Here is a 56157-nt window from a genome sequence, read left to right on the forward strand (position 1 = left end):
CGGCGAGTTCGCCGTAGGAGAGCGATCCCATGCCGGTGAGGATGGCGGCCAGGCCGCTCTTGCCGTCGAGGGCTTCGCGCGCCGCGCCGCCGGCTTTCCAGTTGGCGACCATCTCTTCCAGATCGGAGACGAGCAGCGCCGTGGCCGCGGCGAGGTATTCGCCGCGCCGGTCGCAATGGCCGTGGGTGCAGGCCTTGCCGCCGGCATAGTCGGTCCACGGGCGGTCGCCGGCTCCCGGCCCGCTGCCGTTCAGGTCCTGGCCCCAGAGCAGGAACTCGATGGCATGGTATCCGGTGGCGACATTGGCCTCGATGTCGCCTGCTTCCTGCAGGGTTCCGCTCAGCAACGCCGGGGTGATGGCGGACACGTCGGTCGTCCTGCCGTTGATGACGATGGTCGAACTGGCGATGACATTGGCGGTGTAGAGCGAATTGCGGTCGCTCTCGGTGCCGTAGGACGGGGCGACGTAATCAATCAGTCCCTCGTCCAGCGGCCAGGCGTTCACGCGGCCTTCCCATGCGTCAACGACCGGGTTGCCGAAACGGAACGCCTCGGTCTGCTGGTAGGGCGGGCGGGCTGCCCGCCAGGCATCGCGGGCGGCGCCGAAGGTCTCGGGCGACGGGTCGGCAATGAGCGCCCGGGCAGCGTCGTCGAGGTTGCGAGCCGTCGCCAGCGCGTCCTCGTAGCCGGCCAGGGCGAGGTCGGCATAGGTGCTGACGACAGTGTCGGCATCTGCGGCCATGGCGGCGGGCGTTGATGTCGCCAGCAGCACGGCGGCAAGGGCGGGGACGAGGCAGTTCCGGGTCGGCAGTTTCAAGGTTCTTCCCTCCAGGCAAGTGGTCCAGCCGTCCCGAACGCGTGCCGAAGGGATCGGCGCCCGGGTAATCCCGGGAGCCGCCGTCTCCGTCACCGCATCACGAAAGGGGTCAAGGGCCAGACGTCGCAGTGTTGCCAAAGCGATAGGAAGGGTTGAAAGAAGAGTCAAATAGTCTAGTTTGGAAACGTTCCAGAGTGCCCCGCCGGCGGGCCCGTTCGAGGATGACGACATGCGGCTGACGCGCCAGACGAACTATGCCATGCGAATGATGATGTATTGCGCGGCCAATCCGAAGGACCTGAGCCGTGTTCCGGAAATCGCCAAGGCCTATGGCGTGTCGGAACTCTTCCTGTTCAAGATCCTGCATCCGCTGGTCGATGCCGGTCTGATGGTGACGGTGCGCGGGCGCAATGGCGGCGTGAAGCTCGCCCGGGCGGCCGGCGAGATCACGCTGCTCGATGTCGTGCGGGTGACGGAGGAGAACTTCGTCATGGCCGAGTGTTTCGAGAACGATGCGGCAGACTGCCCGCTCATCGACGCCTGCGCCCTCAACGCAGCGCTGCGCAAGGCGCTGAACGCCTTCTTCGAGGTGCTGGCCGGCTACACGGTCGCCGACCTGGTGCGAAACCGTCCCGGGATGAACGCGCTGCTTGGGCTCGAACCGGCCGCCTGACTCTTCCCGCCATTGCTTGTACGGCCGGGCGGGCGCGGGCAAAGGCTGGACACGGACCGGGTTTCTTTCCATACCGTGACAGTTCTGCGCGAAGGGAGGAAACGCGACCGTGACCATGTCTTTTCCGGTGATCGCCGGTGATGTCGGCGGCACGAATTCCCGGTTTCGTCTCATCGGTCCGGACGGGGCCGCGCTGGGCGAGACACTGACGCTGAAGAATGCCGCCTATCCCTCGATCATCGAGGCGCTGACGGCGGCCTACCCGGCCGACGTGATCCGTGCCGCGCAGACGCTGGTGATCGCCGTCGCCTGCCCTGTGGACGAACCTCCCTTCCACCTGACCAACGCGCCCTGGGTGATCGATCCGGCAGCGGTGAAGGCGGCGCTCGGGCTGTCGCAGGTCCACGTGATGAACGACTTCATGGCACAGGGGCTTGCCTGCGCCAGCCTGCCGCTCGACACGATGCAGCAGATCGGCGGCCATCCGCGCGAGGAGGCGGCTCCCCGGGTCGTGGTCGGGCCGGGGACGGGGCTCGGCGTGGCGCAACTGATCCGCGCCTGCGGCAAGTGGATCGTGATCCCGGGCGAGGGCGGGCATCTCGATCTCGGGCCGCGCACGGAACGGGAATTCGCACTCTGGCCGCACCTGGAAATGCGCGGCTGCCGGCTGGAAGTGGAAATGGCCGTTTCGGGGCAGGGCCTGGAAAACCTCTACCGTGGCCTTCGGCGTCTGGACCGGCACCCCGACCGCGAGGAGGCCGTCAGCGCGGCGCAGGTGACCGAGAGGGCCCATTCGGGCGAAGCGCTTGCCGTCGAAGCGGTGACGCTGTTCACGACCATCCTCGCCCGGTTCTGCGGCGACCTGGCGCTGCTGACGCTGGCGCATGGCGGCGTCTATCTCGCCGGCGGCATGACGGCTCACCTGATCGACCTGGTGCGGGGGCCGGCATTCCGGCAGGCCTTCGAGGACAAGCCGCCGTTCTCCGGCATCATGGCCGAAATCCCGCTCTACCTGATGCCGGGCGGCACCCCGGCGCTGGACGGCATTGCCGCCTATGCGGCCGACCCGCAGGCCTTCGAAGTCGAGCGCGCCATCCACGTCACGCGGTAACGCGATTGACGCCGGACGCGGATGCGGATTAAATTAGTAAGAGTACGACCTATTATGGTCGGGCCGGCCGCTTGCGGCGGGCCAAACGGAATTCGGGAGGAAGGAAGCGTCATGAGCCAGCAACTCGGTACGCTTGAAGAACTGCCGCAGGATTATCGCGACGACATGGCCGCGGCGGGCGTCGCGCCGCTGTGGCCGATGATGCGCAACGTGTTGCCGCATGGCGCGCCGAACCCGGTGACCCGGCCCGGTTACTGGAATTACGGCAAGCTGCGGCCGCTGCTGATGCGGGCAGGCGAACTGACGCCGGTGGAAAAGGCGGAGCGGCGCGTGCTGGTGCTTTCCGATCCGGGCCGCGGCGTCGGCGCCATGCAGGCGACGGCCTCGATCTATCTCGGCATGCAACTGCTGCTGCCCGGCGAGACGGCGCCGGCCCACGTGCATACGCCCAGCGCGGTGCGGGTGATCGTCGAGGGCAAGGGCGGGTTCACCGTCGTCGATGGCGAGAAACTGCCGATGGAAGAGGGCGATCTCGTCCTGACGCCAGGCGGCGAATGGCACGATCACGGTCACGAGGGGACCGAGCCGGTGGTCTGGCTCGATGCGCTCGACCTGCCGGTGTTCTACTACCTGGAAGGGTCCTACGCGACCGAAGGGCCGCTGCAGGCGCAGCGCAACCGGCCGGATGCCAGCCAGGTGGAATATCTTGCCTCCGGCCTGGCACCGGCGCGCAAGCCCGGCGCCGGTGTGCGGCGCTACCCGATGATGCGATATCCGTGGACACGCACCGAGGCGGCTCTGCGCCAGGTGGCGGCCTATGGTGGCGATGCGACGGCGGAACTGGATTACGTCAACCCCGAGACCGGTGCGGACGTGCTGCCGACGATGGGCTTCACGGCGATGATGCTGCCGGCCGGCGCCAGCGAAGCGCCGCCGCTGCGGTCGGCCTCCTGCGCCTTTCACGTGGTCAAGGGACGGGGAAAGACGACGATCAACGGCGAAACCTTCGAGTGGGGACCGAAGGACACGTTCTCGGCGCCCGTCTTCGCCGCGATCACGCACGAGGCGGCGGAGGAATCCTTCCTGATCCGGGTTCACGACCGTCCGCTGCAGGAAAAACTTGGCTATTACGAGGAGCGTGCCCGGTGAGCACAGACGCAACCCTTCTTTTCTCCGTTCCCGCCAGCCCGGTCGTGCCGGTCAAAGGCGAGACGGCAGGCTACCCGGTCCATCGCATTTTCTGCGTCGGGCGCAATTATGCCGCCCACGCGGCGGAAATGGGCGTCGAGGTCGATCGCGAGGCGCCGTTCTATTTCACCAAATCACCGAGCGCGATCGTGCTCAGCGGGGCAACGATCCCCTATCCGCCCGGCACGGAGAATTTCCATTACGAGATGGAATTCGTCGTGGCGATCGGCGCGCCGGTTTTCAAGGCCTCACGCGAAGAGGCGGCTGAGGCGGTCTACGGCTATGCCTGCGGGCTCGACATGACACGGCGCGACCTGCAACTGGCCGCGCGCGCCAAGCAGCGGCCGTGGGATCTCGGCAAGGACGTGGAGCAATCGGCCGCCATCGCGGAGATCACCAGGGCCGCCGCGTTCGGTGCGATCGGACCGCAGGCCATCCGGCTGACGGTCGATGGAGAGGTCAAGCAGGACGCGACGCTGGATGACCTGATCTGGAAAGTCGACGAGCTCGTCTCGCACCTGTCGGGCTACTACCACCTGCAGCCGGGCGACCTGATCTACACCGGAACGCCGGCCGGTGTCGGCCCGGTGACGGCGGGACAGGCGATCGCCGGAACGATCGACGGACTGGCCCCCGTGAACCTGACCATCGGCCAGCCGGAATAATCCACAGTTTTCCATCTGGACGTGCAGCCTGCCGGAAGCCGGGAGATCGTGTGTCTCCCGGCTTTTTCGTGCCTGAAGCCAAGCCAATACGACCGCCGGACAGCGTCTGTCACGGCGATCGGACTCACGTCGAGGCTCGAATGACGTCGTTTGCTGAAATTTTACCAAAGGGTTGACGATTGGCTTTTCCGCATGCCCAATAAACCTTCAACCGATGATCGACAGTTCAGATAACAAGGGAGAAGCAGGATGAAGAAGACCGTAGCTGGCGCCGTGATCTTCGCGACAGGAATGGTTTTTTCGGCCACGGCATTTGCCGCCGATCAGCAGTTCATCTCGATCGGTACCGGCGGCGTGACCGGCGTCTACTATCCGACGGGCGGTGCGATCTGCCGCCTGGTCAACAAGAACCGCAAGGAACACGGCATCCGCTGCTCGGTCGAGTCGACCGGCGGTTCCGTCTACAACATCAACACCGTGCGTGCCGGCGAACTGGAATTCGGCGTGGCCCAGTCCGACTGGCAGTACCATGCCTACAACGGCACCTCGAAGTTCGAGGAGCAGGGTCCGTGGAAGGAAGAGCGCGCGGTGTTCTCCGTCCATCCCGAGCCGTTCACCCTGGTCGTCCGCAAGGATACCGGCATCAAGGGCTTCGCGGACCTGAAGGGCAAGAAGGTCAACGTCGGCAATCCGGGATCGGGCCAGCGCGCGACCATGGAAGTGGTCATGAATGCCTTCGGCATGTCGATGAGCGATTTCGCGCTTGCCGCCGAGCTCAAGGGCTCCGAAATGGCGCAGGCGCTCTGTGACGGCAAGATCGACGCGATGATCTACACGATCGGCCATCCGGCCGCGGCCATCACCGAAGCGGCGACGACCTGCGACGTCGGACTGGTTTCGGTGGAAGGCGAGCCGATCGACAAGCTGGTCGGTGACAACCCCTACTACCGGACAGCGGTCATCCCGGGCGGGACCTATCGCGGGACCGACGAGGACGTGAAGACCTTCGGCGTCGGCGCGACCTTCATTACCTCCGCCGCCGTTTCGGACGACGTGGTCTACACGGTGGTCAAGGCCGTGTTCGACAACTTCGATGACTTCAAGAAGCTGCATCCCGCCTTCGCCAACCTGAAGGAAGAGGAGATGATCAAGGACGGTCTCTCCGCTCCGCTGCACGACGGTGCGGTGAAGTACTACAAGGAGCGCGGCTGGATGTAAGTCCGCCGGCATCAACGGGTTGATGACCCGGCGGGCATGGAGCCCAGGCGGGTCTGACCTTGCGGGCCGGGTGGCAGTGCTGCCCGGCCCGCCGTGTATCGGGCCGTGCCCGTCGCCTGCAACGACAGACAGGCGGCCGCCCACGACATAGGCGGCACAACGAGGGAACAAGCGAGGGACGCGCTGATGACCGGGTCGTCGGAACAGAAAAGGCCGGATGTCGATGTCGACATGATGGTCGCGGAAGTGGAGAGCGGCGCACGCAACGCGGCCGGATGGGCGGGCAAGTTCATCCTGGCGCTGTGTTTCACCTGGTCCCTGTTCCAGATCTACATCGCCTCGGGAATCCCCTACTCGCTGACCACGATGACCGGGATGAACCTGGTCTTCAACAGCCAGGAGGCGCGCCAGGTGCACCTGGCCTTCGCGCTTGCGCTGTCCATGCTGGCCTACCCGCTGTTCAAGTCGAGCCCGCGCGACCGCGTGCCGCTCTACGACTGGGGCCTGGCGATCCTCGGCGCGGCCTCCTGTCTCTACCTGTTGTGGTTCAAACAGGATATCGCCGACCGGGCCGGCCTGCCGACCACGGCCGACCTGGTGATCTCGGCCATCGGCATGATCTCGCTGGCCATCGCGGTGTTCCGCGCGCTTGGCCTGCCGCTGGTGATCGTCGCCTCGGTCTTCGTGTTCTACGTCTTCTTCGGCCACCTCGAGTTCATGCCCGAGGCGATCCAGTGGAAGGGCGCCTCCTTCGGCAAGGCGATGTGGCACTTCTGGATGCAGACGGAGGGCGTGTTCGGCGTGGCGCTCAGCGTCTCGGCCTCGATGATCTTTCTCTTCGTCCTGTTCGGATCGCTGCTGGAGAAGGCCGGCGCCGGCAACTATTTCATCAAGCTCGCATTCGCCCTGCTCGGCCACCTGCGCGGCGGCCCGGCCAAGGCGGCCGTCGTTGCCTCGGCGCTGTCGGGCCTCTATTCCGGATCGTCCATCGCCAACGTGGTGACGACCGGCACGTTCACCATTCCGCTGATGAAGCGCACGGGCTTCAAGCCCGAAAAGGCCGGCGCAGTGGAGGTGGCATCCTCGACCAACGGGCAGCTGACGCCGCCGGTGATGGGCGCGGCGGCCTTCCTCATTTCCGAGTTCACCGGCGTGGCCTACCCGGTGCTGATCAAGCACGCCTTCCTGCCGGCCATCATTTCCTACATCGCGCTGGTCTACATCGTTCACCTGGAAGCCCTGAAGATGGGCCTGAAGGGGCTGGAGAAGCCGAGCGCGGTCGGTACCATCGCGCAGAGGCTGGCCGGCGTGCTTTTCGGTTTCATCGCCATGGCGGTGGTGGCGATCGCCGTCTACTACGGTCTCGGCTGGATCAAGGTCGCGTTCCCGGACATGACCTTCTTCACGGCGATGCTCCTTTTCCTGGCGGGGTATGTCGGCCTGGTCTACTTCGCCGCCCAGCACCCGGACCTCGAAATGGACGATCCCAACGCGCCGATGGAGGTTCTGCCCCGGCCATGGGACGTGGCGATCACCGGGTTCCATTTCATCCTGCCGATCGTCATCCTGATCTGGAGCATCCTGATCGAGGGTCTGTCGCCGGCGACGTCGGCCTACTGGGCGACGGTGGCGATGATCTTCATCGTGCTGACCCAGAAGCCGCTCAAGCGGGTGCTGCGCGGCGAGGGCGGCATGGCGCAGGGATTCGGCGAGGGCTGGGCCGATTTCGTCGACGGCATGATCGCGGGTGCTCGCAACATGATCGGCATTGGTGTCGCCACCGGCGCGGCCGGTGTCATCGTCGGCACCGTGTCGCTGACCGGCCTGCACCAGGTTGTGGGCGAGTTTGTCGAGTTCCTTTCGGGCGGTTCGCTGATCGCCATGCTGCTGCTGGTGGCGGTAATGAGCCTCGTCCTCGGGATGGGATTGCCGACGACGGCCAACTACATCGTCGTGTCGTCGCTGATGGCGCCGGTGATCGTCTCTGTCGGTGCCGCGCAAGGGCTGATCGTGCCGCTGGTCGCGGTGCATCTCTTCGTGTTCTACTTCGGCATCCTGGCCGACGACACCCCACCGGTGGGGCTGGCCGCCTTCGCGGCCGCGGCCATATCGGGCGGCGACCCGATCCGCACCGGTATCCAGGGCTTCGCCTACGACATCCGCACCGCGCTGCTGCCGTTCCTGTTCATCTTCAACACGGAACTGCTGCTGATCGACGTGACGCTGGCCAAGGCGGTCTTCATCTTCATCGTCGCGGTAATCGCCATGATGCTGTTCGCGGCCGCTACGCAGGGCTATTTCCTCGCGCGGTCGCGCATCTGGGAATCGGTCGCGCTCCTGGTGGTCGCCTTCACGCTCTTCCGGCCGGGGTTCTGGCTCGACTACGTGCAGGCGCCGTTCGATGAGCGGCCGGGCGTGCAGGTTGTCGAACTGGCCGGCAAGGAACCGGCGAACAGCCAGTTGCGCATGGTGGTTCGCGGGCCCGACTTCGACAAGCCGGACCAGATCTCGGAACTGACCATCATGGCGAGCCTCGGGCAGCCGGGCGATGGCGAGGCGCGGCTGAACCAGGCCGGCCTGATGGTGCGCACCGAGGACGGCAAGGCCATCCTCGAGGAGCCGATGCCGGGAACGCCGTTCTTCACCCGGATGCAGGGGTTCGACTTCTACGGAGACCAGCCGGTCGAGATCGCCAAGGTCGAGCTGGACGCGGAGCGGATGCCGAAGGAAGTGTTCTACATCCCGGCACTGCTGCTTCTCGCCGTCGTGGTGCTGTTCCAGCGCCGCCGCCAGACCGTTCCGGCCTTCTGAGGGAGGACTATCGATGTACAAGACCATTCTCGTACCCGTCGATCTCGGCGACAGGGACGTCGCGCGGCGCAGCATCGACGTGGCGGCCGACATGGCGAAACGCTACGGCGCGGAAATCCATGTCATGACGGTAGTGCCGTCTTTCGGCTATGCCATCGTCGGCGCGGGTTTTCCGAAGGATTACGAAAAGCAGGTGCTGGAGACGGCGCGGACGTCGCTGAAAGCCTTCATGGACGAATGCGGCCTCGAGGGGCTGTCCGCCAAGGGGCATGTCGCGCATGGCACGATCTATGACGAGATCATGAAAGCGGCCGACACGCTGCAATGCGATCTCATCGTCATGGCCTCGCATCGTCCGGAACTGAAGGACTACCTGCTTGGCCCCAATGCCGCCCGGGTCGTGCGTCACGCCCGGCAATCGGTGTTCGTTGTGCGTGACGCAGGATGACAGACCATGGGCCAGGCCCATCTCTTCGGACGCAGCACTGGCGGTGATATTCCCGTCGCGGTCGGCGGCGACGGCTGCTACATCATCGACAGTACCGGCAAGCGCTATTTCGACGGATCGGGCGGGGCGGCGGTGTCCTGCCTGGGCCATTCCGACGCGACGGTCGCCGAGGCGATCAAGGGCCAGCTGGACCGGATCGCCTTTGCCCACACGGGTTTCTTTTCCTCCGCGCCGGCCGGCGACCTGGCAGACCTGCTGATCGCGCATGCGCCGGCGGGCATCGACCGCGTGTACCTGGTTTCGGGCGGATCGGAAGCGGTGGAGGCGGCGATCAAGCTCGCGCGCCAGTATTTCCTAGAAAAGGGCGAGCCGAAGCGCAGCCGCATCATCGCGCGGCGGCAGAGCTACCACGGCAACACGCTGGGCGCGCTGGCTGCCGGCGGCAACGAATGGCGGCGGGCGCAATTCGCGCCGCTGCTGGCGGAGACCTCGCACATCAGCCCGGTTTACGAATACCGCGGACGACAGGCCGGAGAGAGCGCGTTCGACTACGGACAGCGCGTAGCTAACGAACTGGAGACGGAAATCCAGCGCCTGGGCCCGGAAAACGTGATGGCCTTCATCGCCGAACCGGTGGTGGGAGCCACGGCCGGAGCGGTGCCGCCGGTGGAGGGCTATTTCAAGCGCATCCGCGAGATCTGCGACGCCCATGGCGTGCTGCTGATCCTCGACGAGGTGATGTGCGGCATGGGCCGAACGGGCACGCTGTTCGCCTGCGAGCAGGAGGGCGTCAGCCCGGACATCGTCACCATCGCCAAGGGGCTTGGCGCGGGCTACCAGCCGATCGGCGCCATGCTGTGCAGCGCGGCGATCTACGAGGCCATCGCCTCGGGCAGCGGATTCTTCCAGCACGGGCACACCTACATGGGCCACCCGCTGGCGGCGGCGGCGGCCTGCGCCGTGCTGAAGCGAATCACCCGGGACGGTCTCCTGGACAATGTCCTCGACAAGGGGGCAAAGCTCGATGCCCGCCTGAACGAGGTCTTCGGCCAGCATGCCCATGTCGGCGACATCCGCGGGCGCGGATTGTTCCGCGGGGTCGAATTCGTCGAGGACCGCGAGACGAAAAAGCCCTTCGATCCGAAGCGCGGCGTGGCCAAGGCCCTCAAGAAGGCGGCGTTTGAAGCGGGCCTGATCTGCTACCCGATGGGCGGCACGATCGATGGCGTCAACGGCGACCACGTGCTGCTGGCGCCGCCCTTCATCATCGATGACGGGCAGGTCGACGAGGTGGTCGACAAGCTTTCTCTCGCGGTCTCGAAGGTGCTTGGATGAGCGTCACGCCGCTGCCTCGCCTGATGGTCGCACCCAACGGGGCGCGGCGGACCAAGGCCGATCATCCCGCCCTGCCGGTGACCGTGGCCGAGACGGTGGCCGTTGCCGAGGCCTGTTTCGCCGCCGGGGCAGGCGGCCTGCACGCGCATGTCCGCGACGGAGAAGGGCGTCACGTGCTGGATGCCGGGCTTTACCGCGAACTCGTCGGCGAAATGGATATCCGCGTGCCGGGCATGGCCGTGCAGATCACGACGGAAGCGGTGGGGCGCTACTCGCCGGAGGAGCAGCGGGCGGTGGTCCGTGCCGTTATGCCGGACATGGTTTCCGTCGCGCTCGCGGAAATGATCCCCGACCCGGCCGACGTGGTTCAGGCGCGACGCTTCTATCACTGGGCGAACGAAGCGGGCATCGCCGTGCAGCACATCGTCTACGCGCCGGACCAGGTGGTGGCGCTGGGGCGCCAGGTGTCGGCCGGGGTGATCCCGCGCGACGACCTGCAGGTGCTGTTCGTGCTCGGCCGCTACACGGAAGGCCAACAGAGCAACCCGGACGACCTGAAACCTTTCCGCTCGGCGCTCGCGAGCACCGGCCTCTCGGCCGAATGGGCGCTGTGCGCCTTCGGCCAGGCCGAGACCGATTGCCTGCTGGCGGCCCTGGCTGCGTGCGGCAACGCGCGATGCGGCTTCGAGAACAGCCTGTGGAACCGCGACGGATCGCTGGCGCGCGACAATGTCGAGCGTATCGCGGAAGTCGTCCGGCTTGGCGGACTTGCCGGCTGACAGGGCGCCGTGCGATCCTCTCGCGTGTTCGAAAGTACAAATGACAGGCGAGAGGCAAGTGTGGTCTGCTGAAGCATGGCAAGGTTTCTGATCATCGACGACCATCCGCTTTTCCGTGAGGCGCTGCACAGCGCCCTGAAGAGCGTTTACCCGGAAGCGGAAGCGCTGGAGGCGCGCACCATCGCGGAAGCGCAGGAGATCCTCGGCAATTCCTCGTCGTTCGACCTGGCCCTGCTGGACCTGAACATTCCCGGCGTGCAGGGGTTCGAGGGACTGCTGCAGATCCGGACCGCCTGGCCGCGGCTGCCGGTGGTCGTGGTTTCCGGCCACGAGGACAACCGGATCATCCGGGAGGCGCTGTCCTACGGCGTGGCGGGCTTCATTCCGAAATCGGTGCGCAAGGCCGATCTCGCGGCAGCCATCAGCGAGGTGATGGATGGCGCCGTCTACGTGCCGTCCTCCTACGAGGCCGGGCCGGCCAACGAGGAAAGCCAGGACCGGGCCGAACTGGTCAAGCGGCTGGCGACGCTGACGCCGCAGCAGTTGCGCGTGCTGCAGATGTTGCGCCAGGGGTTGCTGAACAAGCAGATCGCCTATGAACTGCAGGTCGGCGAAACCACGGTCAAGGCGCATGTCTCCGAGATCCTGCGCAAGCTGTCGGTCTACAGCCGTACCCAGGCGGTGATCGAGGTGTCCAAGCTCGACGGCAGCGAACTCTTCCGCGAGAGCCAGGAATTCACGATCCCGACCTGATCGCGGACCGGCCGCAGGTCATTTCTTCCCGCCGGATTTTTCGGAAAAGCGTTCTTTCAGACCGGCGCAGGGATCGTCGATGTTCGCGCGCGGCGTGAGGATGACGAAGTCGTAGGGTTCGGAGCCGGCATAGTCGGCAAGGGCCGTCGACTCGCCGGTCTGCCGCAGCCCGATGGTGACGATGCTTGCGCCCGGAACCAGCTGCTTCAGGACGGCCGGCGCGCCGCGGTCGTCGCGCACGTGCCCGGCGCCGGCAACAAGAAAGGCACCGGTCTTCGCGTGGGCGGCCATCGCGGCCGCGAGCGACCCGTCGCGGGCCCGCTGAACGGTGACCATGGGCGCGGCCATGGCTTCCGGCATCATGCCGCAGTGGCTTTCGACCAGTTCCTGCTTCAGGCTTTGCGACGCAGCGTCGGCAAACGGCAGGTCGAGGCCGATGCGCCGCACCTCATCGGGCTGCAACGCGGCGGCACCCTTGCGGCCGATGGCGCGGATGACATCGCGGTCCAGGTCGCCGGCGACCAGCGGAAGACCGGCGGCCAGCGCCACGCTGGCAATCGGCCTGTAGATCTCCCAGGAGGGCCAGCCGCGTTTTTCCCAGTCGAGTGCGTCTCCGAGCTTGTCCGCGCCGATCCGGCCGGCCCTGTCGAGCACTGGCTGGAGACTGGCGGGGACCATTTCCAGCACCACGGCAGGCGTCCGGCCCGCGTCGACCAGGGATTTCAGAAGGTCGGCCTGGATACGGTGATGGTCCGGGTTGTCGTGAATTTCGCCGACCGCGACAAAGGCTGCGCCGGCAATCGCGTCAAGGAGCGCCTGTGACGAGACCGGTTCGCCGTTGCGCGCCACGATCGTTCCGTTGAGCGGATTATCGCGGAAATGGGTCGAGGTCCAGGTCGCCAGGTCCAGCGCCGGGGCGGGCAGGGCGAGAAACAGGCTTGCGGCAAGGGCTAGAAGGGCCGGTCTTATCATGCGAAGGCTTCCCGTTGTCTTCGTCCGAAACATGGCGCTGCGGCGGCCCGGATCAATAAGCACAAATGACGCATGGTTCACGCGTTTTGATCGGTCGTCGCGACAAGCCGTGGTAAGACTGGTGTCCAAACCAGAGGTAGAGCCATGCCGCATCTTTCCGACCGCGTTTCATCCATCCTGCAAGGCGGCAAGACCGGCTGGGAGGTGCATTTCCATGCGCTAGCGCGCCGTCAGGCGGGCGAGGACATCCTCATGGTCACCGCCGGCGACCACGATTTCGACACCCCGGCAGAGATCGTCGCGGCCTGCGACCGGGCGCTTCATGCAGGCTATCACCATTACACCCAGCTTGAAGGCATTCCGGCCCTGCGGCGCGCCATGGCCCGGGTCTCGGAGGAACTGACGGGGGTTGCGACGCGCCCGGACAACATCCTTGCCACCGGCGGCGGACAGGGCGCGCTTTACGCCGCGGTCCAGGCGGTGTGCGATCCGGGCAGCCATGCCGTCGTCTGCGCGCCCTATTATGCCACCTATCCCGGAACGTTCCGTGCGGCCGGCGCGGACTTCAGCCTTGTTCACGCGCGACCCGAAGACGGTTTCCAGCCCGGCGCGGAGGCCATCGAGGCGGCGGTGACGGAGCGGACGACGGCGATCCTCATCAACACGCCGAACAACCCCGCCGGCGCCATCTACTCGCGCGAGACCCTGAACGGGATCGCCGATGTCTGCCGGCGTCACGATCTCTGGCTCCTGTCGGACGAGGTCTACTGGAGCCATACCGGGGACCAGGCGCATCTCTCGCCGCGCAGCCTGCCGGACATGGCGGAGCGCACGCTGGTCATCAATTCCATGTCGAAGAGCCATGGCATGACCGGATGGCGGGTCGGCTGGCTGACTGGACCGGAAAGCGTCATCGGCCCGCTGGTGGGGCTCAATCTCGTCTCGACCTACGGGCTCAACGACTTCGTTTCCCATGCTGCGGTGGAGGCACTGGACCAGGCCTACGGGGTGGCCGAGATCACAGCGGTCTATGCTCGCCGGAGGGCGGCTTTCCGGGCGGCCATGGACGATTGCCCGGGTCTTCTCATCCGTGGCTCGGAGGGCGGCATCTACCTGATGGCGGACATCCGCGCGGTCAGCGCCGACGGCGAGGCCTTCGCGTGGGGGCTGCTGGAATCGGAAAACCTGGCGCTGATGCCCGGCGAGACCTTCGGGCCATCGACGGCAGGTCACGTTCGCGTCTCGTTGTGCCAGCCGGATGACGTGCTGGAGGAGGCAGCCCGGCGCATCCGCCGACACGTGGATTCGTTATTGGCCAAGAAAAGGGGGGCGGCATGACCCTCGACGCACGTCACCAGGCGTTTTTCGACCTGCACCAGTCCGGCTGTTTCGTCATTCCGAATCCCTGGGATATCGGTTCGGCGCGGATGATGGCGGCGGCCGGCGCCAGGGCGCTCGCCACGACGTCGGCAGGCTATGCCTTCACGCTCGGCCGTCCGGACATGGGCCGGGTCACGCGCGACGAGATGCTGGCCCACGCGCAGGCCATCGTCGGGGCAACGGCCCTGCCGGTTTCCGGCGACCTGGAAAACGGGTTCGATGACGACCCGGACGGTGTCGCGGAAACGATCCGCCTGGCGGCCGAGGCCGGGCTCTCCGGCTGTTCCATCGAGGATACCCGCATGGTCGAGGGGCACCCGGCCTACGATTTCGAGCTGGCGGTCGAGCGCATCAGGGCGGCTGCGTCAGCGGCCAGGGCGCTCGGGCGGCCCTTCGTCCTTTGCGCGCGGGCAGACGGCGTGATGAACGGAGCCTATGATCTTGGTGAGGCCCTGCGGCGGATCCGCGCCTTCGAGGCGGCCGGTGCCGACCTGCTCTACGTCCCGGTTCCGCCGGGCGTGGACGAATTGCGGCAGGTGGTGGCCGCCGTGCGCACCCCGGTCAACGCGCTTGCCGCGGGCCCCTTGCGCGACATCCGGGTGGCCGACTTCGCAGCGCTCGGCGTGCGGCGGATCTCGCTCGGCTCGACGCTGGCGCGGGCCGCCCAGACGGTGATTCGCGACCGCATGGCCGAGATCCTGGGCGAGGGCGATTTTTCCGGCCTCAAGAGCGCTGCGCCGGGCGGCGAGATCGACGCCATGCTGGCGAAGGGCGCCGACAAGGCCTGACCGTCACGGCGCAAGCCTTGTAGCCAGTTCGCTGTCCGGATCGGCGAGCGCATCGATGACGTTGAAGTGATGTTCGTCCGGCGTGGTGATGCACTCGGTGTCGGCGCCAAGACCCGTCCAGACGTTGGCCAGCAGCGCGTTCTGGCGGATGAACTCCGGCCGCTCGGCCCCGCCGGCCCAGCAGGTCAGTTCCACCCCGTTGACCGGTTCCAGCAAGGCAGGACTTTCGTCCCGCGCCTCCTCGAGGTCGAGATGCAGCAGCTCGTTGAGCTTCGTTGCCATCAGCGGGCGCAGGTCATGGACACCGGAAATGGAAATGACGTGGTCGATCCGGTCCAGGATGTCCGGCGCCAGCGGCGTGTCGCTGCAGACCATGCGCGAAACGAGGTGACCGCCGGCGGAGTGGCCGGAGAGACGGACCGGTCCGTCAACCTGCTTCGCCACCTCGGTGATCGCGGCGCCGACCTGGCGGGTGATATGGCTGATGCGCGCCTGCGGTGCCAGCGTGTAGCTGGGCATGGCGACAGCCCAACCGCGGGCCAGCGCACCGGCGGAGAAATGCGACCACATCGACTTGTCGAAGGCCCGCCAGTAGCCGCCGTGGACGAAGACCGCGAGGCCCTTCGGCGTGCCCTCGGGCATGAAAAGGTCAAGGCGTTCGCGGACTTCCGAACCGTAGGCGATGTCGAGCCGGGCGCGGCCCGACGCGGAAAGACCTTCCCTGAAGGCCGCCGCCTGCTCCCCCCAGCGTGGCGGGTAGGACGCGGCCTCCCGAATATGGCCGAAATTGTCGTAGGCATCGTCCCAGTCGGTCACGGGCATGGCGCTCCTCCGTTTTCGCGGGCGCAAGACTAGGCGCGAACGCACGCGACGGGAAGGCGGATGACGCGGATTTACCTTTCTTCGATTGACCGGCCGGTCAGGCTTGCCAAACCAGCGCTGATGTTTAACGTGTGGCGACAGGACGCGATTGCCGCAGGCGGTCATGTTCATGCCCAGGGAGGACAGGTGAGACCATGAAATGCGTGTTCGTGCAGCTCAGATGCGTGCCGGGCAAGACCTACGAGGTGGCCGACGAGATCTACAAGCGCGAGATCGCCTCGGAGCTGTTCTCCACGTCGGGCGATTTCGACCTGCTGATGAAGCTCTACGTCGACGACGGGGTCGATATCGGCAAGTACATCAATGACAATATTCTCGACATCGCGGGCATTTCACGCTCGCTGACAACGCTGACCTTCAAGGCGTTCTGAAAACCGGTTCGAGACAATCCAAGGGGAGGAGACCCACATGAAGAAGACGACAAAGGTGCTTGCGGCCCTGGCGGGCCTGCTGATGGCCACTGCCGTGCAGGCGGACCCGCTCAAGGTCGGCATGATCACGACGCTTTCGGGCGGCGGCGCCGGTCTCGGCATCGACGTTCGCGACGGGTTCATGCTCGCCGTCAAGCAGTCCGGCGACAAGGAAGTCGAGGTCGTGGTCGAAGATGACCAGCGCAAGCCCGACGTCGCGGTGCAACTGGCGGACAAGCTGGTGCAGTCGGACAAGGTCGACGTGCTGACCGGCATCATATGGTCCAACCTCGCCATGGCCGTGGTGCCGGCGGTGACCGCGCAGGGCAAGTTCTACCTGTCGCCGAATGCCGGCCCGTCGCAGCTCGCCGGCAAGGGCTGCAACAAGAACTATTTCAACGTCTCCTGGCAGAACGACGCCTTCAACGAGGCGGCCGGTGCCTGGGCCAGCGAAAACGGCATCAAGAAGGTCTTCCTGATGGCGCCGAACTACCCGGCCGGCAAGGACATGATCACGGGCTTCAAGCGCTTCTACAAGGGCGACGTGAGCGCCGAGGTGTTCACCAAGCTCGGCCAGACCGACTATGCCGCCGAGATCGCGCAGATCAAGGCGTCGGACGCGGACGTGGTCTACTTCTTCCTGCCGGGCGGCATGGGCATTTCCTTCATCAAGCAGTACTCCGGTTCCGGTGCCGACAAGCCGCTGATGGGGCCGGCCTTCAGTTTCGACCAGGGCATCCTGGGCGCGGTCGGCGAGGCGGCGCTTGGCGTCAAGAACACGTCGCACTGGTCGAAGGACCTCGACAACGCCGCCAACAAGGCCTTCGTGGAGTCCTTCCAGAAGGAATACGGCCGTCTGCCGTCGCTCTATGCCAGCCAGGGCTATGACACCGCGCAACTGCTGCTGTCGGCCAAGGCCAAGGCCTCGGTGAGCGATGCCGATGCGTTCCGCACGGCGCTGGAAGCGGCGGACTTCGCCTCGACGCGCGGCGACTTCAAGTTCGCGCCCAACCATCACCCGATCCAGACCATCTACATGCGCGAGGTGGTCAAGGAGGGCGACGTGGTGACCAACAAGGTCATCGGCGTGGCGATGAAGGACCACAAGGACCCGTACGGGGCCGAGTGCAAGATGTGATTGACGGCCGGCGGGCGGCATTTCGGCTGCCCGCCGGCTCTCTTCTTCCGGAGCCGGTCCGCTGACATTCCCGCTCTTTCTCGAACAGGTTCTGAACGGCCTGCAACTCGGCATGATGCTGTTCCTGATGGCGGCCGGGCTGACGCTGGTCTTTGGCGTCATGGGGCTGATCAACCTGGCGCACGGCTCGCTCTACATGGTGGGTGCCTTCGCCTGCGCCGGCGTTGCCGCGGCGACGGGCTCGTTCTGGCTCGGGCTGGTGGCCAGCCTGGCCGCGGCCGCGGCGGCGGGCGCACTGGTCGAGGTCACCGTGCTGCGGCGGCTCTATGACCGCGATCACCTCGACCAGGTGCTGGCGACCTTCGCGCTGATCCTGATCTTCTCGGAGGGGACGCGCTGGCTGTTCGGCTCGTTCCCGCTCTACCTCGACATTCCCAAGGCGCTATCGGGTTCCGTGTCGCTGCCCGGCGGCATCACCTACCCGCTCTACCGGATGGCGATCATCGTGGCCGGGCTGGCGGTGGCCGTCGGCCTGTTCGGACTGGTGTCGAAAACCCGGCTCGGCATGCGCATCCGTGCCGGCGACGCCGACCGCGAGATGATCGCGGCGCTCGGTGTCGACATCGACCGGCTCTACACCATCGTCTTCATGCTCGGGGCGGCGCTGGCCGGTTTCGCCGGCGCGCTGGTCGGCGCCATCCAGTCGGTGCAGGTCGGCATGGGCGAACCGGTGCTGATCCTGGCCTTCGTCGTCATCGTCATCGGCGGCATCGGATCGATCAAGGGCGCGCTGGTGGGCGCGCTGCTCGTGGGCATCACCGACACGCTCGGCCGGTTCCTCATGCCCTGGGCGCTCGGCTTCGTCATGGACGCCTCCAGCGCCGGGGCGATCGGGTCGGCCATCGCCTCCATGCTGATCTACATGCTGATGGCGGTGGTGCTGGCGCTGCGGCCGGGCGGCCTGTTCGGGAGTGCGGCCTGATGCGTGCCGAAACCCTGTTCAACCTCGTTCTGGTCGGCGGCCTGCTGGCCGTCGCGCTGATCGCCTTCGGCCTGGAAGAGACCTTCACCATCACGCTCGTCACCAAGGTCGCGATCTTCGCCATCGCCGGCATCGGGCTCAATCTCGCGCTCGGCCAGGGCGGGCTGGTCTCGTTCGGCCATGCGGCCTTCTTCGGGCTGGGCGGCTACGCGGTCGGGATCCTGTCGAGCCATGCGCAGAACTACGAGCCGCTGATGGAATGGCCCTTCCTCGTCGAGGGGACGACCTTCATGCCGGTGCTCTGGCTCGTCGCCGTGCTCGTTTCCGGCATCGCGGCGCTGGCGATCGGTGCCATCAGCCTGAGGACGGCCGGCGTCTACTTCATCATGATCACGCTCGCCTTCGCGCAGATGATCTATTATTTCGCCATCTCCTGGCCGGCCTATGGCGGCGAGGACGGTCTTTCGATCTACGTGCGCAACGGGTTTCCCGGTCTCAACACGCTGGATCCGCTCAGCTTCTTCCTGCTGGTCTTCGCCGTTCTCTTGCTGGTGGTTTTCCTGGCGGCCCGGCTGCAGGCCTCGCGCTTCGGCATGACGCTGGAAGCTGCGCGGCAGAACGCGCTTCGTGTCACGTCGGCCGGCATCTCGCCCTATCGCGTGCGCCTTGTCGCCTTCGTCATCTCGGCCATGATCACCGGGCTCGCCGGGGCGCTCTACGCCGATCTCAACCGTTTCGTCAGCCCGGCCATGCTGTCGTGGCAGACCTCGGGCGAGATCATGGTGTTCGTGATTCTCGGCGGTGTCGGCCGCCTGGCCGGGCCGATTGCCGGTGCCGCGCTGTTCGTGATGCTGGAGCACTTCCTCGGCGGCCTGGCGGAGCACTGGCAGTTCTTCCTCGGCCTTGCGCTTCTCGGCGTGGTGCTGTTTGCCCGCGGCGGGCTGGCCGGTTTCGTGCTGAAGGAGCGTGGCCGTGGCTGATCCCGTGCTCGACCTGAGGCAGGTGACCAAGAGCTTCGGCGCGCTGGTGGCCAGCGACCACGTGGACCTCGACCTGATGCCTGGCGAGATCCACGCGCTGATCGGGCCGAACGGCGCGGGAAAGTCGACGCTGATCAAGCAGATCGCCGGGGAGCTCCGGCCGAGTTCCGGCACCATCCGGTTCAACGGCGAGGACATCACGGCGGCCCCGCCGGCGCGGCGCGCGACGATGGGACTGGCGCGCACGTTCCAGGTCTCGGCGCTGGCGCCGGAATTTTCCGCACTGGCCAACGTGATGGTGGCGGTGGCGCCGCGGGCCGGCGGGGTGTTCCGGTTCTTTGGCCGTGCCCTTAGCGACCGGGCGCTGACGGAACCGGCCATGGCGGCGCTGCAGCGGGTCGGGCTGGAAAACCGGGCCGAAGTGCCGGTGTCGGAGCTTTCCCACGGCGAGCGCCGGCAGCTCGAGATCGCCATCGCGCTGGCGATGAAACCAAAGGTTTTCCTGATGGACGAGCCGATGGCCGGCATGGGGCCGGACGGATCGCAGCGGCTGACCCGGCTGCTGGCGGACATGAAGGCCGAAGCGCCGATCCTGCTGGTGGAGCATGACATGGACGCGGTTTTCGCGCTGGCCAACCGGATCTCGGTGATGGTCTACGGCCGCGTCGTCGCGACCGGCACGGCGGACGACATCCGCGCCAATCCGCTGGTCCGCGAGGCCTATCTCGGCGGAGACGACGCATGAGCGCGCTGCTGGACGTCGAGGCCATCGAGGTCAGTTACGGCGCGGCACAGGCGCTGTTCGGCGTCAGCCTTGCCGTGGGCGAGGGCGAGGCCGTGGCGCTGATGGGCCGCAACGGCATGGGCAAGACCACGACCATTCGCACCATCTGCCGGCTGATGCGCCATCACGGCGGGCACGTGCGGTTCGCCGGGCAGGACATCGGTGCGCAGGCGCCCTTCCGCGTGGCGCGGATGGGCATCGGGCTGGTGCCGGAAGGCCGGCGCTGTTTCGGACCGCTCACCGTGCGGGAAAACCTCGTGGCTGCCGCCAGGCCGGGCGAATGGACGCTGGACCGTGTCCACAAGCTTTTCCCGCGGTTGCACGAACGCCATGGCCAGGCCGCGGCGACGCTTTCGGGCGGCGAACAACAGATGCTGGCCATCGGGCGGGCGCTGATGACCAACCCGCGCCTGCTGGTGCTGGACGAGGCGACCGAGGGTCTTGCGCCGGTCGTGCGCCAGGAAATCTGGGCCGCCATTTCCGCGCTGAAGGCGACCGGGCTGTCGATCCTGGTGGTCGACAAGTCGCTGAAAGAGCTGAAGGGGTTTGCCGACCGCTGCGTCGTGCTGGAGAAGGGCGAGAGCGTGTGGCAGGGCGCGCCCGGCGACCTGACCGACGAGATCGCCACGCGCTACCTCGGCGTCTGAGCCTCAGTTCAACGGAATGGCATTGCCGTCCTTGGTCGCCTGGTAGGCTGCCGACAGGTCGTCGTATTTCGCCTTGATGCGCGCGATGCGGGCAAGGGCCTCCGACCGGTCCGGCTCGGGCAGTTCATTGGCGCGGGCCGGAATGGACCAGCTCTTCCAGAAGGCGTTCTCGGCGTTGTAGCCGCCCGGATCCAGCGTGAAGACTTCCTTGAGGATCTTCAGGTCATGCGGGATGGCAAAGGCGTCGCGACTGTCCTCGTGGCTGAACAGGTAGGCGAAGTTGTCGAACCCGGTCCACGTGATGGCGGACAGGCAGAGCGAGCAGGGCTCGTGGGTCGACAGGAACAGGCAGTCTGCCGGGTCGGGCCGCGTGCCGGCGGGCATTTCATAGAGGCGCTTGAGCGTGTGCACCTCGCCATGCCAGAGCGGATTTTCCAGCTCGTTGTTGGTTTCGGCGAGGACGAGGGACAAATCGTCCTTGCGCAGGATGGCCGCGCCGAAAAGCTTGTTGCCCTTGGCCACGCCCTTCTCGGTGAGCGGGATGATGTCGTGCTCGATGACATCGAGCATGCGGTTGATCAGAGGGGCATCGGTCACGGGTCAGTTTCCTTCCGGCAGGCGGATTTCCCAGGGGTCGGCGAAGGTGAATTCCTCCAGGTTCGATCCGTCGCCGCCACGGTCGACGACGAGGAAATCCTGCGGCTCGCCCAGCGGCGTCAGAACGGCATGCCAGGTGTTTCGCGCATAGTTGACGCCCTGGCCAGGCGCGGTGATGAAGGCTTCGGGTGTGCCAGGCCCTTCCTCCGTGTCCGGGCAGACGACCACCAGAAAGGGACGCGGCGACAAAGGCATGAACGCCTGGCTGCCGAAGGGGTGGCGCTCGACGAGGGTCAGGCGAAGCGGCATGGCATAGGGCGTGCCGCGGAAGATGTTGATCAGGACGCGACCGTTCGGGCCGGCGGCTTCCACCCTGGCCAGATCGTGAAACCGCTCGCAATTGCCGTTGTTGATCGGAAAGTGGTTGGCGCCGCGGGTTTCAATGACATCGCCAAAGCCTGCGAAGGCCTCGCGCGTCAGCGGGCGGGCGGTGACTGTGCGGCTCATGGGAAGCGCGTCAGCGGCATGTGCCGGTTGACGTCCTTGTAGAGCAGGTAGCGGAAGGGTCCCGGACCCCCGGCATAGCAGGCCTGCGGGCAGAAGGCGCGCAGCCACATGAAGTCGCCGGCCTCGACCTCGACCCAGTCGCGGTTGAGCTTGTAGACGCCCTTGCCTTCCAGCACGTAGAGGCCATGCTCCATGACGTGCGTTTCCTCGAAGGGAATGGTGCCGCCGGGTTGCAGGGTGACGATGGTGACATGCATGTCGTGGCGCAGGTCGGCGGGATCGACGAAACGCGTCGTGGCCCAGCGGCCCCCGGTGTCGGGCATCGGCGAAGGCGCGATGTCGCGTTCGTTGAGGAAGAGCGGGTCGGGTGCCTGAAGCCCCTCGACCGGCTGCCAGGCCTTGCGGATCCAGTGGAAGCGGGCGTGCTCGTCGCCCGCGTTGCGCAAGGTCCAGCCGCAGGCCGGAGGCAGGTAGGCATAGCCGCCGGGTGTCAGGCGACGGTCCGTGCCACCGAGCGTGACGGTGACCTCGCCTTCCATGACAAAGAGCACGCCTTCGGCGCGTGCATCCTCTTCCGGACGGTCGCTGCCGCCGCCGGGTGCGACTTCCATGATGTATTGCGAGAAGGTCTCTGCGAAGCCAGACAACGGACGGGCGATCACCCAGAGCCGTGTCCCGTCCCAATGCGGCAGGAAACTCGTGACGATATCGCTGAGCACGCCAGCGGGGAGCACGGCATAAGCCTCGGTGAAGACGGCGCGGCCGGTCATCAGCTGCGTCTGGGCCGGAAGGCCGCCATGCGGGGCGTGATAGAGAGGTCTGGTCATCGCGGTCACTCCGGCAGCATGTCTTTCAGGCGCAGCAGCGCGATCCGCTCGACCTGCCTGCAGGCGGTGGCGAATTCCTCCTCGCGGCTGTTTGCGATGCGCGCTTCGAAGGCGGCAAGGATGTCGTTTTTCGTCAGTCCCTTGACCGCGATGATGAACGGGAAGCCAAATTTGGCGGTGTAGGCCTCGTTCAACTCCGTGAAGCGCGTGCGCTCGGCATCGGTCAAGGCATCAAGACCGGCAGAGGCCTGTTCCGCCGTCGATTCGGCGGTCAGGCGCCTGGCCTGCGCCAGCTTGCCGGCCAGGTCGGGGTGGGCCTGCAGGACGCCAAGGCGCTCGGACTGGCTGGCCGACCGGAAGGCGCGGGCGAGCGCGTTGTGCAGACCGCCGGCGCTGTCGTGGGCCGGGCCAAGTTCCATGTCGAAGGCGCGCTCGGCGATCCAGGGGGAGTGTTCGAAGACCGAACCGAAGGCGGAAACGAAGTCGGCCTCGTCCATGGCCGATGGCGTCATGCGCGGCGCCACATAGGGATGCGTCTTCTTCCAGTGCTCGGCAATGTCGATGCGGCGCGCGACCCAGACCTTCTCATGGTTGAGCACGTGGTCGATGAAGCGCTGCAGGGCGCGGGCGCGCCCCGGGCGGCCGACGAGGCGGCAGTGAAGGCCGATGTTGAGCATCTTCGGCGCTCCATCCATGCCCTCGGCATAGAGCGTGTCAAAGGCATCGCGGAGATAGGCGAAGAACTGGTCGCCGGAGTTGAAGCCCTGGACGGCGGCAAAGCGCATGTCGTTGGTGTCGAGCGTGTAGGGGATGACGAGCTGTTCCTTGCCGTCGACCACGATCCAGTGGGGCAGGTCGTCGTCGTAGACGTCGGAGATGTAGTCGAAGCCGCCTTCTTTTGCTGAGAGCGGAACCGTGTGCATGGATGCCCGGCCGAGATAGAAGCCGCGCGGACGCTCACCGGTCACTTCCGCGTGGAGGCGGATGGCCTCGAGCATGTGGGCGCGTTCGTCTTCCTCGGAGAAATCCTTGTACTCGATCCACTTCAGGCCATGGGAGGCAATCTCCCAGCCGGCAGATTGCATGGCCGCGACCTGGTCCGGCGAGCGGGCAAGGGCGGAGGCCACGCCATAGACGGTGGCCGGGATGCCGGCCTGGGTAAACATGCGGTGCAGACGCCAGAAGCCGGCGCGTGCGCCGTACTCGTAGATCGATTCCATGTTCCAGTGGCGCTGGTTCGGCCAGTTGGTGGCCCCTGTGATTTCCGACAGGAAGGCCTCGGACTGCTTGTCGCCGTGCAGGAGGCAGTTCTCGCCGCCTTCCTCGTAATTGATCACGAACTGAACGGCGATCCGCGCTTCGCCCGGCCATTTCGGGTGGGGCGGGCGGGCGCCATACCCGCGCATGTCGCGTTCGTAGCGTTTCATGGTTTTCCTCGTGCTCCCGGTCGAAATGCTGATGACCATCATCAATGAAACAGAATGGGTGGCCAAGCCTATTGCAACCGGCCCCCGCGCCAACATGCGGAAAAATTTGAAACTGTTTTGAGCAGGGAAGGGCGGCCGGGGTCTTATGGCGATCGCTTGAATGAGTCACACTCTGGACCGTATGGTCAAATTCATGGTTGAATCGCGCCGTCTGGCGCAGCGACAGGAGACGGGATGAGCAAGAACGGCGGTTACCTGACCACCCATGTTCTCGACACGGCGCGCGGCGTGCCGGCGGACGGGATCCGGATCGAGCTCTTCAGGCTCTCCGGCGACAGCCGCGAACGGATCGCCGAAACGGTGACCAATAACGACGGGCGCACCGACAGCCCCATCCTGCCGGCGGAAACCTTCGAGACGGGAACGTTCGAACTGGTCTTCCATGCGGGCGATTACATCCGGCTGCACGGGCTGGCCATGCCGGTGGCCGGCGGACCTCTGTTCCTCGACGAGATCCCGATCCGTTTCGGCATGGACGACATCCACGCCCATTACCATGTGCCGCTTCTTCTTTCGCCGTTCGGCTATTCCACCTACAGGGGCAGCTGATGAGCGCGCCGGCAATCCGCAAGGACATCCGTTTCCTGCTCAACGGCGATACCGTCACCCTTCACGATGTCCGGCCCGGCGACATGCTGCTGGATTTCCTGCGGATCCGGCGCGGCCTGACAGGCACGAAGGAAGGATGCGCGGAAGGCGACTGCGGCGCCTGCACGGTGCTGGTCGGGCGGCTCGGCCGGGACGGCAACCTCGCCTACGAGAGCGTGAATGCCTGTATCCGCTTCCTGGCGTCACTGGACGGCTGCCATGTCGTCACCGTCGAGCACCTGAAGGGAGCCGATGGCGGTCTTCACCCGGTGCAGCAGGCGCTGGTCGACCACCACGGCTCGCAATGCGGCTTCTGCACACCGGGCTTCGTGATGAGCCTCTACGGGCTTTGGATGAGCCGGCCGGATGCCGACGACCGGGTGATCGAGAAGGCCCTGCAGGGCAATCTCTGCCGCTGCACGGGCTACGAATCGATCATCCGGGCCGGGCGTGCGATCTCCGACTACGGTTTGCCGCAGGACGATCCGCTGGCCAGCGAGCGCGAGACGGTCGCGCACGCGCTGCGCAGCCTCGCCGACGGGGCCCGTGTCGAGATCGATAGCGCCGACGGGCGGATCGTCATTCCTGCCGACGTGGACGATCTTGCCCGCGTGCTGGAAGCCGAGCCGGATGCCACGATCGTCTCCGGCGCAACCGACGTCGGGCTCTGGGTGACCAAGTTCATGCGCGATGTCGCGCCGGTCGTCTTCATCGGGCATATCGAGGGCCTGAAGGGCGTGCATACGCATGGCAACCTCCTGGTGATGGGCGCGGGCGTCAGTTACAGCCAGGCGCACGGCGTGTTCGCGGAGCACGTTCCGCAACTGGCGGCGCTCGTCGACCGGATCGGCGGCGAGCAGGTGCGCAACATGGGCACGATCGGCGGCAACATCGCCAACGGCTCGCCCATCGGCGATACGCCGCCGCCGATGATCGCACTGGGCGCGACAGTGACTCTGCGCAAGCGGCACAACCGCCGTTCGCTGCCGCTGGAAGATTTCTTCATCGACTATGGCCGGCAGGACCGGGCGCCGGGCGAATTCGTCGAGAGCGTTTCGGTGCCGCTGCCTCCGCGGGATGCGCAGTTTGCGGTCTACAAGGTTTCCAAGCGGCGCGACGAGGACATCACGGCCGTCCTGGGCGCCTTCCTGCTGAGGCTCGATGGCGACGGACGGGTGCAGCAGATCCATATCGCCTTTGGCGGCATGGCAGGCGTGCCCAAGCGTGCCCGGGCCGTGGAAGCCGTACTGGCCGGCCAGCCGTGGACGATGGCGACCGTCGAGGCGGCGCTCGATAGTTTCGAGATCGATTATCAACCGCTTACTGACATGCGGGCGAGCGCGGCGTACCGGATGCTGGTGGCAAAGAACCTGCTGAAACGGTTTTTCCTGGAAACTGCCCAAGCGGGCGGCGGCAGCAAGGCGGCGTGAGGGCAGATGATGGGAAAGCATGAACCAGCCGACCTGACCGCTTCCGCCATCAAGGGCGGCGTGGCCTCGCGCCAGCGGCACGATTCCGCGCACAAGCACGTGACCGGCACGGCGGTCTACATAGACGACATCGTCGAGCCGAAGGGCTGCCTGCATGCCTATCTCGGCCTGTCCACCGTGACGCATGGCCGGCTGCGCGGCATCGATACCGGCCTGGCGATGAAGATCCCCGGCGTGGTGGCGGTGCTGACGGCGGATGACGTGCCCGGCGTCAACGACATCTCGCCGACGGGGCGCGACGACGAACCGGTGCTGGCCGACCGCGTCGTGCAGTTTTTCGGACAGCCGGTCTTCGCCGTTGTCGCGGAGACGCGCGACATCGCGCGCCGCGCCTGCCGCCAGGTCAAGGTGCACTACGAGGAACTGCCGGCGATCGTGACCTACGAGGATGCCGGCGACACGCCGAAACTGGTCTGCGATCCGCTGACGCTGCAGCGGGGCGACGTGGGCCGGGCGCTGGAAGCCGCGCCGCGCCGGCTGTCGGGCGACATGCGCATCGGCGGGCAGGACCATTTCTACCTGGAGGGCCACATCGCGCTGGCCATTCCCGGCGAAGACGGGGACATGCTGGTGCATTCGTCCACGCAGCACCCGTCGGAAGTGCAACACATGGTGGCCCACGTGCTGGGCGAGGCCAATCACTCGGTCACGGTGGACGTGCGCCGCATGGGCGGCGGGTTCGGCGGCAAGGAGACCCAGTCCAACCAGTTCGCCGCCATCGCCGCCGTCGCGGCGCGGCTGACAGGCCGCGCGGTGAAGATCCGGCCGGACCGCGACGACGACATGACGGCGACCGGAAAGCGGCACGATTTCCTGGTCGGCTACGATGTCGGCTTCGATGACGAGGGCAATATCCTCGGCGTCGATTTCACCTATGCCTCGCGCTGCGGCTTCTCGGCCGACCTGTCGGGCCCGGTGACCGACCGGGCACTGTTCCACTGCGACAACGCCTATTACTGGCCGGCGGTGAAGGCCGTTTCGGTGCCACTTTACACCAACACGGTATCCGCGACCGCGTTTCGCGGCTTCGGCGGTCCGCAGGGCATGGTCGGCGCGGAACGCGTGATCGAGGAAGTGGCGTTCGCCACCGGGCTCGATCCGCTGGAAGTGCGGCGCAAGAATTTCTACGGCGATGCCGGGCGCGACGTGACGCCCTATCACCAGACGGTGGAGGACAATGTCATCGCCCGCATCGTGGACGAACTGGAAGCGTCGTCCGGCTACCAGGCGCGGCGTGCGGCTATCCGGGCGGACAATGCGCAAGGCGGCGTGATCAGGCGCGGCATTGCGCTGACGCCGGTGAAGTTCGGCATCTCGTTCACCGCGACGCATTTCAACCAGGCCGGCGCGCTGGTGCATGTCTACACCGACGGCTCGGTGCACCTGAACCATGGCGGCACGGAGATGGGCCAGGGTCTCTACGTCAAGGTGGCGCAGATCGTGGCGGAAGAATTCCAGATCGACATCGACCAGGTGAAGATCACGGCCACGACCACGGGCAAGGTGCCGAACACCTCGGCCACGGCGGCCTCGTCGGGTTCGGACCTGAACGGGATGGCTGCACAGGCCGCGGCGCGGACGATCCGAGAACGGCTGACGGATTTCGCGTCCGGGTTCTACGAGGTGCCGGCCGACCAGGTGACCTTCCTGCCCAATCGCGTGCGGATCGGCAACCAGGAGATCCCGTTCGCCGAACTGGTGAAACAGGCCTATGTCGCCCGGGTGCAGCTTTCGGCCACCGGGTTCTACAAGACACCGAACATCCACTGGGACCGGGATACCGGCAAGGGCCGGCCGTTTTACTATTTCGCCTACGGGGCGTCGGTCTCGGAGGTCTCGGTCGATACGCTGACCGGCGAATACCGCGTGGAGCGCACCGACATCCTGCACGAGACGGGCCGCTCGCTGAACCCGGCCATCGATCTCGGCCAGATCGAGGGCGGCTTCATCCAGGGCATGGGCTGGCTGACGACGGAGGAGCTGTGGTGGGACGGCAAGGGCCGGCTGCGCACCCATGCGCCCTCCACCTACAAGATCCCGCTGGCCTCCGACCGGCCGCGTGTCTCCAACGTTGCGCTCGCCGACTGGGCGGAAAACCGCGAGGACACGATCCACAAGTCCAAGGCCGTGGGGGAACCTCCGTTCATGCTCGGCATGTCGGTTTTCCACGCGCTGTCCGACGCGGTCGCCTCGGTGGCCGACTACCGGGTCTGCCCGCGGCTTGACGCACCGGCGACGCCGGAGCGCGTGCTGATGGCCATCGAGCGGCTGAGCCGGCGCGCCCGCACGGACGAGGCCTGACCGGTCGTCATGGCCGACCTGACCGCCTTTCTCGCGGCCAACCCGGAGGCCATCCTGGTGACGGTCGGGGAGGTGAAGGGATCGACCCCGCGCGACACGGACGCCTGGATGGTGGTGGCGCGTGACGGCCTCTTCGGTACGATCGGCGGCGGTCAACTGGAGTTCCTGGCGCTGGAGCGGGCACGGTCAATCCTTGCAGGCCGGGCGGAGGAGGGCCGCTGGTCGCAGCCGCTCGGTCCCGAGATCGGCCAATGCTGCGGCGGCCATGTGACGCTGGATTTCAGGCGCGTTTCGGATGCCGTGCGCGATGACCTGACCGCCACATGGAACAGGGCGCAGGCGGCCCGGCCGCACGTCTTCGTGTTCGGTGCAGGCCACGTGGGAACGGCGCTTGCCCATGCACTGGCGCTTCTGCCCCTCCGCGTCATCGTGGTGGAAACACGCAGGGACGCGCTCGAAGCCCTTCGCGAGCAGGCCGGCGACATGGCCCAAACGCAACTCACGGCCGTGCCTGAAGCGGTCGTGCGCAACGCGCCGGCCGGTTCGGCCTTCATCGTGCTGACCCACGATCATGCCCTCGATTTCCTGATCGTTTCAGAGGCGCTGGCGCGCGACGACGCGGCTTATTGCGGGCTGATCGGCTCGGCCACGAAGCGGGCGGTGTTCCGCCGGCAGTGGCTGGAGGCCGGTGGCGCGGAAGACCGGTTCGCGCGCCTCGTCTGCCCGATCGGCGGGGCGAGGGTGCGGGACAAGCGGCCGGCCGTGATCGCTGCGATGACCACTGCGGAAGTGATGGCCGCACTGGCCGGGGCCGGCGGCTGAACCGCCGCTCCCCTGTTCGTGATAGACTGCATGGATCATTCGCAAACCGAATGCGTTGGCATGTCGGCGGCGGGGTCTGCTTGCCCCGTCATTTTTCAAACCCGGGAGATGCATCATGAGCAGTCACGTTTACAAAATGGTCGATCTTGTCGGGTCCTCGCCGAAGGGCATCGAGGACGCCATCGAAACCGCCATCGCCAAGGCCGGGAAGACGATCCGTCACCTGCGCTGGTTCGAGGTGGTGGAAACGCGCGGCCATATCGAGGACGGCAAGGTCGCCCACTACCAGGTGTCGTTGCGGGCGGCCTTCACCCTGGAAGGCGATGACGCGGTCTGATCGAGTTCGGCGGCCGGCCTTTGCTTCGCCGCGTCAGGCCACCATGGTCAGGTGCCGGTCCGCGATGGCGAGCCGGGCGTCGTTGCCCCAGTCAAAGGGCAGGTAGTCCTGTTCGATGCCGTCGGCGAAAATGACGCCGCCATCCTCCATGCGCGACGTGACGTGGATGGACGATGCGGCATCGACCAGGCCCGTGCGGAGGCTCGAACCTGTCGTGCGGCTCGGCCACGGTTCGCGTGAAAAGAAGGCGGCGCTGCTGTCGTCCGGCGCAATGTCGTAACGATAGCCGGTCACGGCCATCAGCGACCGCGCCCAGCCGCTCATGCCGGTGCCCGTTGCGAGAATAAGGCCGCTCGACGACTGGAACTCCCGTTTGCCGGCGACCTGAAGGTCGTAGCGCGCACTCTTGTGTGAGCGGTGACCGACAAAGAGCTCGTTGAGCGCCATCAGCGTGCCGCCGCCCGTGACGCTGGCCATGACCATCGTCCGTTCAACCCGGTCGATATCGCCGGCGGCGGCGCGCGGCAGAATGCCGGCCAGGTGCTCGACCCTGTGCGTGGTCAGGATGCCTTCGCCGCGCGATGCATCGGCTGCCACCCCGATGAGCGGCTGGCCGTCGAGGTACTTGGCGATGTTCGGGACCAGCCCGTCCTGTCCCAGCGCGACGACAATGTCATTGGGAAAGAAAAGGAAACGGTCAAGGTCGTCGCGAAGAACCTCGGCGAACGACCAGTCTGCGGGGACGGCGCGCCTCGCCTGGGCCAGCGCCTGCGCCTGGGCATGATCGCGGGCAACGACCTCGTCGAGCCGCTGGCCGCGCGCGGCCAGGAAGAACTCCACCTGGCCGAGCGTCGAATGACGCGCGAGAAGCGCCGCCAGTTCCGTCCTGCGGGTGACGAGGACAACGCGCGGCAAAAGGACGGACATGGCTCAAGGCTCCCGGCCCTGCGCGACGAGCCCGCGCAACTGCCCGGCAAGACCCGCCAGCATGTCCGGCGTCACGGTCACCGAGTCGATCCGGTCCAGCTTGGACGCGAACTCGCGGGCTGCGAGCGCCAGGAGCGCGGCGGTCGGCATGCCCGCCACGGCAGCCATGCGCAATTGCTCCATCTCCGCGGCGGCCTGTTCCACCGTGCGGATGCGCGTTGCCTCGGCCTCGGCCTCGATGGTCCGGGCACGCGCCCCGCCTTCCGCGCGGATGCTCTGCGCCGCCGCATCGGCCTGCGCCTCCGAACGGGCGTTCTCGTCCTCCCGGGCGATCAGGTCACGCCGGCGCGCCGCCAGTTCGATCCTGTTGGCGAGCTCGTTCTCCGCGATGGCCCGTTCCTTCTCGACCGCCAGTGCGCGACGGGCAAAGGTGGCCTCGTCCGCTTTCTGCTGCATGGCCTCGAAGGTCGGAACCTGCAGTGCGCGGGCCAGTTCGCTGCTCGGTGTCAGCGCGGCCACGCGAACCGCGATGACCGTCAGCCCCATGTCCGCCAGGGCCGCCTCGGCGGCAAAGCCCGCGTTCAGGGCGGCCTGCAACGGCGCGAGTCCTGCGTCGAGCAGGTCGCGTATGGCCTTTCCCTTGACGTAGGTGTCGGAAAATTCGCGCGCCAGGCCGGTCAGCACCGAGTGGATGTGGTCCTGCGGCTTGGCAGCGTGCTGCCCGGTCTTCAGGTCGATGGTGAAATCGACCCGCTCGGACAGGCACCCGGCATCGGCGACGCGCCAGAGAATCGTCCCCTGCACGGAGACATCCTGATAATCGGCGGACTGGTTGGAGACCATGAAGGTCAGTTCCCGGTCATCCATGGGGATCTCGCTGATCGAGGCGCCCACCGGCGAGAACCAGACGGACAGGCCGCGCCCGGCCCGCGTCTCCCGGCCGTTGCGGAACAGGCGGATGTGGCTGGACGTCTCTGCGCGGAGGTGACGGATGAAGGGGTACCGGGAAATCTGTGCCATGATCCTTACTCGCTGGCGGGTTTCAATTCATAGAGTTCTGCGGGGCGGAAGGCGCCGGGGGCTTCGAACTTCCCGGTCGCCGCGATGGGGTGACGGTCGGCCAGCTTGCGCCGGAAGGCGGGCTTGGCGAGCCTGCGCCCCAGGATCGCCTCATGCACTTCCTGTGCCTGGCGAAGTGTGAAAAGCCGCGGCAGGAAGGCGAAGCCGATCGGCGTGTAGTCGAGCTTGCCACGCAGGCGCTTGACCACGTCGCCGAGGATCGCGGCATGGTCGAAGGCCAGCGGCAAGGCTGCTCCCTCATCGTCCAGGGCCGTGGCCGGTCCGCCGGTCTCGCCGGGCCAGTCGACGGCGATTCCTGCCAGCGACAGCCCGGGCTTGCCCGCGATGAGCGGCAGGAGCCGCCCGGCGGGCACCACGGCCAGGTAGACGATGCTGACGACATGGCCGCGCGGGTCGCGATCCGGCGCGCCATAGGTCGCCAGTTGTTCGAAGTGGACGCCGTCGAGACCGGTCTTGTCATGCAGCACGCGGCGGACCGCCTGTTCCGGCGACTCGCCAAGATGGACAAACCCGCCCGGCATGGCCCGGTCCCCGCCAACCACGGCGCCATCGCCGCGCGGCACGAGAACGGCCTTCAGGGTCCCGTCGGCGACCGTGAGGATGGCCAGGTCGACGGCAAGGGACGGTTTGGGATGGGCGGCAAGCTGGGACATCTGTACGCTTCGCATTGTAACTATCAGAATAGATATAACTGTTCTGATAAGAAGTCAAGCCAATGCCCGCCGGCCGCAACGGCGGCGAGGGGCGGGACCAGGAAGCATGATCGGATAAACGCCGGGCGGGGAAGGATGTGCGGGCGCCCGGGAAAGGCGCCCGCCTGTCTTGCATCAGAGCTCGATGCGCATGTGCGGCTCACCGTTCGACGTGTGTTCCGCCGTCAGGCCATCGCTGCCCACCGTGACGGTGACGCGGTGGCGGAAGGCGGAGAAGCTGTCGAAGGTGACGACATCCACCGGTTCGTCGAACTGGAAGGTCAGGCGCCAGCGATTGCCCTCGCCAAGGCGCTGCACGGCGATGACCTCGCCCAGGAACTTCTGGCCAAGATAGGTGCCGGTCAGCACCTGGCCGACATGGAAGCTTGCCGGCGGCCTGTTTCCAGCCGCTGCATGGGCGGTATTCCAGTCGCGGTGGCCGTGCTGGCGGGCCACCAGTTCCAGCGCCTGGGCGTGGCTGACGGGTGTTCCGCGTGTTTCCAGGTCGGCACGCAGGCGCTTGGCCTGTGCCTTCATGTCGTCGATTGATGGGGTAAGCCCACGGTTTCCATTCATCACAGACCTCTTTCCAAGCCGGGATGCACCATGATGCCTGTGGGTGCCCGCATTGCCACCGGACTGCATCCAGAAAGGATCAGGACGGATGGTTTTCGTTCAAGGAGGCTTCACCGTGGCCTTGCGGCCTGCGGGCGGCAGGGGCCTCTGCCCTTCAGGATCGCCGGCATATAGGGATGGCGCGGCGGTTTGTCAAAGGGCCGTCTCGCCGAGCAGGCCGCGCACCATGCGCTGGCAGCGTTCGGCCATGAAATCGAGGAACAGGCGGATCTTCGGGTCCTGCAGCTTGCGGTGCGGGTAGAGGGCGGCCAGTTGTACGGACTCCGGGGCGAAATCCGGCAGGACCGGCACAAGACGGCCGTCGCGGATGAAGGGCTCGACCTCGAAGCGCGGCTTGTTGACGATGCCGCGTCCGTCCAGAGCCCAGGAGGTCAGCACGTCGCCGTCGTCGGAATCGAAGGGGCCGCGGACCTCGAACTTCTGTGGGCCTTCGGCACTGCTGAGCAGCCAGTGGAAGTCGCGCGAACCGGGGAAACGCAGCAGCAGGCAGTCGTGGCCGGCCAGGTCGTCGGGTGTCTTCGGGACACCGCGCCGCTCCAGGTAGGCGGGGGCGGCGACGAGGACACGGTCGCAATGAGCGATATTGCGGCGCTTGAAACTGGAATCCTCCAGCACCCCGAGCTTGAAGGCAACGTCAATGCCTTCCTTCATGATGTCGACGTTGTGGTCGGAGAGGCGAAGGCGCACCTCGATGTCGGGGTAGAGGTCGCGAAAGGCGGGAATGCCCGAGGCGATGAAGCGCCGGCCGATGCCGAGCGGCGCGGTGACGCGGATGGAGCCGCGCGGCCGGCCTGACACCTCCGACACGGCGGCCTCGGCGTCGGCGACGGCCTCCAGCACCTTGCGCGCGCCGTCGTAGAAGACGCGTCCCTGCTCGGTTGGCATGAGCTGGCGCGTGGTGCGGTTGAACAGGCGGACGCCGAGGTGCTTTTCCAGCTCCTTGATGCGGTTCGAGGCGACCGCCGGCGAGATGCGCATGTCGCGCCCGGCAGCCGACAGGTTGCCCAGTTCCACCACGCGCACGAAAACGGCGATGTTGTCGAGATAGGCCATGGCGATTCCCCTCACGAAGAGCCATGCCCTTCAAGAAATCACGTTAGTACTGTTCGGATTTTTTTGAAAGTCATCGTGAAAGGATGTGCTTTTCAAACGGGACCGGGCCAGCAATGATCGCGGGTGACACGACAGAGGGATCGACATGGACGTTCTGGCAATCACCTGGGACTGGCTGGCGCTCGGCGTGCGCTGGCTGCACATCATCACCGGCATCGCCTGGATCGGCTCGTCGTTCTACTTCATCGCGCTGGACCTGGGGCTCCGGCAGCGCCCCGGCCTGCCGGAGGGCGCCCATGGCGAGGAATGGCAGGTCCATGGCGGCGGCTTCTACCACATCCAGAAATACCTGGTGGCCCCGGCGGCGATGCCGGAACACCTGACCTGGTTCAAGTGGGAAAGCTACTGGACCTGGATGTCGGGCTTCCTCATGCTCGCTATCGTCTATTACGGCGGCGCCGACCTGTTCCTTATCGACCGCAGCGTGCTGGACATATCCGCACCGGTGGCGATCGCCATTTCGATTGCCTCGCTCTCCATCGGCTGGCTGATCTACGACGCGCTGTGCAAGTCGCCGCTGGGCAAGAGCGACGTCGGGCTGATGGTCCTTCTCTACGTGGCCCTGATCGCGATGGGCTGGGCCTACACGCAGGTATTCACCGGGCGGGCCGCCTTCCTGCACCTCGGTGCCTTCACCGCCACTATCATGTCGGCCAACGTGTTCTTCATCATCATCCCCAACCAGAAGAAGGTGGTGGCGGCGCTGAAGGCGGGCGAGAAGCCCGACCCGGCGCTCGGCAAGCAGGCCAAGCAGCGCTCGCTGCACAACAATTACCTGACGCTGCCGGTGCTGTTCTTCATGCTGTCGAACCACTATCCGCTGGCATTCGCCACCCGGTACAACTGGGTGATCGCGGCGCTGGTGTTCCTGATCGGCGTGCTGATCCGCCATTTCTTCAACTCCATGCATGCCCGCAAGGGACAGCCCTACTGGACCTTCGTGCTGGCGGCGCTGATCTTTGCGGTCATCGTCTGGCTGTCGAGCTTCGGGGCAAGCCTGCCGGATAACCGGGAGGAAGCCTCCATCCCGGCTTCGCAGATGGCCTATGCCCAGTCGCCGCATTTCGAGACGGTGCGCGATACGGTGCTGGGGCGCTGCTCGATGTGCCATGCCGCCGAACCGGTGTGGGAAGGCGTTCACGTGGCGCCGAAACACGTGATGCTCGACACCGACGCCACCATCGTGCAGCACGCACGGGAGATCTTCCTGCAGGCCGGCGCCAGCCACGCCATGCCGCCCGGCAATGTCACGGAGATCACCCCGGAGGAGCGGGCCCTCATCGTCGCCTGGTACGAGGGGGCGAAGTGAGCGACCTCCTGATCCGCGGCCGGTTGCTGAGCTTCCTGCGCCGGCCCGACAGCGTGGAAGACGGCGAGGCGGTTTCCTACGAGGAAGACGGCGGGCTGCTCATCCGCAACGGGCGGATCGTCCGGCGGGGGCCGTTCGCGGCCGTGCAGGCGGAAGCGGGCGCCGGCGCGGAAATCGTGGATCACCGGCCGCACCTGGTGCTGCCGGGCTTCATCGATGCGCATGCGCATTTCCCGCAGATGCAGGTGATCGCCAGTTTCGGCGCCGAACTACTGGAATGGCTGAACCGCTACACGTTTCCAGAGGAGATGAAGTTCTCCGACCCGGCGCATGGGCGGCGTATCGCTTCGGCCTTCCTCGACGAAATGGTCCGCCACGGCACCACCACGGCTGCGGTCTACTGCACGGTGCGGCCGGAATCGGCAGATGCGTTCTTTGCCGAAGCCGAGGCCCGCGGCATGGCGATGATCGCCGGCAAGGTGATGATGGACCGCAACGCGCCGGACGGGCTGACCGACACGCCGCAATCGTCCCATGACGAGACCGCCGCGCTGATCGCGCGCTGGCACGGGCGGGGGCGGCTTTCCTACGCGATCACGCCTCGCTTCGCCATCACGTCGACCCCGGCGCAGATGGAAATGGTTCAGGCGCTGACCGCCGCCCATCCGGACTGCCATGTCCAGACGCACCTTTCGGAAAACCATGCCGAGATCGCGCTGACGCGGGAGCTCTATCCCGATGCGCCGGACTATTTCGGCGTTTACGAAGCCTATGGCATGGCCGGGCCGAAGAGCCTGTTCGGCCATTCCATCCACCTGTCGGAGCGCGAACTGGACGCCATGGCCGACAGCGGGTCGGTCGCGGTTTTCTGCCCGACGTCGAACCTGTTCCTCGGGTCCGGCCTGATGGACTGGCAGCGCTACAACAGGCGTGCCCGGCCGGTGCGCACGGCGGCGGCAACCGATGTCGGCGGCGGCACGAACTATTCCATGCTGCGGACGATGGACGAGGGCTACAAGGTCATCGCGCTGAACGGCGAGAAGATCAATCCGCTGGCCTCGTTCTGGCAGATCACGCGCGGCAATGCCGAGGCGCTGTCGATGGCCGACCGGCTTGGCACGCTGGAGGAAGGCAGCGATGCCGATCTCGTGGTGCTCGATGCAAGGGCCACGCCCGGCATGGCGCTGCGCATGGAGACCGTGACAACGCTGGCCGAGGAACTCTTCCTGCTGCAGACCATGGGCGACGACCGGGCCATTGCCGAGACCTGGGTGGCCGGCCGGCGGGCGAAGTCCGCGATTTCCGGCTGAACTGCTCCCTTGCTGATTCATCCGCGCCCTTGGGGCGAGGTTCCATGGCGGCCGTGCGGCGGCGTGGCCGGACCGCCAATTGAGGTATTCACCTCATATGATCAGGGGAATGGATCGGCGAAGCTTCTGTGCATGGGGACGACCCAGAGCACAGCAAACGGAGACAAGCCATGACCCAGATTTCCCGCCTGACCCGCACCGCCATCGCCGCCCTTGCCCTGACCGGCGCCGCCATCGCCGCATCGCCGGCCCTCGCCGGCAATACCTGCAAGAACGTGTTCCTCGAATTCACCAACAACAGCGGCCAGACGATCAACATCGTCGATGTCGACTACTGGGACCCGGCCCGCGGTTCGCGGGGTGGCTGGCGCTCTGAGCCGGTTCGCAACGAGACGCTCCGCAATGGCGCGGCGTGGCGCGAGACGCGCAACCTGGAAAAGGTCAACCAGCGCCAGACCCGGGTCCGCTTCGAATACCGTATCCGCGGCAAGCTCGGCGGCTGGTCGGTCAAGAAGTATCACTATACGACGGGCACCCAGGTTTGCAGCGAGCGCGCCTCTTTCCGGGCAAGCCTTCGCTGACAGGAACTCTCCTTTCCGGGGAAACGGGTCCGGCCTTCGTGCCGGGCCCGTTTTTGTTTGCCTTGGAACGGCCAAGCCCCTACCACTTCCGCCATGCCGCGATTTGCCGCCAACCTGTCGATGATGTTCACGGAACGGCCGTTCATGGAGCGGTTCGCCGCCGCAGGCGCGGCCGGCTTCAGGGCCGTCGAGTATCTGTTCCCGTATGACTACCCGGCCGATGAGCTCCGCCGGGCGCTGGACGATGCCGGACTGCAGCAGGTTCTGTTCAACGCGCCGCCGGGCGGCGATTTTGCCGCGGGGGCGCGAGGGCTGGCCGCCACCCCGGGCAGGGAAGCGGAATTCCGCGAATCGATCGGGCTGGCGCTCGCCTATGCGCGTGATCTCGGGACCGACCAGGTCCATGTCATGGCCGGCACCATGCCGGACGATGCCGACCGGCACGCGTGGCGCGCCACCTACGTTGCCAACCTGCGGTGGGCGGCCGAGGAAGCCGGCCGGCGGGGCATAGCCATCCTGATCGAGCCGATCAACCCGTACGACATGCCGGGCTATTTCCTGTCGAGCGCCGAACAGGGCGCTTTGGTGATCGCCGATTCCGGGTCGGACAACCTGTTCCTGCAATACGACCTCTACCACCAGAGCCGGCATGGCGGCGAACTGACCGGCACGTTCACCCGGTACCGCCCGCTGATCCGGCATGTCCAGGTGGCGGGCAACCCGGGCCGGCACGAGCCGGACAGCGGCGAGATCGATTTCGGCTTCGTCTTCGGCGCGCTGGACGACGCGGGCTACGCCGGCTGGATCGGCTGCGAATACCGTCCGAAGGGACGCACCGAGGAGGGGCTTGGCTGGTTTGCCAAATGGCGGGGCCGGCACTGATCGCGGCGCGTCAGCCTCGAATGTCGACCACGCCGCAATCGCCCGTTTCGGCGCCGAAGACCAGGCGGACGCCGTCCCTGTCCCAGGCCATGGCGGAGATGGCGCCGTTTCCGCCGCGACGCAGAACGACCTCGCGGCCATCGTTGAAGCGGGCCGCCAGGATCATGCCGTCGGCATAGCCGATGGCGACGAGGTCCTCGGCCGGGTGGCAGCCGACGGCTGTGACCATGGCATTGCCGCGGGTGCCCAGTTCCAGCGGGGCCTTGCCCATCGGGCCATCCTTGCCCTGGAAGGGCCAGACGATGGCTGCCGGCGCGCCGGATGTTGCCAGCCACTTGCCCTTCGCGCTCCAGGACCAGCTTTTCACCTTTGCGGGGTAGCCCGCCATGCGCATGTGCTTGCCGTCGCTCAGTTTCCAGCCGTGCAGGGCGTTTTCCTGCATGGTGGTGACGAGGAACTCACCGCCCGGCGAGAAGGTGACGCCGATATGGGCGCCGGCCCATTCCAGTTCCGCCGGCTTGCCCTCGGTGGCGGGGAAATGCAGCGTCGCGCCGTTGTAGCGGGCGACGGCCAGGCGCAGGCCCTTGGGCGCGAAGGCGAGGCCTTCCACCGAACGGGGATGGGCGAAGACCTTCGCCTTGCCGTCGGGCAGGACGACATGGGCGTTGCGGCCCTCGGCAAAGGCGATGGCGCCGTTGGGCCCGGCGGCCACGGCATTGATCCACTTGCGCGGCGCCCCGGCGACCTCCACCGCATCGCCATCGGCGCCGAGCGCACAGACGCGCCCGTCCTCGCCGCCGGTCAGCAGGCAGTCGCGCGCGGCGTCATAGGTGGCGCAGAGCAGGCCGTCGTGAGCCTCGATGCTCTTGTGGCCATTGTCGAGGCGATGGACCTGGCCGTCGGCCATGGCGAAGACGGGCACGCCGGCGACGAAGGCGGCAGCAATGCAATGGCCGTCGAGATCGAGCGGGGCAACGGTGGGCATGGTCTCCTCAGGCCTCGCAGGCCTTGAAGGTGCGTTCCAGCAGCTCGGGATCGAGATTGCGGCCGATGAAGACCATTCGGCTCTCGCGGGTCTCGCCTTCCTTCCAGGGACGCTGGTGATCGCCTTCGACGATCATGTGCACGCCCTGGACGACGTAGCGGTCCTCGTCACCGTCGAAGGCAATGATGCCCTTGAGGCGCAGGATGTCCGGACCCTGCGTCTGGGTGATCTTCTCCACCCAGGGAAAGAAACGCTGCGGGTTCATGGGGCCACCGCGCAGCGACACCGATTTCACTGTCAGGTCATGAATGGCCGACACCGCGGCGTGGTCATGGTCGTGGCCGTGATGATGATCGTGGTCATGATCGTGTTCATGATGGTGGTGGTGATCGTGATCGTGGTGATCATGGTCGCAATGCGGTCCGCACTCGTGATCCGGGTGGTCATGGTCGAGAAAATGGGGATCGTTGTCGAGGGCGCGCTGCAGGTCGAAGGCGCCGCGGTCGAGCACCTGGTCGAGCGCGATGGCCGAGCGCTCCGTGCGGTGGATGCGGGCCGACGGGTTGATGGTGCGAACGAGACGTTCCACGTCGGCCAGTTCCTCCGGCGAAACGAGGTCGGTCTTGTTGAGCAGGACGACGTCGGCGAAGGCGATCTGGTCCTCGGCCTCGCGGCTGTCCTTCAGGCGCAGGGGCAGGTGCTTGGCATCGACCAGCGCGACCACCGCGTCGAGGCGGGTCTTGGAGCGCACGTCCTCGTCCATGAAGAAGGTCTGGGCGACCGGCGCGGGGTCGGCGAGGCCCGTCGTCTCCACGAGGATGGCGTCGAAACGGCCGGGGCGGCGCATCAGGCCCTCGACCACGCGCACGAGGTCGCCGCGCACCGTGCAGCAGACGCAGCCGTTGTTCATCTCGTAGATTTCCTCGTCGGATTCCACGATCAGGTCGTTGTCTATGCCGATCTCGCCGAACTCGTTGACGATGACCGCGTAACGCTTGCCATGGTCCTCGGACAGGATGCGGTTGAGAAGGGTCGTCTTGCCGGAACCGAGATAGCCGGTGAGGACGGTGACGGGAACGGGATTGGCAGCTTCGCTCATGGGGTCTTGCCTTGACTTTCTGGTCGCCCCGGGATCGGGCGGGAGGTCTCTGGCCGTCATATAGGCGAGGCGGCGTCGCAAGACCAGACGGGTTCAGCCGGCAAGCCAGGGCGGATTGAAGGCATGGATGTCGCGTACCAGGGCGACCAGGCCATCGGCGGCGGTGTCGAGCAGGGTCTCGCCCAGGTCCGCTGTTGCCGCGGACGCGTTTCCGGCCACGCCTTGCGGGTTGAGATCGCTCATCATCCAGCCGTAGGCATGGGGGCCATAGGCGCGCAGATGGGTGAAGGTGCCCGCATGGTCTGCCTGCGCGGAGGGGAAATCGGCCGCTTGTGCCATGTCGACGAGGTCCGGCCTGAGCGCCAGCATGACCGCCGTCTCGACCTGTCCGCCATGGATGCCAAAGGCCTTCTCCTCCGCGCTGACGCCTTGGCCGGGCACAATGAAACGCGTCCAGCTCGTGGCGACGGCAAGCATGGAAAGGCGGACGCGCAATTCGGTGGCAACGACGGTCATCAGCGGCGAGTTGCCGCCATGGGCATTGAGCATGAGCAGCTTGCGGAAACCCTGGGCGAACAGGCGCTCGCCGATCCCGATCCAGCGGTTCACGGCCTCGTCGAAGGCCAGCGTCCTGCTGCCGGCGACGTCCAAGTGCTCGACGGAATAGCCGACCGGCTCGGCCGGCAGGATCGTCAGCGGAAGGCCCGCGGGTGCGCGCTTGACGAGGCGCTCTGCAACGCCCTCGGCGATGATGGTGTCCGTTTCGAACGGCAGGTGCGGCCCGTGCTGCTCGGTCGCGCCCAGCGGCAGGACCGCTATCCATCCGCCGGCCTTCGCGCCGGACAATTCGCCGGCTGTCATTTGATTGTAATGGCGGCGGGGCAAAAGCATGTCGGCTCTTCCAGGTGCAGGGCTCGGGCAGGGCGGTCACGCTATCGCTTCGGCGCGCCCGCGTGCAACCGCTTCGTTTGCGAATCGGCAATCGCGACGTAAACTGGCAGGACAAGGACGGGAGCTTTCGATGGGAAAGTCGGGCAAGGGTTTGGTTTCGGCGCGACTGCAGGCGGTCGCGCGGCTGGCGCGTACCGATCTGGCGGCGCGGCTGCTTGAGCACGGATTCTATGCCGGGCAGGACCAGATCATGCTGGCGCTCAGCATCGAGGAAGGGCTGACGCCGACGCAACTGGCCAACCGGCTCGGGGTCAAGCCACCGACGATCACCAAGACGATCAACCGGTTGCAGGCCCAGGGGTTCCTGACCAAGACCGGGTCGGAAACGGATGCGCGCATCGCCCACGTCACGCTGACCGAGACCGGGCGCGAGGCGATCCGGGCGATCGAGAAATCGGTCAAGCGGTCGGAAAAGGCCCTCGTCAAGGGGCTGGACAAGAAGGAGCGCAAGGCGCTTCTGAAGCTCCTGTCACGGGTGGAAGGAAACCTGGGCCAGTCCGGCGCCCCGGATACGGACGACGGCGACGACGAGGACGAGGCCGCCTGAGCCCACACCGGCGAAACCGCTTGCCTGACGGACAAGGATTTTTGACTTGTGCGGGATGCGTGGCGGGCCGATGACCGGCTCATGCATGCGAGGATTGCCGCTTGACCCGACCCGCCCCCGCCGAGACCGCCACGCCGACCGCCGCCATCCTGCTGATCGCAGCCGCCTGCTTCCTGTTTGCCTGTCTCGACACCAGCGCCAAGATCCTGGTGACGTCGGGGATGGATGCCCGTTTCGTGTCCTGGGCGCGGTTCGCCGAGCATGCGGTGCTGGCCTTCGTGCTGCTGCGCGGCTGGTCGAATGCGGCGGTGCTCAAGGTCTCCAGCGTGCCGGCGCAGATCATTCGCGGCATGTTGCTCTTCGGCTCGACGTTCTTCAATTTCATGGCGCTGCAGACGCTGCAACTGGCCGAAACGATCTCGATCTTCTTTTTCGCGCCGATGGTCATCACGGCACTGGCCGGTCCGCTGCTTGGCGAATGGGCGGGCTGGCGGCGCTGGGCAGCGGTGGCCGTGGGCTTTACCGGCGTGCTCGTCATCACGCGGCCGGGGATGGGCCAGCTGGGAATCGGCTATCTCTACGTGGCGCTGGCCATGCTCAGCTACTGCTTCTACGTGATCATGACGCGCAAGCTTTCCGAGACCGAGACACCGGAAAGCCTGATCTTCTTTTCCGCCCTCACGCCCGCCGTGCTGATGGCGCCGGTGGTGCCGCTCTACGGTTCGATTCCCGCCACGCCGCTGCACTGGGCGGTGCTGCTGGGCCTCGGCTTCTTCGGCGGGATCGGACACTGGCTGCTGATCAACGCCTACAAGCGGGCCACCGTCTTCGCGCTTGCGCCCTATCCCTACCTGCAAATGGTCTGGATGGTCCTTTTCGGCTGGCTGGTTTTCGGCGACCTCCCGGATCACTACACGCTCGGCGGATCGCTCATCATCATCGCCTCGGGCCTCTACATCGTTCACCGCGAACGCATCCTGCGGCGCAGTTCCGTCGCCACGCCAGCGGTGCGATCCGTCCTGCCGGCAAAAAAGCGTTGAAAGCCGGTGCCTGCGCCGCTAGGAATTTAAAACGTTTAATCCAGAGCGTTTCCGCTATTCGTTGAGTAGCTCCGATGCTCTATCGCGTTGTTTCTACGCAATTCCGGACGCGAAACCGGTTCCCACCTTCGCTGGAATTGCACGAGAGGCGTGGCTGCGAGGCGGAGGCTGCTACCCTGGCGCAGAAAATCAAACTTTCGACCATCGCGGAGGCGCTCGGCGTCTCGACCGCCACGGTTTCGCTGGCCCTGCGCGACAGTCCGCTGGTCGCCGACCAGACGCGCGAGCGAATCAAGGCCCATGCGCGCGATATCGGCTACATCTACAATCGCCGCGCGGCGAGCCTGCGCACGTCCCGGTCCGGCATCATCGGCGTCGTCGTGCACGACATCATGAACCCGTTCTACGCGGAGATCCTGCGCTCCATCGAGGACGAACTCGACCGGTCGGGCCAGACGTTCCTGCTCTCCAACCATTATGACCAGGTGGAGAAACAACGCGCCTTCATCGACACGCTGCTGCAATTGGGCGCCGACGGGATCATCATGTCGCCGGCGATCGGCACGCCGCTGGCGGACATCGAACTGGCGGAAAAGAACGGGCTGCCGACCGTGCTCATCGCCCGCAATGTTCCAGGCTCCGATGTGCCCGCCTTCCGGGGCGACGATGCCTATGGCACCGGCCTGTCGACGAAACACCTGATCGAACTCGGCCATCGCCGGATCGCGATGGTCGGCGGGACGGACCAGACCTCCACGGGCCGTGACCGCTACCAGGGCTATGTCGACGCGATGAAGGCGGCGGGTCTCGAGGTCAAGCCGGAGTGGCGCATCGCCGGGCCGCGCAACAAGCTTGCCGGTTTCGATGCCACGGAGAAGGTGCTGGCCATCGAGCCGCGCCCGACGGCCGCCGTCTGCTGGAACGACCTGGTCGCGATCGGGCTGATGAACGGCCTGGCCCGGGCGGGCCTCACGGTCGGCACCGATCTTTCGGTCACCGGTTACGACGACCTGCAGGAAGCCGCGATCGCCACGCCGGCGCTGACGACCGTCTGGAACGGGCAGCGGGAAGTGGGCCGCCGCGCAGCCAAGACGCTGCTGGAGCGGCTGGCCGGCCATGACGTTCATGGCGGGCAGGAACTCATCCGACCGGAACTGCGGGTGCGCCAGTCGACCGGTGCACCGCCCGCCTGACGGCGCCATCCGATTCCTAATCGGTCGTTAACCATTTCCGGTTCAAGTTGCACGCAGCGACATGTATCGGAAAGGGGGCCTTATGATTTTCCGGATGTTGTTTCTCGTGGCCGGACTTGGCGGAGCCGCGGTTTATCTCCAGTCAGGCGGTGCCCTGACCACTCCCACGCAATCCGGCGCGCAACCGGCAGCCCGCGCGGCGCGCCTGTTCGGAACCGACACCGTCCGGCACTTCCGGATCTGGGTCGCCGGGATCGAGACGAGTTGCCGCCTTGCCATCGATATGGCCGACGGCAGCGTTTCGGCCGGCCGGTGCGGCGACGGCTATGACAACCCGCTGGCCGCCGCAACCCATGCCGACCGGCTGAAGGGCGGCATTTCCTTGCGCGACCAGAACGACGGGGCCATTGCCGAGTTCGCCGAAAGCGAGGGTTTTGCCTACGAGGCGGTGGTTCCGGCAGGACGGCTGATGGCGCTGGCATCCGCCGACTGACGCTGCCGGCTGCGTTCCGCGGCCGCCGCGCCGAATGCCTTGAAAATGGCTGCCGAAGGCGTGTCGGACTTCGCCCAGTATTCCGGGTGCCACTGAACCCCGATCGCGAAGGCCGATGCGCCGGTGACCGAGACGGCCTCGACCGTGCCATCGGGCGCGACGGCATCCACGTCGAGGCCAGGCGCCAGGCGGCCGATGGCCTGGCGATGGAGCGAGTTCACCTGGATCTCGCCGGCGCCGACAACCGCGGCGAGGCAGGAACCGGGCTTGACCTGCACGGGATGGCGGACCGCGAAACGGTCGTCATTGTGATCGGAGGCGGGCGCCCGGTGATCGTCGATCCCCTCCTGGTCCTGGATTTCCGTTTCCAACGAGCCGCCGAGCGCGACATTCAGTTCCTGGATTCCGCGGCAGATGGCCAGCAGCGGCACGCCGCCGGCAATGGCAGCGCGGATGAGACGGATCGACGTCTCGTCGCGGGCAGGATCGAAGGGCTCGTGGCGGTCGCTGGCCTCGACGCCGTAGTGCCCGGGGTGAACATTGGTGCGCGAACCGGTCACCAGAAGGCCATCCATGCGGGCGAGCAGCGCTGGCGCGTCGATGGCGGAACCGAAGGCCGGCACACCCAGCGGCAGGACGCCGGCCACCTGAAGCGCAGCGGAAAGATAGGTTTCCGGCACGCAATGCCAGATATAATTGTCGAACTCGCGAATGTCGGAGGTGACGGCTACGAGCGGCTGGGCCATGGGACGGAACTCCTGATAGCGACGCGGCCCTACATAATCGCCCCGCTGCCGCCATGCCAGATGCAATGTTCCGCCGGATCGCGAAAGAACCGTCCGGGCGCTGCGGCTGCAACTGGTAAAAAAAATTGGCCACGTGTTTTCACGATGCTGGACAGGCCGTTGTCAACGTGTATTGATACCGTCGGAAATTGGGCGGGGCGTGAGGGCGCTCGCCGCAACGTTCCTTTGTTCTGATCACCAATGGGAGGATATCCATGGATCGTCGTTCATTTATCAAGAAGGCGGGTCTTGCCGGTGCGGGTGCTGCCGCTACCACGGCTCTCGCGGCCCCGGCCATCGCGCAGGAAAACCCGAAGATCACCTGGCGCCTGACCTCGTCCTTCCCGAAGGCACTCGACACCATCTACGGTGCGGCCGAGACGATGGCCGAATTCGTTCGTGGCGCCACGGGCGGAAACTTCGACATCCAGGTCTATGCCGCCGGCGAAATCGTTCCCGGACTGCAGGCCGCCGATGCCGCTTCGGCCGGCACGGTCGAACTGGCCCACACCGCGTCCTACTACTACTGGGGCAAGGACCCGGTCTACGCGCTCGGAACGGCCATTCCGTTCGGCCTGAACGCCCGCCTGCAGAACGCCTGGTTCTACTACCCGACCTCGGACGGCGTTTCGGGCAACGACCTGATGAACGAGTTCTACGCCACGCAGAACCTCATCGGCTTCCCCTGCGGTAACACCGGTGCCCAGATGGGCGGCTGGTTCCGCAAGGAAATCAACACGGTCGAGGACCTCAAGGGTCTGAAGATGCGTATCGGCGGCATGGGCGGCAAGATCATCGAGAAGCTCGGCGTCGTGCCGCAGCAGATCGCCGGCGGCGACATCTACGCCTCGCTGGAAAAGGGCACGATCGACGCCTGCGAATGGGTCGGCCCGTATGACGATGCCAAGCTCGGCTTCAACAAGGTTGCGCCCTACTACTACTACCCGGGCTGGTGGGAAGGTGGCCCGGTGCTGCACACCATGGCCAACAAGGACAAGTATGCGGAGCTGCCGAAGCACTACCAGGCCATCCTCGAGGTTGCCTGCCGTGCGGCCAACACCGACATGATGGCGAACTACGATTCCAAGAACCCGGCCGCGCTCAAGCAGCTCGTCGGCGCCGGAACGCAGCTTCGTCCGTTCTCGCGCGAGATCCTGGAAGCGTCCTACGAGGCCGCCAAGGGGACCTATGCCGAGATCTCGGCGGAAAACGCGACCTTCAAGAAGATCTACGATCACCAGCTGGCGTTCAAGAAGGACGCTTACCTGTGGATGCAGCTGTCGGAAAACACCTTCGACACCTTCATGATGATCCAGCAGCAGGCCGGCAAGCTCTAAGCTTCAGCCTGCCGAAGCAGCGAACCCATCGAACCCCGGGGCGGAAACGTCCCGGGGTTTTTCGTTGGCGTTCGCGGTGACCGGACCGGACGACGCAGGACGGGCGGCGCGGTTCGACGCGGGCAGGCGATGGAGAAACCGCAGGTTCATGAACGAGCGGACGGCTTCGGCGACCGCAGGCGGGTTCTCGACCATGGGCAGGTGGCCGGCTTCGGGAAGAAGCAGCGTCGCCATGCCCGGCATGGATGCCTGGATGTTGAACTGGTGGCGCGGCCGGATCACCCGATCCCTGCCACCGACGATGTTGAGGGCCGGGCAGGTGATGCCGGACAGTTCTTCCGACAGCGAGGTGATGGAGAGCAGCCTCACAAGGGTGGCGATCTCCGCCGGCCGGCTTTTCAGCAGCGCCAGCCGGACGCTCTCGATGGCCTGGCGGTCCCGGTCCTGGCGGAGCGGGCTGTCGGGATCCGCGACGCAGGACCGGGCGCCATCGATGAAGCGGGCCGGGGTCGAAATCCAGTGGGACAGCAGGCGCTCGAAGGTCCACTGACCGAAGCGCGGCAAACGCAGCAGGCGCATCGCGAAGGGCTGGCAGCCATCCAGCCCGCCGCAGGAAAGGGCGCCCATGAGGACCAGTCCCTCGACGAGATCGGGGTAGCGGGCGGCGAGTCCGAGGGCCATGAAGGCGCCCGTGGAATGACCGATGAGAGTGACCGGCCGGCCGCGGAAATCGCGCCGGATCGCGGTCGCATAGGCCTCCAGAACCGCGTCGATGGTGAGTGTGGCGGCCGCCTCGTCCAGGCTCCACGGATGGTGTCCGGGCAGGGGGTAGGCCACGGCCGTGCCGCGCCGGCAGACGGGCGGCGCGTAGGTCTCCCAGAAGCAGGGAGCCATGACCATGCCGTGGAGCAGCACGGTGGCGGGGCCAGGATGTCGGGACAGGAAGAGGGCGGGCGGCGTTTCGAGCATGACAGCGATCCGAACTGTCCGTTTCAACGGATCACAGGCCGCATTGTTCCATGAAAAAAGCCGGGCGCTGGCCCGGCTTTCGTTGTTCATCGGCGACGGTGCGATCAGTTCGCCGGCGCGGTATCGACCTTCGGAGGGCCGCCCAGCGACAGCCCCGGCAACTGGATGGACGGTCCACCCTGGGGCTTGTTGTCCTCCTGGGAGGCCGGGGGCTGGCCGACGTTCGGAGCGCCGGGAAGCTGCAGGCCGGGCAGCTGCAGGCCGCCGTTGTTGCCGTTCGTCCCGGTCTTCGGCGGCTGGCCGAGGTTGGGGCCGCCGAGGTTGGGCAGTTGCAGCCCGGGCAGGCCGCCGGGCGACGTGCCGGCCGGTGCGGAACCTGGCGTCTGGAGCCCGCCGTTGAAGGACGGAACCTCGATCTTGATGTCGTCCGGATTGAACACCTTCTCGTCGTCCTTGTAGTGGGTGACGAGGCGCGGGAAGGCGATGATCAGCAGGATCACCAGGAACTGGATGAAGATGTAGGGAACGGCGCCCTTGTAGATCTCGGTCGTCTTGACGCCCGGCATCATCTTGTTGGTCGCCTTGTCGAGCCATTCGGAGCGCGGCGCGATGGATCGCAGGTAGAAGAGCGCGAAGCCGAACGGCGGCGTCAGGAACGATGTCTGCAGGTTGATGCCGAGGATGATGCCGAACCAGATCAGGTCGATGCCGAGCTTTTCGGCGACCGGCGCGAGCAGCGGAACGAGGATGAAGGCGATCTCGAAGAAGTCGAGGAAGCAGCCCAGGATGAAGACGATGATCGTCACCACCACGAGGAAGCCGTATTCGCCGCCCGGCAGGGCCAGCAGGAGTTCCTCGATCCAGATGTTGCCGTTCAGGCCGTAGAAGGTCAGGCCGAAGACACGGGCGCCGATCAGGATGAACATGACGAAGGCGGTGAGCTTCGTGGTGGAGTCCAGCGCCTGCTTCAGCGTCGCGAAATCGATGCGGCGCTTGAGCATGGCCAGGATCAGCGCGCCGGTGGCGCCCATGGCGCCGCCCTCGGTCGGCGTGGCGATGCCGAGGAAGATCGTGCCGAGGACGAGGAAGATCAGCGCCAGCGGCGGGATCAGAACGATGACGACCTGCTCGGCCAGCCGCGACAGGATGCCGAACTTGAAGCGCCGGTTGATCAGGCTGGTTGCGAGCGCGAAGGCGACGGCCGTGGTCGCCGCCCAGACCAGGCGGACCTCGTAGCGCATCTCGGCGAAGATGGTGTGGTAGGTCAGGAAATAGATGCCGACCGAGATGGCCATGAGCACGATGAGCGACATGACGCCGCCGCCGAGCGTGCGGGCTTCCATCGGCAGCGCGGGCGCCCAGCCCGGCTTCACCAGCGTGACGGCGAAAACGTAGAGGCAGTAGGCGCTGACGATGATCGCGGCCGGCAGGATGGCGCCGACGTACATGTCGCCGACGGACCGGCCGAGCTGGTCGGCCATGACGATCAGGACGAGCGACGGCGGCACGATCTGCGCCAGTGTTCCGGAACCGGCGATCGTGCCGGTTGCGAACGAGCGGTCGTAGCCGTAGCGCATCATGATGGGTAGCGAGATGAGGCCCATGGCGATGACCGAAGCCGCAACGACGCCGGTGGTGGCGGCCAGCAGGGCGCCGACGAGCACCACGGCATAGGCAAGGCCGCCGCGCACGGGGCCGAACAGCTGGCCGACCGTGTCAAGGAGATCCTCGGCCATGCCGGAGCGTTCCAGGATCAGCCCCATGAAGGTGAAGAACGGAATGGCCAGCAGCGTGTCATTGTACATGATGCCGTAGATCCGCTCCGGATGGCTCTGGAGCAGAGGCCAGAACAGGCGGATCTCGCTGGAAAGGTGCGACATCTCCACGCCGACGGCGAAGAAGAGAAGGCCGCCGGCCGCCAGCGTGAAGGCAACGGGATAGCCGATCAGGAGCATCGCCATGACGGAGATGAACATGATCGGGGCAAGTTCGTGGGCGATGAGGTCGAGCATCAGCGGGCGTCCTCCATGTCGAGGGCGGCCTCGGCCTCGGGCGGCAGGTCATGCTGCGGGGTGGGATCTTCGATGTCGCCGCGCAGGACGGCGATGCGCTTGATGATCTCGGACAGGGCCTGGGCGGTGAGCAGCGAGAAGCCGATCAGCACCATGACCTTGGCCGGCCAGAGCGTCAGGCCGCCGGCATTGGCCGAGATCTCGCCGCTGTTGTAGGAGCGCCAGAACCACGGCCACGCCAGCCAGACCATCAGCAGGCAGAACGGCAGCAGGAAGAAGACGTGGCAGAAGAGGTCGACCCAGTCGCGGGTGCGCTTTTTCAGCCGGCTCGACACGATGTCGATGCGGATATGCTCGTTGCGGAGCAGCGTGTAGGCGGACGCCAGCATGAACACGGTACCGTAGAGATACCACTGCAGTTCAAGAAGGGCATTCGAGGCCCGCGGGATCGGGATGTAACTGGGCAACCCGTCGCCGAGGTAACGCACGGTGGCGTTATAGGCGGAAACCAGAACGGCAGCGAGAATCAGCCACGATACCTGCTTGCCTATGAATGCGTTGATACGATCGACCAGTCCTGAGACTGCCAATAGACCCTTCATGCTTGCCCTCCCTGACGCCGCTTTCCCTGTCAGCGTTCCCGGCCTTGTTTCCGGCCGCGCCGACAGTGCAACACGGCGGCGCGCTTGTCGACAGGAATACCGGTGCCGCTCATCATACGGACTTCCTGATGAAGCCGGTTAGCAGATTTCGAACGCCGGGAAAAGAAACTGGATAACTTATTTTACCAATTTTACCGCGACAATCGGGCCTTTCCATTGCCCCGCAGACCTGCCGTTCCGGCAATTCCGTTACGTCAAATCCGCGTTTCGGGTATTTTTCCTAATGCTTTCCGCCAGTTGTTGTGAATTGGCTTGCCAATGCGACGCTGGCAGCGGATTTCAATTGACTGGATTTGCCCGGCGCAGAAAACTGACCATGTATAGAATGGGTTCCTGAAAAGCCCGCGCCGGAGGAGTGACCATATGACGCTGCACGAGGTAAGCCTCGCCGACAAGTTCGATCTGTCCAAGCAACGGATCTTCGTTTCCGGCGCCCAGGCGATCGTGCGCATGCTGATGATGCAGCGCGAAATGGATCGCCGCAACGGTCTGAATACCGGTGGTTTCGTCTCGGGCTACCGCGGTTCGCCGCTTGGCGGGCTCGACCAGCAGTTCTGGAAGGCGCGCAAGGAATTCGCCGGCAACGACATCGTCTTCAAGCCGGGCCTGAACGAGGAACTGGCGGCCACGGCGTGCTGGGGAAGCCAGCAGACCGAACTGCTGGGCGAGGGCGAGAAGGACGGCGTCTTCGCGCTCTGGTACGGCAAGGGCCCCGGCGTCGACCGCTCGGGCGACGTCTTCCGCCATGCCAACCTGGCCGGATCGTCGAAGCATGGTGGCGTGCTGGCGCTGATGGGCGACGACCACACGGCGGAAAGCTCCACCAACGCGCATGCGACGGAATTCCTGTTCGTCGACACGATGATCCCGATCTTCAACCCGGCCGGCGTGCAGGAACTGATCGACTACGGGCTCTACGGCTACGCGCTGTCGCGGTTCGCCGGAACGTGGGCGGCTCTCAAATGCGTCAAGGACAACATCGAATCGACGGCATCGGTGGACGTCTCGCTCGACCGGCTGAACATCGTCCTGCCGGAGTTCGACATGCCGCCGGGCGGGCTCAACATCCGCCACGAACTGAACCAGATCGGCCAGGAAGAGCGGCTGCACAATTACAAGCGCGCGGCTGCGGCGGCCTTCATCCGGGCCAACAAGCTCAACCGCATCATCTACTCGGGCGGACGCAAGGCCAAGCTCGGCATCATCACGGTCGGCAAGAGTTACCTCGACGTTCGCGAGGCGCTCGATGAACTGGGTGTCGACGAGAAGCGGGCCAACCAGCTCGGCATCCGGCTGTTCAAGGTGGCCTGCCCATGGCCGCTTGACCTCGAGCACATCAAGGAATTCGCGCGCGGTCTCGACACGATCGTCGTGGTCGAAGAGAAACGGTCGCTGATCGAGGTCCAGGTCCGCGAGGATCTCTACGGAACGGCGAACCAGCCGACGGTGGTCGGCAAGAAGGATGAACGCGGCGACTGGCTGTTCCCGGTCAAGGGCGCGCTGGATCCGAACGACATCGCGATCGCCATCGGCGAGCGGATCGTCAAGGTGATCGGACCGTCGGAGGAGATCGAGGCGCGCGTCAAGCAGATGCGCCAGTTCCAGGCCATGCTGTCCGACACCAAGGACGTGGCGGTGCGCACGCCCTATTTCTGCTCGGGCTGCCCGCACAACACCTCCACGCGCGTGCCGGACGGCTCGCTGGCGGGTGCCGGCATCGGCTGCCACTTCATGGCGCTGTGGATGGATCGCAAGACCGTCGGCTTTACCGCGATGGGCGGCGAGGGGGCCCAATGGGTCGGCCAGGCACCGTTCTCCAAGCGCAAGCACATGTTCCAGAACCTCGGAGACGGCACCTACAACCACTCCGGTTCGCTGGCCATCCGCTATGCCATCGCCTCGGGCGTGAACATCACCTACAAGATCCTCTACAACGATGCCGTGGCCATGACCGGCGGGCAGCCGCACGAAGGCACGCTGTCGGTCGATCACATCGCCGCGCAGGTGCGCGCGGAGGGCGTGGAGCGGATCGCGATCGTCACCGACGAACCGGACAAGTATGCCGGGGTGATGTCGTTTCCGGAGCGCGCGACCATCCATCACCGCGAGGAAATGGATGCGGTGCAGCGCGAACTGCGCGAGGTGCCGGGCGTCTCGGTCTTGATCTACGACCAGACCTGCGCGGCGGAAAAGCGCCGGCGGCGCAAGCGCGGAACCTTCCCCGATCCCGACAGGCGGGTCATCATCAACGAACTGGTCTGCGAGGGCTGCGGCGATTGCGGCGTCAAGTCGAACTGCGTCTCGGTGCAGCCGGTCGATACCGAGTTCGGGCGCAAGCGGCGCATCGACCAGTCGAGCTGCAACAAGGATTTCTCGTGCCTGGACGGCTTCTGCCCGTCCTTCGTCACCGTACACGGGGCCCGGATCGCGAAATCGGAAGGTGTGAGCCTCGACAGGAACCCGCTGGACGGTGTGCCGGAGCCCACCCTTTTCAAGCTGGACAGGCAGGGCTGGTCCTCCGTGGTCGATGGTGTCGGCGGAACCGGCGTGGTGACGATCGGCGCGATCCTGGGCATGGCGGCCCACCTGGAAGGCAAGGGTTGCGGCATGATCGACATGGCCGGCCTGGCGCAGAAGGGCGGGGCGGTCTATTCGCACGTCCGCATCGCCCGGACGCCGGACGATATCCACGCGATCCGCGTCTCGGCCGGAAAGGCGGACGTGATCCTGGGCTGTGACCTCGTGGTATCCGGATCGGCCAAGGTGCTTTCCGCCACCCGCGAGGGCGAAACGCTTTTCGTCACCAACACGGCCGAGGTCATGCCGGGCGATTTCACCCGCTCGCCGGACTTCTCGCTGCCGGCCGAACGGCTGAAGCAGGCCATTCGCAAGGCAGCCGGTGACGACATGGCGCATTTCTTCGACGCCACGCGGACGGCAACGACGCTGTTCGGCAATTCGCTGGGCGCCAACATGTTCATGCTGGGCCTTGCCTACCAGCTCGGCGGCCTGCCGGTGTCGAGCGAGGCGATCGAGCAGGCGATCCGCCTGAACGGCCAGGCCATCGACATGAACATCGAGGCCTTCCGCTGGGGACGCCGGGCCGGCCATGACCGCGAGAGCGTGCAGGCCCTGGTCGACAAGTTGCGCGGCCGTTCGCGCCCCGACTTCTCCGGCGAAACGCTCGACGAGGTGATCGCGCGGCGCGAAGCGTTCCTGACCGGGTACCAGAACAAGGCCTACGCACGGCGCTACCGCGATCTCGTCGAGACGGTGCGGACCGCGGAAAGCCGGATCGACAAGGCATCGACCGCGGTGACCGAAGCCGTGGCCCGCAACCTGTTCAAGGTCATGGCGATCAAGGACGAATACGAGATCGGGCGGCTGTTCACCGATGGTGCCTTCAAACGCCAGATGGCGCGGGAATTTTCCGGATACGACCGGCTGGAATTCCACCTCGCGCCGCCGATCCTGGCCCGCAAGGACGACAAGGGGCACGCCAGGAAAGCCCATTACGGCCCCTGGATCCGCCATGTCTTCCGGGCGCTGTCGATGATGAAGGGCCTGCGCGGCACGGCCTTCGACCTGTTCGGCTACACCGCCGAACGGCGCATGGAACGGGCGCTTCGCGACCAGTATGTCGCCGACGTCGCGATGATCGCCAACCGGCTCGACGGGGCGCGGCTCGATGCGGCCGCCGAACTGGCGGCGATCCCGTCCATGGTGCGCGGGTTCGGCCACGTGAAGGCAGCCAACGCGGAAAAGGCGAAAACGGCCCGCGAACAGGCACTGAGCCGCTTCACCGATCCGAAGCCCGACCTCGCGCTGGAGGCAGCGGAATAACCCTTGCGGTTTCCCGCCGGCTTTCCAGGCCGGCAGGAAACCGGCAGGAAACCGCAGGCGAAATCCTCAAGCGCGCGCTGAAATGGGCAGGATTTAGGCAAATTCCTTCAAATCATAAGGGTTTTTTAAGCCTGACATGCGAGTTTCCGGTCTACGTACCGGATCTGGCACATGCAGGAAAAAAACAGAAAATCGGTCCACGACCAGACGCACGACGAGTTCTACATCGCCTTCGTGCAGTCCCTGTTCGATAATGTCATCACGCTCGTGACCGGCATCATCACCCAGCTTGCCGTGCTGGGCCTTGCCTACTGGCGGACCGGCGATCCCTTCTTCATCTACATCACGGTCTTCTTCGCGGTGACCGGCGTCGTCCGGCCGCTGGTGATCCTGCGGGTGAAGAACGGCAAGGGCGAACGCAACCTGCGCTGGGCGCAGCGCGCCGAACTGGTCTACATGATCCTGGGCACGCTGCACGGCGCGACCATCGGGGCCTTTTCTGTCTACAGCATCTACTACCTCAAGGATCCGTTCTGCGAGATTGCCTCGATCTGCATGGCGCTGACGACCGCCGTCTCCATCCCGGGGCGCAATTTCGGCTCCGCCCGGATGGTGTTCGTTCTCAACTCCTTCCTGACGCTGCCGATCTCCGTCGCCCTCATCGCGCGGATGGATATCCAGCACTTCTTCCTCGGGCTGCTGCTGGCGCCCTTCTTCCTGGCGATCCAGACCTTCTCGACCGACATCCGCGACAAGGTGCTGTCGCTGCTGCGCGAGAAGAAGAAGGCGAGTGCGCTCGCGGTGCGTTTCGACAAGGCGCTGAACACCATGTCCCATGGCCTGGTGATGCTCGATGCGAACGAGCAGGTCGTCGTGGCCAATTCGCGCGCATCCGACTATTTCGGCCTCGGCAGCGCGTCGCAACTGCAGGGTCGGACGTTCCATTCTCTGCTCAACCGCGGAGTCGCGGCCGGTCTGCTCGACCGGCGCGATGCGCGCTACATCGCGGTGGAACTGTCGCGGGCCATTCGCGAGGGGCGCAACCGCAAGGTCCTGATCAAGCTGAGCGACGGCCGCTACTTCGAACTGTCGGCACGGGAAGGCGACGACGATCTCTCGGTCATCACCTTCGAGGACGTTTCCGCGCGAATCGCCTCGCAGGAAAAGATCCGCTACATGGCGCGCTTCGACGCGCTCACCGGCCTTGCCAACCGGGGCTATTTCCAGGAAGTCGTCGCCGAGGCGCTTGCCGACGGCGACCCGGAACGGCTCTGCGGCATGCTGGTGCTCGATCTCGACGACTTCAAGGGCATCAACGACACGCTTGGCCATCCCGTCGGCGACGGGCTCATCTTCGCGCTCGCCGAGCGGCTGATCGCGCCGAACGAGGATCACCTGCGGGTGTCTCGCTTCGGCGGCGACGAGTTCATGGTGTTCTTCGACGACGTGGCCGGCGAGGATGACCTGCGCGCCCGTATCTCGGAGATCTACGACCGGCTGAAGCCGCCGGCGGACGTGGCCGGCAACCTGCTTGCGCTACAGGTCAGCGGCGGCGCGGTGATGGCCAAGGTGCGCGACACGAGCGTCGACAACCTGATCGTGAAGGCGGACCTTGCGCTCTACAAGGCCAAGGGCCTGGGCAAGAATGGCTGGCAGTTGTTCGAGGAAACGCTCGACCGCGCCTTCCGCGAGCGGCAGCGGCTGAAAGGCGAACTGCGCGGCGCAATCGATCGTGACGAACTGACGGTCCTGTACCAGCCGATCGTCGATGCAAACACGCTGCAGGTCGCCTCCTGCGAGGCGCTGTGCCGCTGGCATCACCCGGAACTGGGCAACATTCCGCCCTCGGTCTTCATTCCGCTTGCCGAGGAAATGGGCATCATCTCGGCCATCTCGGCCTACGTGCTCAAGCGGGCGACGCTGGACTGCGCCGAACTGCCGGGCGGCATCCGGGTGTCGGTCAACCTGTCGGCCAACGATTTCCGCTCGCCGGA

General features: G+C 66.0%; 52 protein-coding genes and 2 pseudogenes (2 of these 54 cut by a window edge). 35 read left to right on the forward strand and 19 right to left on the reverse strand.

All coding sequences use genetic code 11. The annotated features are described in order from the left end of the window. Nucleotides 1–817, reverse strand: the 5' portion of a protein-coding gene (locus CSC94_RS13915) for an imelysin family protein (RefSeq protein WP_425356521.1). 458 nt of this gene lie to the left of the window's left edge; the window shows 817 of its 1275 coding nt (coding positions 1–817); its start codon is at nucleotides 815–817; its stop codon lies beyond the left edge, outside the window. Nucleotides 818–1046: 229 nt separating this feature from the next. On the opposite strand from CSC94_RS13915, the gene rirA reads away from it, so the two are divergent. The 10 genes from rirA to CSC94_RS13965 all read left to right on the forward strand — a co-directional run bounded on the left by rirA (nucleotide 1047) and on the right by CSC94_RS13965 (nucleotide 11798). Next, on the forward strand, nucleotides 1047–1490 hold the full coding sequence (gene rirA / locus CSC94_RS13920) for an iron-responsive transcriptional regulator RirA (protein ID WP_099307082.1): 444 nt from the start codon (nucleotides 1047–1049) through the stop codon (nucleotides 1488–1490). A 115-nt stretch (nucleotides 1491–1605) separates the two neighbouring features. After that, on the forward strand, nucleotides 1606–2601 hold the full coding sequence (locus CSC94_RS13925) for a glucokinase (protein ID WP_099306962.1): 996 nt from the start codon (nucleotides 1606–1608) through the stop codon (nucleotides 2599–2601). Between the two features lie 111 nt (nucleotides 2602–2712). Next, nucleotides 2713–3750 (forward strand): cupin domain-containing protein, encoded by a 1038-nt coding sequence (locus tag CSC94_RS13930; protein WP_099306963.1) that lies wholly within the window; start codon nucleotides 2713–2715, stop codon nucleotides 3748–3750. Beyond that, entirely contained in the window at nucleotides 3747–4454 is a 708-nt protein-coding gene (locus CSC94_RS13935) for a fumarylacetoacetate hydrolase family protein (RefSeq protein WP_099306964.1), read from the forward strand. Before CSC94_RS13930 ends, CSC94_RS13935 begins: the two co-directional genes overlap by 4 nt. Nucleotides 4455–4703: 249 nt before the next feature. Then, the gene (locus CSC94_RS13940; protein ID WP_099306965.1) at nucleotides 4704–5672 is read left to right on the forward strand and encodes a TAXI family TRAP transporter solute-binding subunit; all 969 of its coding nucleotides are present in this window, start codon (nucleotides 4704–4706) and stop codon (nucleotides 5670–5672) included. Nucleotides 5673–5858: 186 nt separating this feature from the next. Beyond that, nucleotides 5859–8483: a TRAP transporter permease gene (locus tag CSC94_RS13945; protein ID WP_099306966.1), complete on the forward strand. Its 2625-nt coding sequence runs from the start codon at nucleotides 5859–5861 to the stop codon at nucleotides 8481–8483. Nucleotides 8484–8496: 13 nt separating this feature from the next. Further along, a complete protein-coding gene (locus tag CSC94_RS13950) occupies nucleotides 8497–8931 on the forward strand; it encodes a universal stress protein (RefSeq protein WP_099306967.1) in 435 nt (144 codons plus the stop codon). 6 nt (nucleotides 8932–8937) lie between these two features. Continuing rightward, a complete protein-coding gene (locus tag CSC94_RS13955; protein WP_099306968.1) occupies nucleotides 8938–10266 on the forward strand; it encodes an aspartate aminotransferase family protein in 1329 nt (442 codons plus the stop codon). Next, complete coding sequence (locus CSC94_RS13960) at nucleotides 10263–11045, forward strand: beta-keto acid cleavage family enzyme (RefSeq protein WP_099306969.1); 783 nt, start codon at nucleotides 10263–10265, stop codon at nucleotides 11043–11045. The genes CSC94_RS13955 and CSC94_RS13960 overlap by 4 nt, the downstream gene beginning before the upstream one ends. 75 nt (nucleotides 11046–11120) lie before the next feature. Continuing rightward, nucleotides 11121–11798: a response regulator gene (locus CSC94_RS13965; protein ID WP_099306970.1), complete on the forward strand. Its 678-nt coding sequence runs from the start codon at nucleotides 11121–11123 to the stop codon at nucleotides 11796–11798. Between the two features lie 18 nt (nucleotides 11799–11816). On the opposite strand, the gene CSC94_RS13970 is transcribed toward CSC94_RS13965, so the two are convergent. Then, nucleotides 11817–12770 carry a ChaN family lipoprotein gene (locus CSC94_RS13970; RefSeq protein WP_165784436.1) on the reverse strand — a complete coding sequence of 318 codons (954 nt, stop codon included), beginning with the start codon at nucleotides 12768–12770 and terminating at the stop codon, nucleotides 11817–11819. Nucleotides 12771–12914: 144 nt separating this feature from the next. Between CSC94_RS13970 and CSC94_RS13975 the strand changes: the two genes are divergently transcribed. Both CSC94_RS13975 and CSC94_RS13980 read left to right on the forward strand, forming a co-directional pair. Continuing rightward, nucleotides 12915–14108, forward strand: coding sequence for a pyridoxal phosphate-dependent aminotransferase (locus CSC94_RS13975; RefSeq protein WP_099306972.1), 1194 nt, complete (start codon nucleotides 12915–12917; stop codon nucleotides 14106–14108). Continuing rightward, nucleotides 14105–14938: an isocitrate lyase/PEP mutase family protein gene (locus CSC94_RS13980; protein WP_099306973.1), complete on the forward strand. Its 834-nt coding sequence runs from the start codon at nucleotides 14105–14107 to the stop codon at nucleotides 14936–14938. The genes CSC94_RS13975 and CSC94_RS13980 overlap by 4 nt, the downstream gene beginning before the upstream one ends. Nucleotides 14939–14941: 3 nt before the next feature. On the opposite strand, the gene CSC94_RS13985 is transcribed toward CSC94_RS13980, so the two are convergent. Continuing rightward, nucleotides 14942–15760, reverse strand: a complete 819-nt coding sequence (locus CSC94_RS13985) for an alpha/beta hydrolase (RefSeq protein ID WP_099306974.1) — start codon at nucleotides 15758–15760, stop codon at nucleotides 14942–14944. A gap of 194 nt (nucleotides 15761–15954) precedes the next feature. On the opposite strand from CSC94_RS13985, the gene CSC94_RS13990 reads away from it, so the two are divergent. The 6 genes from CSC94_RS13990 to CSC94_RS14015 all read left to right on the forward strand — a co-directional run bounded on the left by CSC94_RS13990 (nucleotide 15955) and on the right by CSC94_RS14015 (nucleotide 20761). After that, the gene (locus CSC94_RS13990) at nucleotides 15955–16191 is read left to right on the forward strand and encodes an Lrp/AsnC ligand binding domain-containing protein (RefSeq protein WP_099306975.1); all 237 of its coding nucleotides are present in this window, start codon (nucleotides 15955–15957) and stop codon (nucleotides 16189–16191) included. A gap of 37 nt (nucleotides 16192–16228) precedes the next feature. Next, nucleotides 16229–17368 (forward strand): ABC transporter substrate-binding protein, encoded by a 1140-nt coding sequence (locus tag CSC94_RS13995; RefSeq protein WP_099306976.1) that lies wholly within the window; start codon nucleotides 16229–16231, stop codon nucleotides 17366–17368. Between the two features lie 61 nt (nucleotides 17369–17429). After that, complete coding sequence (locus CSC94_RS14000; RefSeq protein ID WP_099306977.1) at nucleotides 17430–18350, forward strand: branched-chain amino acid ABC transporter permease; 921 nt, start codon at nucleotides 17430–17432, stop codon at nucleotides 18348–18350. Then, complete coding sequence (locus CSC94_RS14005) at nucleotides 18350–19330, forward strand: branched-chain amino acid ABC transporter permease (RefSeq protein WP_099306978.1); 981 nt, start codon at nucleotides 18350–18352, stop codon at nucleotides 19328–19330. Before CSC94_RS14000 ends, CSC94_RS14005 begins: the two co-directional genes overlap by 1 nt. Continuing rightward, a complete protein-coding gene (locus CSC94_RS14010) occupies nucleotides 19323–20075 on the forward strand; it encodes an ABC transporter ATP-binding protein (RefSeq protein ID WP_099307083.1) in 753 nt (250 codons plus the stop codon). Before CSC94_RS14005 ends, CSC94_RS14010 begins: the two co-directional genes overlap by 8 nt. After that, nucleotides 20072–20761 (forward strand): ABC transporter ATP-binding protein, encoded by a 690-nt coding sequence (locus tag CSC94_RS14015; protein WP_099306979.1) that lies wholly within the window; start codon nucleotides 20072–20074, stop codon nucleotides 20759–20761. The genes CSC94_RS14010 and CSC94_RS14015 overlap by 4 nt, the downstream gene beginning before the upstream one ends. Before the next feature lie 3 nt (nucleotides 20762–20764). Here the strand turns inward: CSC94_RS14015 and CSC94_RS14020 are convergent, their stop codons facing one another. The 4 genes from CSC94_RS14020 to puuE are packed head-to-tail and all read right to left on the reverse strand — an operon-like array spanning nucleotide 20765 to nucleotide 24119. Then, nucleotides 20765–21331 (reverse strand): nucleoside deaminase, encoded by a 567-nt coding sequence (locus tag CSC94_RS14020; protein WP_099307084.1) that lies wholly within the window; start codon nucleotides 21329–21331, stop codon nucleotides 20765–20767. A gap of 30 nt (nucleotides 21332–21361) precedes the next feature. After that, the gene (locus tag CSC94_RS14025) at nucleotides 21362–21865 is read right to left on the reverse strand and encodes an ureidoglycolate lyase (RefSeq protein ID WP_099306980.1); all 504 of its coding nucleotides are present in this window, start codon (nucleotides 21863–21865) and stop codon (nucleotides 21362–21364) included. Then, nucleotides 21862–22692 carry a bifunctional allantoicase/(S)-ureidoglycine aminohydrolase gene (locus CSC94_RS14030; RefSeq protein ID WP_099306981.1) on the reverse strand — a complete coding sequence of 277 codons (831 nt, stop codon included), beginning with the start codon at nucleotides 22690–22692 and terminating at the stop codon, nucleotides 21862–21864. Before CSC94_RS14030 ends, CSC94_RS14025 begins: the two co-directional genes overlap by 4 nt. Nucleotides 22693–22697: 5 nt before the next feature. Further along, a complete protein-coding gene (gene puuE, locus CSC94_RS14035) occupies nucleotides 22698–24119 on the reverse strand; it encodes an allantoinase PuuE (protein WP_099306982.1) in 1422 nt (473 codons plus the stop codon). 234 nt (nucleotides 24120–24353) lie between these two features. Here puuE and uraH point away from each other — a divergent pair, with 234 nt between their 5' ends. The 5 genes from uraH to CSC94_RS14060 all read left to right on the forward strand — a co-directional run bounded on the left by uraH (nucleotide 24354) and on the right by CSC94_RS14060 (nucleotide 29717). Then, the gene (gene uraH, locus CSC94_RS14040) at nucleotides 24354–24728 is read left to right on the forward strand and encodes a hydroxyisourate hydrolase (RefSeq protein WP_099306983.1); all 375 of its coding nucleotides are present in this window, start codon (nucleotides 24354–24356) and stop codon (nucleotides 24726–24728) included. Then, nucleotides 24728–26197 carry a xanthine dehydrogenase small subunit gene (xdhA, locus tag CSC94_RS14045; protein ID WP_099306984.1) on the forward strand — a complete coding sequence of 490 codons (1470 nt, stop codon included), beginning with the start codon at nucleotides 24728–24730 and terminating at the stop codon, nucleotides 26195–26197. Before uraH ends, xdhA begins: the two co-directional genes overlap by 1 nt. Before the next feature lie 9 nt (nucleotides 26198–26206). After that, nucleotides 26207–28558, forward strand: coding sequence for a xanthine dehydrogenase molybdopterin binding subunit (gene xdhB / locus CSC94_RS14050; RefSeq protein WP_099307085.1), 2352 nt, complete (start codon nucleotides 26207–26209; stop codon nucleotides 28556–28558). Between the two features lie 9 nt (nucleotides 28559–28567). Then, nucleotides 28568–29380, forward strand: coding sequence for a xanthine dehydrogenase accessory protein XdhC (gene xdhC, locus CSC94_RS14055; protein WP_099306985.1), 813 nt, complete (start codon nucleotides 28568–28570; stop codon nucleotides 29378–29380). A gap of 115 nt (nucleotides 29381–29495) precedes the next feature. Then, nucleotides 29496–29717, forward strand: coding sequence for a dodecin (locus CSC94_RS14060; RefSeq protein ID WP_099306986.1), 222 nt, complete (start codon nucleotides 29496–29498; stop codon nucleotides 29715–29717). A 33-nt stretch (nucleotides 29718–29750) separates the two neighbouring features. Here CSC94_RS14060 and CSC94_RS14065 read toward each other — a convergent pair whose 3' ends face one another. The 5 genes from CSC94_RS14065 to CSC94_RS14085 all read right to left on the reverse strand — a co-directional run bounded on the left by CSC94_RS14065 (nucleotide 29751) and on the right by CSC94_RS14085 (nucleotide 34105). Continuing rightward, nucleotides 29751–30644 carry an NAD(+)/NADH kinase gene (locus tag CSC94_RS14065; RefSeq protein WP_099306987.1) on the reverse strand — a complete coding sequence of 298 codons (894 nt, stop codon included), beginning with the start codon at nucleotides 30642–30644 and terminating at the stop codon, nucleotides 29751–29753. Nucleotides 30645–30647: 3 nt separating this feature from the next. Beyond that, on the reverse strand, nucleotides 30648–31664 hold the full coding sequence (locus CSC94_RS14070) for an SPFH domain-containing protein (RefSeq protein WP_099306988.1): 1017 nt from the start codon (nucleotides 31662–31664) through the stop codon (nucleotides 30648–30650). 5 nt (nucleotides 31665–31669) lie between these two features. Further along, nucleotides 31670–32377 (reverse strand): NUDIX hydrolase, encoded by a 708-nt coding sequence (locus tag CSC94_RS14075; RefSeq protein ID WP_245408351.1) that lies wholly within the window; start codon nucleotides 32375–32377, stop codon nucleotides 31670–31672. A gap of 174 nt (nucleotides 32378–32551) precedes the next feature. Beyond that, nucleotides 32552–32992 (reverse strand): glyoxalase superfamily protein, encoded by a 441-nt coding sequence (locus CSC94_RS14080; RefSeq protein WP_099306990.1) that lies wholly within the window; start codon nucleotides 32990–32992, stop codon nucleotides 32552–32554. Nucleotides 32993–33184: 192 nt separating this feature from the next. Further along, nucleotides 33185–34105 carry a LysR family transcriptional regulator gene (locus CSC94_RS14085; protein WP_099306991.1) on the reverse strand — a complete coding sequence of 307 codons (921 nt, stop codon included), beginning with the start codon at nucleotides 34103–34105 and terminating at the stop codon, nucleotides 33185–33187. A gap of 145 nt (nucleotides 34106–34250) precedes the next feature. Here CSC94_RS14085 and CSC94_RS14090 point away from each other — a divergent pair. The 5 genes and pseudogenes from CSC94_RS14090 to otnI form a co-directional block, all read left to right on the forward strand. Next, nucleotides 34251–35151 (forward strand): annotated as a pseudogene (locus CSC94_RS14090) (urate hydroxylase PuuD); the annotation flags it as partial. A gap of 68 nt (nucleotides 35152–35219) precedes the next feature. Then, nucleotides 35220–35474, forward strand: a pseudogene (locus CSC94_RS25285) (urate hydroxylase PuuD); the annotation flags it as partial. After that, entirely contained in the window at nucleotides 35471–36784 is a 1314-nt protein-coding gene (gene guaD / locus CSC94_RS14095) for a guanine deaminase (protein ID WP_099306993.1), read from the forward strand. The pseudogene CSC94_RS25285 and the gene guaD, both read left to right, overlap by 4 nt. Before the next feature lie 170 nt (nucleotides 36785–36954). After that, on the forward strand, nucleotides 36955–37365 hold the full coding sequence (locus CSC94_RS14100; RefSeq protein WP_099306994.1) for a hypothetical protein: 411 nt from the start codon (nucleotides 36955–36957) through the stop codon (nucleotides 37363–37365). A gap of 93 nt (nucleotides 37366–37458) precedes the next feature. Continuing rightward, nucleotides 37459–38247, forward strand: a complete 789-nt coding sequence (gene otnI, locus CSC94_RS14105; RefSeq protein ID WP_099306995.1) for a 2-oxo-tetronate isomerase — start codon at nucleotides 37459–37461, stop codon at nucleotides 38245–38247. Between the two features lie 10 nt (nucleotides 38248–38257). Here the strand turns inward: otnI and CSC94_RS14110 are convergent, their stop codons facing one another. The 3 genes from CSC94_RS14110 to CSC94_RS14120 all read right to left on the reverse strand — a co-directional run bounded on the left by CSC94_RS14110 (nucleotide 38258) and on the right by CSC94_RS14120 (nucleotide 41222). After that, complete coding sequence (locus CSC94_RS14110; RefSeq protein ID WP_099306996.1) at nucleotides 38258–39232, reverse strand: WD40 repeat domain-containing protein; 975 nt, start codon at nucleotides 39230–39232, stop codon at nucleotides 38258–38260. Between the two features lie 7 nt (nucleotides 39233–39239). Beyond that, nucleotides 39240–40331, reverse strand: coding sequence for a CobW family GTP-binding protein (locus CSC94_RS14115; protein ID WP_099306997.1), 1092 nt, complete (start codon nucleotides 40329–40331; stop codon nucleotides 39240–39242). A 93-nt stretch (nucleotides 40332–40424) separates the two neighbouring features. Next, complete coding sequence (locus CSC94_RS14120; RefSeq protein ID WP_099306998.1) at nucleotides 40425–41222, reverse strand: creatininase family protein; 798 nt, start codon at nucleotides 41220–41222, stop codon at nucleotides 40425–40427. 130 nt (nucleotides 41223–41352) lie between these two features. Here CSC94_RS14120 and CSC94_RS14125 point away from each other — a divergent pair, with 130 nt between their 5' ends. The 4 genes from CSC94_RS14125 (at nucleotide 41353) to CSC94_RS14140 (ending at nucleotide 44555) form a co-directional block, all read left to right on the forward strand. Then, a complete protein-coding gene (locus CSC94_RS14125) occupies nucleotides 41353–41829 on the forward strand; it encodes a MarR family winged helix-turn-helix transcriptional regulator (RefSeq protein ID WP_099306999.1) in 477 nt (158 codons plus the stop codon). Nucleotides 41830–41930: 101 nt separating this feature from the next. Then, entirely contained in the window at nucleotides 41931–42869 is a 939-nt protein-coding gene (locus CSC94_RS14130) for a DMT family transporter (RefSeq protein WP_099307000.1), read from the forward strand. Nucleotides 42870–43045: 176 nt separating this feature from the next. Next, the gene (locus tag CSC94_RS14135; protein ID WP_099307086.1) at nucleotides 43046–44062 is read left to right on the forward strand and encodes a LacI family DNA-binding transcriptional regulator; all 1017 of its coding nucleotides are present in this window, start codon (nucleotides 43046–43048) and stop codon (nucleotides 44060–44062) included. A 94-nt stretch (nucleotides 44063–44156) separates the two neighbouring features. Continuing rightward, complete coding sequence (locus tag CSC94_RS14140) at nucleotides 44157–44555, forward strand: hypothetical protein (RefSeq protein ID WP_165784437.1); 399 nt, start codon at nucleotides 44157–44159, stop codon at nucleotides 44553–44555. On the opposite strand, the gene CSC94_RS14145 is transcribed toward CSC94_RS14140, so the two are convergent. Then, nucleotides 44501–45301, reverse strand: coding sequence for a gamma-glutamyl-gamma-aminobutyrate hydrolase family protein (locus CSC94_RS14145; protein ID WP_099307002.1), 801 nt, complete (start codon nucleotides 45299–45301; stop codon nucleotides 44501–44503). The two genes, CSC94_RS14140 and CSC94_RS14145, sit on opposite strands and share 55 nt — an antisense overlap. Nucleotides 45302–45555: 254 nt before the next feature. Here CSC94_RS14145 and CSC94_RS14150 point away from each other — a divergent pair, with 254 nt between their 5' ends. Continuing rightward, nucleotides 45556–46677 (forward strand): TRAP transporter substrate-binding protein, encoded by a 1122-nt coding sequence (locus CSC94_RS14150; RefSeq protein WP_099307003.1) that lies wholly within the window; start codon nucleotides 45556–45558, stop codon nucleotides 46675–46677. Nucleotides 46678–46680: 3 nt separating this feature from the next. On the opposite strand, the gene CSC94_RS14155 is transcribed toward CSC94_RS14150, so the two are convergent. From CSC94_RS14155 to CSC94_RS14165, 3 genes are all read right to left on the reverse strand, one after another. Next, nucleotides 46681–47646 carry an alpha/beta fold hydrolase gene (locus tag CSC94_RS14155; RefSeq protein ID WP_165784438.1) on the reverse strand — a complete coding sequence of 322 codons (966 nt, stop codon included), beginning with the start codon at nucleotides 47644–47646 and terminating at the stop codon, nucleotides 46681–46683. 104 nt (nucleotides 47647–47750) lie between these two features. Further along, the gene (locus CSC94_RS14160; protein ID WP_099307005.1) at nucleotides 47751–49658 is read right to left on the reverse strand and encodes a TRAP transporter large permease subunit; all 1908 of its coding nucleotides are present in this window, start codon (nucleotides 49656–49658) and stop codon (nucleotides 47751–47753) included. Continuing rightward, nucleotides 49658–50260, reverse strand: coding sequence for a TRAP transporter small permease subunit (locus tag CSC94_RS14165; RefSeq protein ID WP_099307006.1), 603 nt, complete (start codon nucleotides 50258–50260; stop codon nucleotides 49658–49660). Before CSC94_RS14165 ends, CSC94_RS14160 begins: the two co-directional genes overlap by 1 nt. 393 nt (nucleotides 50261–50653) lie before the next feature. Between CSC94_RS14165 and CSC94_RS14170 the strand changes: the two genes are divergently transcribed. Next, entirely contained in the window at nucleotides 50654–54163 is a 3510-nt protein-coding gene (locus CSC94_RS14170) for an indolepyruvate ferredoxin oxidoreductase family protein (protein ID WP_280949994.1), read from the forward strand. Nucleotides 54164–54334: 171 nt separating this feature from the next. Then, on the forward strand, nucleotides 54335–56157 hold the 5' portion of the coding sequence (locus CSC94_RS14175) for a putative bifunctional diguanylate cyclase/phosphodiesterase (protein WP_099307008.1). 499 nt of this gene lie beyond the right edge of the window; only the first 1823 of its 2322 coding nucleotides appear in the window; its start codon is at nucleotides 54335–54337; its stop codon lies beyond the right edge, outside the window.

Origin of the sequence: Zhengella mangrovi, assembly GCF_002727065.1 — a bacterium.
In the GTDB taxonomy this organism is placed as follows: Bacteria; Pseudomonadota; Alphaproteobacteria; order Rhizobiales; family Rhizobiaceae; genus Zhengella; species Zhengella mangrovi.

Excerpts from the sequence above, each read along its gene's own strand:
- rirA (WP_099307082.1), top strand. The coding sequence starts at position 1,047 with ATGCGGCTGACGCGCCAGACGAACTATGCCATGCGAATGATGATGTAT.
- CSC94_RS13925 (WP_099306962.1), top strand. The coding sequence starts at position 1,606 with ATGTCTTTTCCGGTGATCGCCGGTGATGTCGGCGGCACGAATTCCCGG.
- CSC94_RS13930 (WP_099306963.1), top strand. The coding sequence starts at position 2,713 with ATGAGCCAGCAACTCGGTACGCTTGAAGAACTGCCGCAGGATTATCGC.
- CSC94_RS13940 (WP_099306965.1), top strand. The coding sequence starts at position 4,704 with ATGAAGAAGACCGTAGCTGGCGCCGTGATCTTCGCGACAGGAATGGTT.
- CSC94_RS13945 (WP_099306966.1), top strand. The coding sequence starts at position 5,859 with ATGACCGGGTCGTCGGAACAGAAAAGGCCGGATGTCGATGTCGACATG.
- CSC94_RS13950 (WP_099306967.1), top strand. The coding sequence starts at position 8,497 with ATGTACAAGACCATTCTCGTACCCGTCGATCTCGGCGACAGGGACGTC.
- CSC94_RS13955 (WP_099306968.1), top strand. The coding sequence starts at position 8,938 with ATGGGCCAGGCCCATCTCTTCGGACGCAGCACTGGCGGTGATATTCCC.
- CSC94_RS13960 (WP_099306969.1), top strand. The coding sequence starts at position 10,263 with ATGAGCGTCACGCCGCTGCCTCGCCTGATGGTCGCACCCAACGGGGCG.
- CSC94_RS13965 (WP_099306970.1), top strand. The coding sequence starts at position 11,121 with ATGGCAAGGTTTCTGATCATCGACGACCATCCGCTTTTCCGTGAGGCG.
- CSC94_RS13970 (WP_165784436.1), bottom strand. The coding sequence starts at position 12,770 with ATGATAAGACCGGCCCTTCTAGCCCTTGCCGCAAGCCTGTTTCTCGCC.
- CSC94_RS13975 (WP_099306972.1), top strand. The coding sequence starts at position 12,915 with ATGCCGCATCTTTCCGACCGCGTTTCATCCATCCTGCAAGGCGGCAAG.
- CSC94_RS13980 (WP_099306973.1), top strand. The coding sequence starts at position 14,105 with ATGACCCTCGACGCACGTCACCAGGCGTTTTTCGACCTGCACCAGTCC.
- CSC94_RS13985 (WP_099306974.1), bottom strand. The coding sequence starts at position 15,760 with ATGCCCGTGACCGACTGGGACGATGCCTACGACAATTTCGGCCATATT.
- CSC94_RS13990 (WP_099306975.1), top strand. The coding sequence starts at position 15,955 with ATGAAATGCGTGTTCGTGCAGCTCAGATGCGTGCCGGGCAAGACCTAC.
- CSC94_RS13995 (WP_099306976.1), top strand. The coding sequence starts at position 16,229 with ATGAAGAAGACGACAAAGGTGCTTGCGGCCCTGGCGGGCCTGCTGATG.
- CSC94_RS14005 (WP_099306978.1), top strand. The coding sequence starts at position 18,350 with ATGCGTGCCGAAACCCTGTTCAACCTCGTTCTGGTCGGCGGCCTGCTG.
- CSC94_RS14015 (WP_099306979.1), top strand. The coding sequence starts at position 20,072 with ATGAGCGCGCTGCTGGACGTCGAGGCCATCGAGGTCAGTTACGGCGCG.
- CSC94_RS14020 (WP_099307084.1), bottom strand. The coding sequence starts at position 21,331 with ATGCTCGATGTCATCGAGCACGACATCATCCCGCTCACCGAGAAGGGC.
- CSC94_RS14025 (WP_099306980.1), bottom strand. The coding sequence starts at position 21,865 with ATGAGCCGCACAGTCACCGCCCGCCCGCTGACGCGCGAGGCCTTCGCA.
- CSC94_RS14030 (WP_099306981.1), bottom strand. The coding sequence starts at position 22,692 with ATGACCAGACCTCTCTATCACGCCCCGCATGGCGGCCTTCCGGCCCAG.
- puuE (WP_099306982.1), bottom strand. The coding sequence starts at position 24,119 with ATGAAACGCTACGAACGCGACATGCGCGGGTATGGCGCCCGCCCGCCC.
- uraH (WP_099306983.1), top strand. The coding sequence starts at position 24,354 with ATGAGCAAGAACGGCGGTTACCTGACCACCCATGTTCTCGACACGGCG.
- xdhA (WP_099306984.1), top strand. The coding sequence starts at position 24,728 with ATGAGCGCGCCGGCAATCCGCAAGGACATCCGTTTCCTGCTCAACGGC.
- xdhB (WP_099307085.1), top strand. The coding sequence starts at position 26,207 with ATGGGAAAGCATGAACCAGCCGACCTGACCGCTTCCGCCATCAAGGGC.
- xdhC (WP_099306985.1), top strand. The coding sequence starts at position 28,568 with ATGGCCGACCTGACCGCCTTTCTCGCGGCCAACCCGGAGGCCATCCTG.
- CSC94_RS14060 (WP_099306986.1), top strand. The coding sequence starts at position 29,496 with ATGAGCAGTCACGTTTACAAAATGGTCGATCTTGTCGGGTCCTCGCCG.
- CSC94_RS14065 (WP_099306987.1), bottom strand. The coding sequence starts at position 30,644 with ATGTCCGTCCTTTTGCCGCGCGTTGTCCTCGTCACCCGCAGGACGGAA.
- CSC94_RS14070 (WP_099306988.1), bottom strand. The coding sequence starts at position 31,664 with ATGGCACAGATTTCCCGGTACCCCTTCATCCGTCACCTCCGCGCAGAG.
- CSC94_RS14075 (WP_245408351.1), bottom strand. The coding sequence starts at position 32,377 with ATGTCCCAGCTTGCCGCCCATCCCAAACCGTCCCTTGCCGTCGACCTG.
- CSC94_RS14080 (WP_099306990.1), bottom strand. The coding sequence starts at position 32,992 with ATGAATGGAAACCGTGGGCTTACCCCATCAATCGACGACATGAAGGCA.
- CSC94_RS14085 (WP_099306991.1), bottom strand. The coding sequence starts at position 34,105 with ATGGCCTATCTCGACAACATCGCCGTTTTCGTGCGCGTGGTGGAACTG.
- CSC94_RS14100 (WP_099306994.1), top strand. The coding sequence starts at position 36,955 with ATGACCCAGATTTCCCGCCTGACCCGCACCGCCATCGCCGCCCTTGCC.
- otnI (WP_099306995.1), top strand. The coding sequence starts at position 37,459 with ATGCCGCGATTTGCCGCCAACCTGTCGATGATGTTCACGGAACGGCCG.
- CSC94_RS14110 (WP_099306996.1), bottom strand. The coding sequence starts at position 39,232 with ATGCCCACCGTTGCCCCGCTCGATCTCGACGGCCATTGCATTGCTGCC.
- CSC94_RS14115 (WP_099306997.1), bottom strand. The coding sequence starts at position 40,331 with ATGAGCGAAGCTGCCAATCCCGTTCCCGTCACCGTCCTCACCGGCTAT.
- CSC94_RS14120 (WP_099306998.1), bottom strand. The coding sequence starts at position 41,222 with ATGCTTTTGCCCCGCCGCCATTACAATCAAATGACAGCCGGCGAATTG.
- CSC94_RS14125 (WP_099306999.1), top strand. The coding sequence starts at position 41,353 with ATGGGAAAGTCGGGCAAGGGTTTGGTTTCGGCGCGACTGCAGGCGGTC.
- CSC94_RS14140 (WP_165784437.1), top strand. The coding sequence starts at position 44,157 with ATGTTGTTTCTCGTGGCCGGACTTGGCGGAGCCGCGGTTTATCTCCAG.
- CSC94_RS14145 (WP_099307002.1), bottom strand. The coding sequence starts at position 45,301 with ATGGCCCAGCCGCTCGTAGCCGTCACCTCCGACATTCGCGAGTTCGAC.
- CSC94_RS14150 (WP_099307003.1), top strand. The coding sequence starts at position 45,556 with ATGGATCGTCGTTCATTTATCAAGAAGGCGGGTCTTGCCGGTGCGGGT.
- CSC94_RS14155 (WP_165784438.1), bottom strand. The coding sequence starts at position 47,646 with ATGCTCGAAACGCCGCCCGCCCTCTTCCTGTCCCGACATCCTGGCCCC.
- CSC94_RS14160 (WP_099307005.1), bottom strand. The coding sequence starts at position 49,658 with ATGCTCGACCTCATCGCCCACGAACTTGCCCCGATCATGTTCATCTCC.
- CSC94_RS14165 (WP_099307006.1), bottom strand. The coding sequence starts at position 50,260 with ATGAAGGGTCTATTGGCAGTCTCAGGACTGGTCGATCGTATCAACGCA.